Raw genomic sequence first — 47,891 nt, forward strand, 5'->3', positions numbered from 1 at the left:
TCGCCGGCGCGCTCGGCTGGTATTTCGATTCCGCCCAGCTTCAGGTCGTGATCGCCAAGTTCTGGGCCTACGCCGACGTCAACTATCGCGTCAGCGGCCGGCGACTCGGAGACTTCACCACCTATCCGATCTTCAACAAGTATGGCGCGGTGAATCTCGGGGAGGTCGCAGGCGGCGTGAGGCTGTTCTGGGCGGAGTCCGTCGCGGGCGTCCTCAACTGGTCGCTCGCGGCGCCGCTGTTCTCGATCAACTATGTGCTGCTCGACGCGCTTCTTCAGCGCAGCCTCCGCCCGATCAAGGGCCTCGTCAGCCCGAAAGGCGTCGAGGGACTGGTCGAGCAGGGGGTGCGCGTGTTGCGCTGGGGCCTGTGGATGGCGCCGATCATCAACTCGTTCCTCCGCCAAGCGCCCGATCCGAGCTGGTACAACCAGGACGGGGCGGTTCGCTCGGCGGTCGTCATCGGGGTCGATGGGAGTGAGACGCCCGAGACGTTCCGGCGGTTCAGTCTCATCCTGTTCCTGGGTCTTCTCGCCTACGACTGGCTGCGCATTTTGATCTGGTTCGACCACATGGGGCTGAGGGTGGCGAGTCTCGTCAACCTCTCGTTCCTCGGCGGCGACCGGGCGGATGAGGCGGCGGCGCGGTTCGTCGGGCACAACAGTCGCACCCGCGCGATCCCGGATGGAATCCGGCGGTTCGGCACTTGGGCGCCCCTGCTGATCCCGTTCTACATTCCGCGCGGGTCCGAATGGGACTTCGCCTGGACGGGCGCTGAGAAGCTTGCGCGCGACGGCAGCCCGATGCCCGAGCCGATCCGCACGCTCGGACTTGCCTATGCCGCGGTGATCGCGCTCTTCGCCGCCGGCTCCGTCGCCATCGTTGCACGCGAGCGCCGCAAGTCCGGACCGCCCGCCCCCTGGCTCGCCGGCGCGCCGCGCGAGCTTGCCCGCAATCCGCCATCCTATGTGTTCAACAACGGCGCGGTCGGGGTCGAGGTCTTTCGCGACGGCCGGGGGGCGGCCTTCGTCATGGGCGCCGAACGCGGCGGCGGCGGCATCGACCTGATCCGCCGTCCGCTCGAGCCGCTCCAGGCGCGCGGCCATTTCTTCTATGTGTCGGAGGATGGCGAGGCGCCGTGGTCGATCGGCTTCCAGCCCGCCCGCCGCGCCGGCGAATATCGGATCGAGGAGGCGGGCTTCCAACGCCTCGTGATCCATCATGCGCTGAACGGGATCGAGGCGCGGATGGAGATCGCGCCGGATGGCGGCCAAGCGGCCGTTCTGAGCTGGAAGATTCGGCTGACCGACCGGTCCGGCAAGTCCCGGCGCCTCCAGCTCACCAGCTTCTGCGAGGTCGCCGGGCACGAGACGGAGGCCTACGCGCGCGACCTCGACTTCGCGGGAATGCATGTCGAGACGATCTTCGTGCGCGCGCTGAACGCGATTCTCGCCCGCAACCGGCTGTTGCGCTCGGCGCGTGCAGATCGCGGCGAGACGGCGTTCTTCGCCGTCAAACCCGGCGCGGGCGCGGAGCTCGTCGGCTACGAGGATTCGCGCACCCGCTTCCTCGGGGAGGGGTCGCTGGCCAACCCCACCGGCTGCGAGCCCTGGCGCTGGCGGAAGCTCGACGACGAGGGCAAGCTCTGGACCTTCGATCCAGCCGCGAGCTTCACCGTCTTGATGTCGCTCGACGCAAACGGCGCGGCCGAGGCCGAATTCATCATGGGCCGCTCCGACAACGCCGTCTGGGCGGCGGAACTGATCGCCCGCCGCGTCGACCTGGCGCCGATGCCGGAGCCAGACCTGCAAACGCTGATCTACGAAACGCGCGCCGTCGAACCGACGCACGCTCTGCCGAGCCGTTGGCCGTTCGCGCTCTCGGAGGACGGCAAGCGGCTAAGCCTGACGCACCGCACGCCGCGCCCGTGGGCCCACGTGATGGCGAACGAGCTCGGGATGTCGACCATGACGTCGAACGACGGCGAGGTATTTTCCGCCTTCGCCAACGCTCGCCAGAACGGCCTCACCGCGTTCCGCTTCGGCAGCGCGACTGTCGTTCAGCCCGGGCAGGTGCTCTACGTCCGCGACCTCGAGTGCGAGGAAACCGATTCGCCCGGTTTTTCCCCCTTTCAGCGCGAAGACGCGAAGCACCAGGTCACCTACGAGCCGGGCGTCGCGACCTTTTTCAAGGCGCGCGGCGGCCTGACGATGGAGACCGTGGTGTTCGTGCCGCCCGATCGCCCTTGCGACGTGCGCGTTCTGACCTTGCGCAACGTCGGCGACCGGCCCAAACGCCTGCGCATCGTCCCGTTCTTCGACCTGGCGCTCGAGGAAAGCCCGAACGAGAGCGTCGGCAAGATCCGCGACGAGATGGTCGGCGCGACGCTTCTTTTCCAGAACCGCAACAACGACTTCGAGCGCGGCTTAGCCTTCGCCGCGACGAGCCTCGCCGCTTCCGCGACCGAGACGGTGCGGACGCGCTTTTTCGGCGGCCCGGGGCGGGACATCCGTACGCCGGCGATGGTCGAGACGGGCGCCCCGGACAGTGGGGCAAGCGACGACGGGCGGAGAGTCGCCGCCTTTTCCGGCGAACTGTCGCTGCCGCCGGGCGGGGAGGCGAAAATCGTCGTCGTTTTCGGTCAGGCGAAAAGCCGCGCCGAAGCGCTGGCGGCGGCCCGGCGCGTTTCAATCCCGGAGGCGGAGGCCGATCTCGCCGCGACCCGCGCGTCCTGGGCCGCGCGGCTCGGCAAGGTGGAAGTGCGCACCAACCGCCCGGACTTCGACCGGCTCGTCAACACCTGGCTGCCCTATCAGCTCTACGCCTCGCGGCTGTGGGGCCGGGTCGGGCCGAACCAGCGCGGCGGGGCGACCGGCTTCCGCGACCAGCTTCAGGACGTGCTGCCGCTCGCCCTCCTCGAGCCGCGGCTGACGCGAGCGCAGATCGTTCTTCACGCCAGTCAGCAGTTCCTCGAGGGGGATGTGCTGAAATGGTGGCATCGCGCGCCCAACGGCGGCACGGGCCTCGGACAGCGCACTAAGGCGAGCGATCCCCACCTCTGGCTGCCCTATGTGCTGGCCCGCTACGTGCGCGAGACGGGCGACGCGAGCGTCCTCGACGAAGTCACTTCTTTTCTCGAAGGCGAGGCCGTGCCGGACAACCAGGAGACCTGGATCGTCATCCCGCGCGCCTCGCGCGAGACCGCCACCGTCTACGAGCACGCGCGGCTCACCATCGCCTTCACGCTCGATCATCTGGCCGAAAACGGGCTGCCGCTGCTCAGGGCGGGCGACTGGAACGATGGCATCGACGCGCTCGGCCGCCAAGAGATTGGCGCCAGCGTCTGGATGGGCTTCTTCTTCGCCAACGTGCTCGACGGCTTCATTCCGCTTGCGCGCGCCAAGGGCGACGAGGCCTTCGCGGCGGTCTGCGCCGATGCGCTTGCGGCGCAGCGCGCGGCCCTCGACGTCGGCTGGCGGGGCGACCACTACGTGCTCGACTTCGCCGACGACGGCCAGGTTCTGGACCAGCCCAACGCGATGACGACCGGCTGGGCGGCCTATTCCGGCGCCTGCGACGATGGCCGCGCGCTTGCGGCGCTGGAGGGCGGCCTGAGAGGCATCGAGCGGGCCGACCGCGTGCTGCTGCTCGAGACGCCATTTTACGAACACTCGCGTCCTTATCCGGGCCGGATTGCGGATTATCCGCCCGGCGTGCGGGAGAACGGCGGACAATACAGCCACGGCGCGTCCTGGATCGTCGATGGTTTTGTCCGGCTCGCGGCCAACGCCCGCGCTCGGGGCGAGACCGATGCGGCCGCCCAGCTTTTCGCCCGCGCGTTCGAGATCTTCGAGAAAATCTCGCCGCTGAAGAAGACGGACCCGGAGCGCATCGCTGTCTATGGCCTCGTCCCGATCCAGCAGCCGGCCGACATCTACGACGGCTGGGGGCACGGCGGCCGGGGAGGGTGGTCGTGGTACACCGGGTCGGCCGCGCGCATGCTTTCGGCCGCCTACGCCATTCTGGGGATCGGGCAGGCCGATGGCGAGGTCGCACTCCGCGACGATCTTTTCGAGCGCAAAGGCGGCTTGCAGCTCGAGTCGCTGCGGATCGGCGACAGGACTTGGAGGCGCCAGAACGCTGCCGGTTGATTCTGCTCGCGCCGCGCGGATTTTTCGATGAATTGGCAGGGTGCGACGTTTGGCGCCCGCTACTTTTGTCGAATGATCGCCTCAAAAGACGGCGTGCTGCGTTGCGGCAGGGCGCAGTTTCTGTCATGAGGCGCCCACAACAAGCCGCGCGCAGGACCGCTCGCCAAATGTCAGGGGGCTATACGCCATGCTGTTAGGGATCATCATAGTCTGCGGACTGCTGTCCATCGTATACGGCGCGTATACGATCAGCAGCATCATGTCGGCGGACGCCGGCTCCCCGCGAATGCAGGAGATATCCGGCGCGGTCGCCGAAGGCGCGCAGGCCTATCTGCGCCGGCAATATACGACTATCGCCGGCGTTGGCGTCGTCGTCTTCATCGCGCTCGGCCTGCTGCTCTCATGGACCGTGGCCATCGGCTTCGCCATCGGCGCGCTCCTGTCGGGCGCGGCCGGCTTCATCGGCATGAACGTCTCGGTGCGCGCCAACGTCCGCACCGCGCAGGCGGCGACGAAGTCGCTTGCCGGCGGCCTCGACATCGCCTTCCGCTCCGGCGCGGTCACCGGCATGCTGGTCGCCGGTCTCGCGCTGCTCGGAGTCTCCGGCTACTTCGGTTTCCTGACGGGGGTGCTCGGCTACGGCGTGGCGGACCGCACGGTCATCGACGCGCTGGTCGCGCTCGGCTTCGGCGCCTCGCTGATCTCGATCTTCGCCCGTCTCGGCGGCGGCATCTTCACTAAGGGCGCCGACGTCGGCGCCGACCTCGTCGGCAAGGTCGAAGCCGGCATTCCCGAGGACGATCCGCGCAACCCGGCGACCATCGCCGACAACGTCGGCGACAACGTCGGCGACTGCGCCGGCATGGCCGCGGACCTGTTCGAGACCTATGCGGTGACGGTCGTCGCCACGATGGTCCTTGCCTCGATCTTCTTCGAAGGCACGAACGCGCTCTGGTCGAGCATGATGTATCCGCTGGCAATCTGCGCAGCCTGCATCGTGACGTCAATCATCGGCACGTTCTTCGTCAAGCTCGGCGCCAACAACTCGATTATGGGCGCGCTCTACAAGGGCCTCATCGCCACCGGCGTGCTGTCGATCCTCGGCCTTGCGCTCGCGACGACCTATGTGGTCGGCTGGGGCGAGATCGGCACGGTCGCCGGCAAGTCGGTCGTTGGGGCGAACCTGTTCGTCTGCGGCCTGATCGGCCTCGCCGTCACCGGCCTCATCGTGGTGATCACCGAGTACTACACCGGCACGGGCAAGCGCCCGGTTGTCTCGATCGCCCAGGCGTCCGTCACCGGCCACGGCACCAACGTGATCCAGGGTCTCGCCGTGTCGCTCGAATCGACGGCGCTTCCGGCGCTGGTGATCGTGGCGGGCATCGTGTCCACCTATCAGCTTGCGGGCCTGTTCGGCACGGCGATCGCGGTCACCACCATGCTCGGCCTTGCTGGCATGATCGTCGCACTCGACGCGTTCGGCCCGGTCACCGACAACGCAGGCGGCATCGCCGAGATGGCGGGCCTGCCGAAGGAAGTCCGCCAGTCGACCGACGCACTCGATGCGGTCGGCAACACGACCAAGGCGATCACCAAGGGCTATGCGATCGGCTCCGCGGGCCTGGGCGCGCTGGTTCTGTTTGCGGCCTACACCAACGACATCCGGCACTTCACCGAAATCGGCTCGCCGTATTTCAAGGACATCGGCGTTGTCGATTTCAACCTCTCCAACCCCTATGTCGTTGCGGGACTGATCTTCGGCGGGCTGATCCCCTACCTCTTCGCCGGAATCGCGATGACGGCGGTCGGCCGCGCGGCGGGATCGGTGGTCGTCGAGGTGCGCCGCCAGTTCAAGGAAATGCCGGGCATCATGCAGAGGACGCAGCGTCCGGACTACGGCCGCGCCGTCGACATGCTGACCAAGGCGGCGATCCGGGAAATGATCATTCCCTCGCTGCTGCCGGTGCTCGCGCCCTTCGTGGTCTATTTCGCCGCGCTTTGGATCTCGGGCTCGAAGGCCGCGGCCTTCGCCGCGCTCGGCGCTTCGCTGCTCGGCGTGATCGTCAACGGCCTGTTCGTCGCGATCTCGATGACCTCGGGCGGCGGCGCCTGGGACAACGCCAAGAAGAGCTTCGAGGACGGCTTCACCGACAAGGACGGCGTCAAGCACTTCAAGGGCTCGGACGCCCACAAGGCGTCCGTCACCGGCGACACCGTCGGCGACCCCTACAAGGACACCGCCGGTCCCGCCGTCAACCCGGCGATCAAGATCACCAACATCGTCGCCCTGCTCCTGCTCGCCATCCTGGCGCACTGAGGCTGAGGCAAACGCATGCGGAAGGGGCGGGGCCTTGGCTCCGCCCCTTTCGCATTTTCATAGCGTCGTCATAACGGATCGGACCTGCCCGGCCGACAAGTTTGGCGCGCGTTCCGAATGTGTAAGCATGCAAGCATGCCCGCGTTTCAAACATACCCGCTAACGATCGAAGCGCACCCTGAGGACGACGGCTATCTTGCGTATTTTCCGACCTTGTCCGGTTGTCAGACTTGGGGCGATACCTACGAAGCGGCGGTTCGAAACGCAGAAGAGGCGCTGGCGGTCTATATCGACACCTTGATCGCCAACGGGGACCCGATCCCCGAAGCCAAAATGAGCGCCGGGCCCACGGCGGGATCATCGTGCGGACCGACGTGGCGGCTTGATGCGATGTCGGAGCGGCTTCCGAGCGTCAGCGCCAAGGACGTCGTTCGCGTTCTGCAACGCGCCGGATTTCAGTCTCAGCGACAAAAGGGTAGTCACGTGACTTTGCGCAATCCCGAGTCGATCCGCGAGCTTGTCCGTCGAAACTCCAAGTGAATCCTGGATAATTTACAGAAAAAGGAAGTTACCTACTATGGCGAGATTATGGCCTGAGGACTATTATGACGCGGTGACGCACTAAGCCTGGGCGCCCGACGAGTTGGATCATCTTAGCGACCCGGGGCGCGCGTCCAAGGGGCGGCCGAGTCCCTACGATACAGTCGAGCGCCTCCGCCGAATCGAAGTTCCGCTCAATCACATCCTCGCGTTTTTCTTCTCGATGGCGCCGGCATCCCTCATAGGAGAATTAGTCAAGCGCCACGTGGGAATCGAGCCGATGGGCGACGTCGCTTATCTTGGCAGGGAGTTTGAGCGGCAGGAGGTATTCGATTCTATAACTCAACCAGATTTCGCTTTCGACAACGATCATACGTTCCTGACCATCGAAACAAAGCTTAACTCCTATTCATCGATTGAACAGTTGCAAAAATACGCCTTTCTTCACGCGCTCATACGCGAGCGAAGGCCCGGTCGTAGACGTGGGATGTTATTCTTGACGCCTCAGACCAGCAATTGTTCGGGACAGCGGCGAAGTCCATTGCAGAGGCGCGATCCCAAGCGGCGAAGGCGCTGGTCGCAGGAGGGGCAAAAAAGCATACGGTACAAAAAATTGAGACTTCGCGGGCTCCCGAGTTGTTGGAGAATTCGAATCTGCTCGCAATCGGGCATTGTTCGTTCGGGCAGTTTATCGAATTGGTCCAGCGCTACTATGACGCATCCGCTTCCGGGACGGTCGAGCAGCGCCTCTATCTCGGATTACTCGCGGAGCTGGAGAGGCGTGGTTTAGCGCGCGTAGGTGGATGAAGCTCATCTGTCTCAACACCTGGGGCGGCCTTGCCGGCCGTGAAAAACTCCTCGGCTTCCTGAACGCCCATCGCGACGCCGATGTCCTCTGCCTCCAGGAGGTCTGGTCGGCGCGCTACCACGGGCTCGACGGCGCCGTCGCCGGCGGCCATCCGCTCGACCAGGACGCGATCATGGTCAAGGGCAAGCAGGAGATCAGCGCGCTGCTCGACCGACACCGTGTCTTCTTCCACCCACACCATCTCGATGACTACGGACTGATGATGCTGGTCGCCAAGAGACTCGACGTCGTCGACTCCGGCGACGTCTTCGTCCATCGCGAGCGCGGCTACGTCCCCGAAGGCGACATCGGCCATCATGCCCGCAACGTGCAGTTCGTCACCATCGAGACCCCTCAGGGCCGGGTCAGCGTGATGAATTTCCACGGGTTGTGGAACGGGCGGGGCAAGGGCGACAGCGACGACCGCCTCGCCCAGTCGCGCCGCATCCTCGATTTCCTGGGCGGCCGCCGCGAGCCGTTCGTGCTATGCGGCGATTTCAACCTCGCCCCGGATACGCAGAGCCTCAGAATGCTGGAAGATGCGGGCCTCAAAAACCTCGTCGCCGAGTTCGGCGTCGTCTCGACCCGCACCAGCCTCTACGCGCGGCCGGAGCGCTTCGCCGACTACGAGCCCCGGCGTGGACGTGTTCGCCTTCCGCGTGCTGCGCGACGAGGTCTCGGACCACGCGCCGCTGATGCTCCAATTCGGTCTGAGCGGAGCGCTCAGCTGAACTTGAACAGCCCGCCCCTCATGTTGCGCAGAAAGTCGGGCTCCGTGCCGCCGGTCGGGGTAGTGCGCGACACGTAGTCGAACACCTTGCCGTCCTGCATGCCGTAGTTGGCGACCCGCTCAACCTTGCCGCTCTTGTCGAAATAGACGGCGAGCACGTGCTGGTCGGTCATCTGTGTCGGCATGAAGGCGAGCGCCCGGTGCATCTTCTGCCCGATGTAGTACCAGGCGTCGCCGCCGACGGTGGACGTCGTCGAGGGCGTGCCGAGCAGGGCCAGCGCCTGCGGCTTGGTCGTCCCCCCGACCTTGATCTGCGACACCGTCTCCTCGTCGACCTGATAGCCGCGGTCGAAGTCGCCGTCATAACCGACGCAGCCGCCGAGCGCCGAGCCAAGCGTCAGCGCGCCGGCCACCAGCATAATCCGAGCGGCCCAATCACAGGCTTTCGGCTTTTCGCCCATAAATAGTCTCCGTACCCGTCGCACCCTTTTTTCATCTTGCCAGCGCGACCGCGGATGCCTAACCCAAGCGACCGAGCAAATGCAAGGCGACGCCGGAATTGCCTTCAAGGCGTCGCGCAAGGCCCGTGTAATGATCTTCGCCCGATGGCGCGCGCGGCGCGCGAGCCTCGCCCTCATCGAGCAGCTTCGCGGCGAGATCGTGGCCGCCGCCCGAAGACCTGCGCTTTATCGGACCCTGGAGGCGCCGGACCGGGTCGACGGGCGATTCGAGCTGCTGACGCTGCATGTCGGGCTGGTGCTGCGCCGGCTCGTCGCGCTCGGCGGCCTTGGCGACCACATCGCCCAGGACCTGGTCAACGCGCATTTCCTGCACCTCGACGACACGCTGCGTGAGCAGGCGCTCAGCGACATTTCCGTGTCGAAGCGCCTGAAGGCGATGAAGCAGGCTTTCTACGGACGCAATGCGGCCTACGCTGCCGCGCTCGATTCGGGTTCGCGGGGGGACCTTGTGGCGGCGCTTGCCCGTAACGTCTACGGCGCGCCGGACGGCGCGCCCAAGGCGGTCGCGCTCGCCGACTACGTCGTTTCCGTCGACGCGTCGCTGGCCGAAACGCCGCTCGAGGATTTCGCCACAGGCCGCTTCCGCTTCCCGGACGGCCCGCTCGCCGGAGGTTGACATGCAGGAGCCATTCAGCCGCATGATCCGAGTCGACACGCTGCCCAAGGACGGCGAGACCCTTACGATCGAGGCCAATCCGTCCGAGCGCGAGGCGTTGGCCGCTTTCCTCAAGCTTCCGTCGATCCAGCGGCTCAGCGCGACTCTCATGGTGAAGCGGGCAGCCAAGGGCGGCGCACGGGTCATCGGAATGGTGCAGGGCGAGCTGACCCAGACTTGCGTGGTCACGCTCGAGCCGTTCCCGGCGGCGGTCGAGGAGGAGATTGACGTCCGCTTCGCTCCGAGCCACGACGAGAACGACAGGCGGCGGCCTGCGGAGCCGCTGGAGACCGTCTCCATGGCCGACGACGACGAGCCCGATCCGATCGTCGACGGCAAGATTGACCTTGGCGCGCTCGCGGCGGAGTTTTTCGCCCTCGGCCTCGACCCCTATCCGCGCAAGCCCGGCGCCGAGTTCGAGCCGCCGGCCGAACCGGAAACAGAGGCCACGCCTTTCGCCGTGCTGCGGGGCGAGCCGAAGAAGGCCTAGCGAAAATGGCGAGCCGCGCCTAGCGCCGCGGCTCGGTACAGCGCCTAACCGCGCTTACTTCGGACGGATCGCGTCCGCGGTTCCCTGAATGAAGGCCTTGATCTTTTCTAGGTCCTCCGGCTTCAGCTTGCCGTCGAAGTCGGGCATGCCGCGGTCGGCGAAGTGTTTTTCGACAACAGCGTTTTGGAGATTTTCGATCGTTTCGGCGTCGACATAGGCGAGATTCGGAATGTTGCCGCCTTTGTCCACGCCGGGCACACCGTGGCAGAACAGGCAATTGCTGAAGTACAGCGCGGCGCCCGCCGGCGCGTCCTTCGGATCGTATTTCACTCCCTGGACCAGCGGGCCGAGCTTGTAGCGCGCGACTTCCGGATATTTGGCGTCCCCGCCGATCGCGAACGTATAGACGATGCCGGCCGACTCGTGGTCGGTGGCGCGATGCGACTCGCCGAAGACGCCGCCCCAGCCGACCGCGATCGAGACGTATTGCTTACCGTCGATCTCGTAGGTCATCGGCGCCGCGACGACGCCGTTGCCGAGCGCCGCGTCCCAGAGCTTCGCGCCGCTGGCCGCGTCATAAGCGACAATCCGGCCGTCCGCCGTGCCTTGGAAAACGAGGCCGCCCGCGGTCGCGAGCGTGCCGCCGTTCCACGGCGAGACGTAGTCCGCCGTCCAGGCCGCCTTCTGTTGCACCGGATCCCAGGCGATGAGGCGGCCGAAGGGCTTGCCTTTCGGCGGCGTGCCGACGACGGCCTCGGCGAGGTTCCAGCCGATCCCGCTCATCGGCTGGCCGGGCAAATTGCTGCCTTGCCCGGTCCAGGTCTTGTCGTCGACCAACATGATCGGCACGTTTTGCGCCGGGATATAGGCGAGGCCCGTCTTCGGGCTGAACGACATCGACTGCCAGTTATGCGCGCCGAACGGGCCCGGAACGGGTTCGATCGGCTTGTCCACCCCGCGCGCGCCGGCGATTTCGATCGGCCTGCCCTCGGGCGTGAAGCCGCTCGCCCAGTTCACGTCGACGAAGTTCTTCGCCGAAAGAAACTGGCCGGTCTTGCGGTCGAGCACGTAGAAGAAGCCGTTCTTGTCCGCATGCAGCAGCACCGCTCGCTTCTGGCCGTCGATCGTGAGATCGGTGAGGATCAGGTCCTGGTCGGCGTCATAATCCCAGGTGTCGGCCGGGGTTGCCTGATAGTGCCAAGCGTATTGGCCCGTATCGATATCCAGCGCGACGATGGACGCGGTGTAGAGATTGTCCTTGCCCGATGGATTGCGGATCGAGGAGGCCCAAGGGCCCGCATTGCCGGTGCCGAAATAGACGAGATTCAGTTCGGGATCGGCGGAGAAAGTGTTCCAGACCGGGCCGCCGCCGCCGTTTTCCCAATATTTGAACTTGTCGTCCCAGGTTTGGGCGGCCTTGGCCATCGCCTCGTTTTCGGGTGGCTTCGAGGGATCGCCGGGAATTGTGTACCAGCGCCAGGCGAGCTGGCCGCTCTCCGCATCGAATGCGCTGACGACGCCGCGAACGCCATATTCGCCGCCGCCCCCGCCGACAAAAACCTTGCCCTTGATGACGATCGGCGCGCCCGTGAGCGTGTAGGGACGCGCGCGGTCGGGGCTCGTATCGACCTTCCAGAGCACCTTTCCGCTCGCCGCGTCGAGCGCGCTCAAGTGGGAGTCGGGCGAACCGACGTACACCTTGCCCTTGTAGACCGCGACGCCGCGATTCACGATATCGCAGCAGAGCTTGTAGCCTTCCTCGCGCGGGGACTTCGGGTCGTAGGTCCAGAGTTTCTCGCCGGTTCTGGCGTTGATCGCATGGACGATGCCCCAGGGCGCCGTAACGTACATGGTCCCGTCGACGACGATCGGCGTCGCCTCGACGCCGCGCACCGAGTTGAGCGGATAGGACCAAACGAGGCCCAGCTTGCCGACGTTGGCTGTCGTGACCTGATCGAGAGGACTGAACCGGTTAGCGCTATAGTCGAGCCCGTTGCTCAGCCATTCCTTGCCGGTCTTGCCGTTGCTGACGATACGCGCGTCGTCGACATTAGCGACCTCGCCTGCGCGCGCCGTCATGGCGATCGACGAAACTGCGCCCAACGCAATAACCAGGCTCACGAAAACGCTGCCGCCTCGCTTGGCTCGCGCAAGCGTAGCCGAAATGGGATTTCCCACTCTGCATCCTCCCAATTTGTTCAGCCGCGCGGCTGTTTATTGACCCGACACTCGCTGGAGAGCATCTGGCTGAATGGAAAAGCTGCCGGCCAGCGCCTCGCCGAGCCAGAATAACCGAGATTCTCGATATCCGAGCCTCGGCAAAGACAAAGTTGTCACCGCCGGCGGTCGATTGCAAGTCGAATGGTCGCGTTGCGTCACGGATGCGTTTGGAGGATGTCGGCTCCCCGAAGCGGGCCGATTTGCGGCGAGTTTTCTGTCGCCGAGATGCGCCTATCTCGCGGTTCTCAATGGAACGCGCAACGCCGAACGCCTCATGCTACACGTGGCCGGCGGTGGTTGGAGTTCCGGGAATATGGTGGAATATGGTGGGTGTGGTGACACACGGGTGGGTGCAGTGATACATGCTTTATTCCCCTGTTCGCCCGATGAATGAGAGCCATCAAGAAAAAACGGTTTGAAGCAAGCGCCACCGTTTCCACTGCTATAAATGGAAAACTGCAAACGGCGGGACCTTTTTGACGAGTTGAAATGGTGAGGGCTTCAGCGCCTTGCGGCGCCGGCCATCCATGCCGCGCCGACAAACGCTCTGCGACCGTCCGTTCCGGGTCGACTCCAGCCTTCGGACGCGGCTCTGCCGTGCGCAAAGCCGCTCGCTCGCCGCGACGGCGAGGACGATGCAACCTGAGCGCAGTGGGATTCGCCACCGGGCGCCCGCCGCCTGAAAACTCCCTGTTCCCCTCCTGTAAAGGCCCTCCCTGTTATCGGCGGCCGATTTTCCCTGCCCGGGAGCCGCAACCGGCGGATTGCAATTCGGCATCGTTATGAAAGGCTTCGAGATTTTGGCGCGGGACGGCGCCCGCGCCCCAGCGATTTTCCCTGTTCCTGCATTTTGTCGCGCCGTCGCCGGTTGTCGGCCCTAGCCCTGCGCGTTCCCATCCAGCGCGAACAGCGCCTTGGGCGCCTTCACGCCGCGCAGCGCGTGGAGGCCGAGCGGCTCGAGGCGCCGGCCGCTTTCGCGCGCGATTTCGGCGAACTCCGGCGACACGAGGATCGATCGCCCGAGCGGCTGGCAGAGCGCCTCGATGCGGACAACCTCGTTGATCGCAGGGCCGATGGCGGTGAAGTCGAGCCGGTCGGCCGCGCCGACGTTGCCGTACATCACTTCGCCGACGTGAAGAGCGAAATCGACCTCCGCGAGCGGCGCGCCCGCTTCGGCGCGCACGCGGTTCAGCGCCTCGAGGTTGCGGGTCGCCTCGATGACGGCGTCTATCGCGCGGCCGCATGCGACGGCGCGCTCCGCCTCCTCGAACGCGAAGGTCGCGAGCATCGCGTCGCCGACGAACTTCAGCACCTGTCCGCCGCGTTCCCGCAACGGCGCGGCCATGGCCTCGAAGGCGTCGTTCAGCAGGTCGATCACCGTGGGGCCCGGAGCGGAATCGCTCAATTCCGTGAAGCCGCGGATGTCGGCGTACCAGATCGCAGCGCGCAGCTGCTCCATCGACCCGCGGGTCACCGCGCCGGCGTGGACGCGCCCGCCCGCGTCCCAGCCGAGATAGGTGCGAAGCAGCCCGGAAGCGATGACGTGGCCGGCGTGCGCCTTCATCGCCAGCGACAGCGCTGGCAGGGTCGCTTGCATCAGCATGACGTCGTCGTCGCTGAAGCCCGCGTCCCGGTCTGTCGCGAACGAAAAGACGACGCCGCTCCCCTGCGAGCGGTCGCCGATTCCCAGTCCGCTCGCGAGCGGGTCCCCGTAGACGAAGAGCCAGGCGGCGTAGTCGGTCGCGCCGGCGGCGAAGAATTCCTTGAGCGCCGGGAAGTCCCGCTCCTCCGGTCCGGCGGACAGGCGACGGCGCATCGACGGATTGGGCTCGCCCGCGCGCGCCCGCTCGATCAGGGCGTAGAACGGGCTCCGAACCCAGATCGCTTCGTCGTCTTCGCCGTGGGCGTAGCTTTCCGGCGCGATGGCGTTCAGGTCGCGCCGCCAGGTGGCGCCGTAGCCGTGCCACTGAGGATGGAGAGTCTCCATCGCGGAATGCGCCCGCCACAGCGGCGTCCCGTGGACGACCAGCCGCTGGCAATAGCCGTCGAACAGTTCGGCAGCGGCCGCGCCGCGTAAACCTTGCTCAACCGCCCAGATGTGCGTGTCGACGATCCTCTGGGCCAGGGCGCTGTCGAGGGCGGCGATTGCGAACTTCGCTTGGGCGTGCGGCATGGAACGAGCCTCGCTCCGTCAGCCAGGAAGGCTCAGCCGGCGAGCCGGAATCACGGCTTCGACTCGCCCTTTGGCACGAAGAAGGTCTGTCCGGGATAGATCAGGTTCGGGTCGCGGATCTGGCCGGCGTTGGCGGAGAAGATCATGCCATAGCGCGATCCGTCGCCGTAGAACTTCTGGCTGATGCCCCAGAGCGTGTGGCCGCGCTCAACGTGATGGGTCTGAACGGCGTCAAGCACGAGATCGGCCGACGACGCCAGTGCGGTCGGCGCCGCAGGGGAGCGGGGCTTCTCCGGCGCAGCCAGGGTCGGGATGCTGACCGGCGCATCGGCGCGGGCGACGACCTTGGCGCTTCCCGGGTCGATCTCATCGGCGCGGACCTCGTAGGCGCCTGGCGTCATGCCGTGCTCGATGGTCAGCGACCAGCGTCCGTCGTCCTTGGTCCGGGCGTCGCCGACATAGGCGCCGCTGATGTAGAGCCGGACGGTTGCATTGGGGTCGGCCGAGCCCCTGGCGACCAATCCGCCGTCCGCGCTGGCGTCGACCGAGCGAATCGCGACGGGCGATGACGCGGGGCGGGGGGCGGCGGAAGTCGGTGGGGCCGACGCTGCCCCCTGCGCGGCGGCGGCGGTCTTGACGGGCGGCTGGGCGACGGAGACGGGGATCGCTTTCGATGTCTCGGCCGGGCCGCCGGCTCCGGACGACAGCGTGAGGCTATGATCGCCCGGCGGGAGCGGGGCCGGAATTATGACGAACTGCCCCTGAGCATCGGTCATCGTCTCGGCGAGCGTTCGTCCCGCGTCGACGAGGGCCACCTTGACGTTCGGCGCGGCGCGCCCGGCGACAACGGTGTCCCCGCTCGGCTCGACGCTGACGACGTCGAAGGCCGGCATGACAGGGGACGGCGTCGGGACGGACGGAGTCGGCGCGAGCGCGGCGGTCTTGTCCGGCGCGGGCGCCGGCGCCGCCGTCGGCTCAGCCGATTCGGTCACGGTTGCAGGTACGGGGTTCGGCCGCAGGAGGTCCGGATGGGTCCAATAGAGCCCGGCGGCTCCGACTGCGGCAACGGCCGCGCCGGTCGCCCCCGCCCAGATCAACGCTGTTTGCGATGGCATGCTGTTTCGCTTTCGCGCGTGACTATACTCAGCGCCTCGCTCTGCGACAATCGAGTGACCGGGCTCAAAGTCTTTTCTCCCCGGCGATAATCGTTTTGCGGACGTCTGAATCGGGACGTCCCCCTCGCTCCGCGAAAACTCCCGCCGCCCACGTTGAAATAATTCCGCGAATGTGGAAGCCTGTGATCAAGGGCGACGGAAAAATCGCATGGCGCCGCGCCGGAAGCGGCGCGGTCAATGAACGAGCGGGACGCCGCCGGGGAGGATCGCCATGAGCACGACCTTCGGCCTTCATCGCGCTGTTCTGTTCAACGGAAATGGCGTCGCCACCCAGTTCGAGAATCGCAGCCTGACCTGGATCGAGACGGCCGACCGCGTGGCGCGCCTCGCCGGGGCGCTGAGGGAATTCGGCGTCGGCCGGGGCGATCGGGTCGCGATCCTGATGCTGAACCAGGACCGCTATCTCGAGCTCTATCTGGCGACCGCCTGGGCTGGCGCGGTCGTCGCGCCGCTCAACATCCGCTGGAGCGCCGGCGAGAATCAGGCCTGCCTCACCGACTGCCGGCCCAAAATTCTGGTGGTGGATGCGGCCTTCGCCAAGATGGGCGAGGCGATGGCTGACCAGCTCTCGACTTTCGCGCTCCTCTACGCCGACGACGCGCCCGATGCGCGGCCCAAGGACGCCCACGACTACGAGGAAGTCCTCGCCGCTGCGGCGCCGATCCCTGACGTCGAAGCCTCGGAGGCCGATCTCGCTGGTATTTTCTACACCGGCGGCACGACCGGGCGCTCCAAGGGCGTGATGCTGAGCCACCGCAACCTGCTGGCAAGTGCGCGCAACGCGCTCTCATTCAGCACGGAGGAGGTCTTCCGCTGCTATCTGCATGTCGCGCCGATGTTCCATCTGGCGAACGCCAGCGGGATGTATCTCGCGCTCCTGCTCTGCGGCTCGAATGCGATCATCCGGGCGTTTTCACCTGATGGCGTCGCCCGCGCGATCGAACGGTTCCGCGTCAGCAATATCGTCCTCGTGCCGACGATGATTCAGATGTTCGTCGACCAGCCGGGCCTCGATCAGTTCGACCTCTCGTCGCTCAAGCGCGTGACCTACGGCGCGTCGCCGATCTCCGAGGCGGTGCTCGACCGCGCGATCAAGGCGCTGCCGCATGTCGAGTTCTTCCAGGCCTACGGCATGACGGAGCTGTCGCCCGTGGCGACGGTCCTTCCATGGAAGGATCACATCGGCGAAGGCCGGGCGAAGGGACGCCACCGGTCGGGCGGCCGTCCAGCCGCGATGGTCGAAGTGCGGATCGTCGATCCGTACGGCGCCCCGCTGCCGCCACGCGAGGTCGGCGAGATCGTCGCACGCGGCGACATCGTCATGATGGGCTATTGGGAGCGGCCGGAGGAGACGAAGAGGGCGATCGTCGACGGCTGGATGCACACGGGCGACGCCGGCTATATGGACGAGGACGCCTACGTTTACATTGTCGACCGGATCAAGGACATGATCGTCACCGGCGGCGAGAACGTCTATTCGGCCGAGGTGGAGAATTGCGTCGCGCAGCATCCGGCGGTCGCGCAATGCGCGGTCATCGGAATTCCCGACGAGCGGTGGGGCGAGGCGGTGCATGCCGTGGTGATGCGCAAGCCCGGCGTTATCGTCAGCGAGGCGGACATCATCGACTTCTGCCGCGCGCGGATCGCGCATTACAAGTGCCCGCGCAGCGTCAAGATCCAGGACGACCCGCTGCCGCTGTCGGGCGCGGGGAAGATTCTCAAGCGGGAGCTTCGCAAGCCCTTCTGGGAAGGGACGGCGCGGCAAGTGAATTAGACCCGATTGCCGTGCCGTCGAATCGCCCTTTGGAGATCCGGTCGTTGACCGCGTCGGCAGCTCCCCAGGGCGCCCGTTGAGAACGCCCGTCTACCGACGGCCAGGAAGCGCGGCTACAGCGGGTCAGTCCTTCGCCTTCAAGGTCTCCACCTCGCGCCACATACGGGCGATGAAGTCTTTGAGCTGCGCCCGCTCTTCCGGCGAGAAACCCTTGAGCAACCGCTCCTGCCGCGCCAGCGCCACGACGACGATTCGGTCGTGCACGGCGAGGCCTTTCTCCGTCAACGCGACCGGCAGGCGGCGCCGGTTGGGCTCGTCGCTACGCACTTCGACGAGGCCTGCCTCCGCGAGGTCGCGCAGGCTGCGGCTGACGGCGGCCTTGTCGAGTCCGGTCGCCTCGCAGATCCGAACCGGGGCGATCCAGGGCTCGCCGGCGAGCAGGGCGATAATCCGCCAGTCGGTGATGCCGACGCCGAACCGCGGACGGTAGGTCGCCGACGCGGTCGCCGTGATCTTCTGCGCAAGATTGGTCAGGGCCGCCGGAATAAAGGCGTCCATGTCCATGGCCAGCGCCGACCGTCGGTCGGCCGCGGGCTCTGACGGAGGAGACGGTGGGGAAACTGTCAACGGCATCTTTACGATTCGGGAAGCGGATATCTGCTCTTATAGGTCTCGTCCCCGTTTGTCCTTTTATTTGCGCAATCGCCTGCCCATCGGGTCCGGAGCGGCCGCCGAACCGTGCCGAGGCGCAAGAAGCCTACGCCCGTGTGACGCGGCGCCGCGCCGACCACGCTCGGCGACATCGCCTTCAATCCGAAGTCGGCTTGGCCGAGGGCGCTTCCCACCGCCTCAAGGCCGGTGAGTGCTCGAAAAGTCGATTCCAAATTGAGGTCCGCGCAAGGCCCTGCGAACGACCGGGGGCGAGGCTACTGCCCGCGCTTTCCCCGGGCCGCGAATCGCACCGCCTCCTCGGCCGCGCGAAACAGCGCGCGCGCCTTGTTGACGCACTCGACCTGCTCGGCTTCGGGCGAGGAGTCGTAGACGATGCCCGCGCCCGCCTGGACGTGCATGAGGCCATCCTTCACCACGGAAGCGCGCAGGACGATGCAGGTGTCCATCTCGCCGCCGGCCCCGAAATAGCCGATGCAGCCGGCATAGATGCCGCGCTTGTCCCTTTCGAGTTCGTCGATGATCTCCATCGCACGCACTTTTGGCGCGCCCGAAACGGTGCCCGCGGGGAAGCCGGCCGCCAAGGCGTCGACTGCGTCTGCATCGTCCCTCATCTCGCCTTCGACGTTCGAGACGATGTGCATGACATGGCTGTAGCGCTCGATGAAGAAGCTGTCGGTCACCTGGACCGTGCCGATCTTCGCGACCCGGCCGACGTCGTTGCGGCCGAGGTCGAGCAGCATCAGGTGCTCGGCGCGCTCCTTTGGATCGGCGATGAGCTCCGCCTCCAGTGCGGCGTCCTCGCTTGGCGTCTTGCCCCGAGGGCGCGTGCCGGCGATCGGCCGGATGACGACCTTGCCCTCACGCACCCTGACCAGGATCTCGGGGCTCGAGACGACGATCTGGAAGTCGCCGAAGTCGAGATAGCAGAGGTACGGCGATGGATTGACCCGCCGGAGCGCCCGATAGAGCGAGAAGGCAGGCAGATCGAACCGGCTGGTGAAGCGCTGCGACAGCACGATCTGGAAAGCGTCGCCCGCGGCAATGTAGTCCTTCGCCTTGGCGACCATCGCCTTGTACTCGGCCTCGGTCGTATTGGAGACGGCTTCGCCCGCGGTGGCGAGCGGGTCGGCCTCGCCGGCGCCGTGATCGAGCGGCGCTTCGAGGGCCGCGACGACCGCCTCGAGCCGCGCCTGAGCGGCCTCATGAGCCGCCTTGGCCGACACGCCGGCCGAGGGGCGGATCGGCGTCACGATGATCATCTCGTCTCGCGCCGCGTCGAACACGACCATGACGGTCGGACGGATGAGCAGCATGTCCGGGACGCCAATCGGGTCGGGCTTGGCGGCCGGAAGTCGCTCCATCCGGCGCACCATGTCGTAGCCGAGATAGCCGAACACCCCGGCGGACATCGGCGGCAGGCCCAGCGGCAGCTTGATGCGGGATTCGTCGAGCAGCGCCCTCAGCGCCGCGAGCGGGTCGCCTGGGAAGGGGACAAAGGCGTCGGGCTCGAGCAGCGCCTTCCGGTTGATCTCGGCGCGCTCTCCGGTCGAGCGGAAGACGAGATCGGGATCGAGCCCGATCATCGAATAGCGTCCGCGCTGGGCGCCGCCCTCGACCGATTCCAGCAGGAAAATGTTACCGGCACGCTCGCGTGCCAGCTTGAGATAGGCCGAGACCGGGGTTTCGAGGTCGGCGACCAGCGTCGTCACCGCGACACTCGCGGCGCCCGCCAGGTAGGCGCGTTCGAAGGCCTCGTAGTCTGGGATCATCGTCATCAGGTCAGCCGCCTTCGGCGGATTGCATCACGGACGGGTTGACGGTGACGCCGAGCGACCGGCGCAGCCCGGCGATGTACTGGTCGATCAGGCTCTCGCGGGTCGCACCGTCGAGCTGCTGGGCCATCGACTTGACGCGAGGGTCGATCGCGTCGACGGGCGGCGTCTGGTCCGCGGTGATCTTGAACACCGTCCGGCCCTCGGGCGTGGCGGCCGATCCCACTCCATCCGCAGGCTCACGGTAAATGGCCGCGACCACCGACTCCGGTAGACTCGATTTCTCGTCGCGATGGATGTCGACGACCGACTTGACCGTCGCGCCGACGCTCTTGGCGACATCGGCGGCGCTCGCGCCAGTCCGCAACTGCTTGACGAGATCATCGGCCTTGGCGGCCAGCGCCTTCTCGACCTGCTCGGTCCGCCACTGCGCCTCGACCTCGGGCTTTGCCTCCTCGAAGGTGCGCTCGTGCGACGGCTCGACCTTGGTCACGGCCAACCAGACGAAGCCGCCGTCCTTGGTCTGCAGCGGCGCCTCGTCCAGGCCGACATCGGAGGCGAATGCCGCCCGGAGAAGATCGGGGCCGTCGGGCAGCGGGACCTCTTTGCCGTTCGGGTCCTTGCCTGTCGCGTCGATGGCGGCGACGGACTGGGTCGTCAGGCCCGCCTCCTTCGCGGCTTCGGGGAGTGGCTTTCCGGACACGCGCAGGTCCTCGATCTTGTCATGCAGGGCCTGGATCTTGTCGCCGGCGCGGCTGGCCGAGATCCGCCGCTTGATCTCGTCGGCGACTTCAGCGAACGGCTTGACCGTCGCCGGCGTGATGGTCTTCACCCGGACGATCACTGGGCCGAATTGGCTGGTCAGAACGCCGCTCACCCCGCCGGCCGGCAGGGCGAACACCGACTCGGCCTCGGCCGGGTCGATAATGGCGTCCTTGGCGGTCTGACCGAGTTCAACGTCCTCCGGCTTCAGATTGCGATCCTTGAGGATGTCGTCGAAGCTCGCGCCGGCCTTGATCTTGGCTTCCGCCGCGTCGGCGTCGGCCTGATTGGGAAACAGGATTTGCTCGAGATCGCGCTTCTCCGGCGCGCCGTATTTCGGGTCCTTGCCCGCGACCTTGGCGTAGGCGGCTTCGGCGTCCGCATCGCTCACCTCGGCGGGGTTGGCGAGCGTCTCCGGCTCGAGCGCGACCACGTCCATCGCGCGGAACTCCGGCGCCCGGTAGGTCGATTTGCGATCGTCGAAGTACGCCTTCAGCGTTTCGTCGGATGGCGCAGGAATGTCTCCGGCGGCCGCCGCCGGGAGGACGAACGTGTCGGCCGACCGCGTCTGGCCCTCGGTATCGGCCTCCGACGTCACCATGGCCTTCGGCGCGGCCACGCCGGTCGCGAGCGCTGCGATGATGAACTGGCGCAGCGCGTTCTTCTTCAGTTCGGTGACGTAGAAGCGCTCGTTCAGGTCGTTGTCGCGCAGCAGGGACGCGAACTTCTGCGGGTCGAAGGCGCCGGAGCTGTCCTGAAAATCCGGATTGGCCGTAATCATGGCGCGCAGCGCCTCGTCGGAAACGTCGAGGCCGAGCTTGCGCGCTTCCTCGTCGATCGCCGCCTCGCTGATCATCCGCTGCAACACCTGACGGTCGAGCCCGATGGCGCGGGCCTGCTCGGTGGTGAAGGGCTGGCGCAGCCGCCTCTGGTATTGCTGCAGGGTGCGCTGGAACTGGTAGCGGTAGTCCTGCGACGAAATCTTGGCGCCGCCGACCGAGGCGACGTTCGAAGCGGTGAAGCCGCGCAGCATGTCGCCGACGCCCCAGATGACGAAGCTCACGATGATGAGCCCCATCACAACGGTCATGATGGCCTTGCCGACAACCCCCTGGGTTGCGTTGCGCATCGATTCAAGCATTCGGGTCCTTCGCCTCTTCCGTCGCCGCTTGGACCGCGCCTATTAGCCGCAGCCGGCCGCTTTGCATAGGCTTTCGGCGGATGATAACACCGCGCCGGCCAATTCAAGGAGACAAGGACTATGACCCCGGACGTCCGCCCGCTCGTCGCCGGCAACTGGAAAATGAACGGCCTCACGGCGTCGCTTGCCGAGATCGAGGCAATGCGCAAGGCGGCCGACGCCGGGGAGGCGGGCGCGGCCGAACTCGCGGTCTGCCCGCCGTTCACCCTGATCGCGCTGGCGGCCTCAAAGCTCAAAGGCGGGACGGTGACTTGGGGCGGGCAGGATTGCAGCCCGCAGGCGAGCGGCGCTTTCACCGGCGACACCTCCGCCGCGATGCTGAAGGATCTCGGCGCGACCTATGCAATCGTCGGCCATTCGGAACGCCGCACCATCCATCACGAGACCAACGCTGAGGTGCGCGCGAAGGCCGAGGCGGCGATCAAGACCGGGCTCGTGGCGATCGTCTGCGTCGGCGAGACGCGCGCCGAGCGCGAGTCGGGCCTCGAATACGCCGTCGTGTCGCGCCAAGTCCGGGAATCGTTGCCGCCGGATGGGGGGCCTGCGACGGTCGTCGTCGCCTATGAGCCGGTCTGGGCGATCGGCACCGGCCTCACGCCGACGCCGGCAGACGTCGCCAAGATGCACGACTCGATCCGCAAGCTGCTCGGCGAGATTTATGGGCCGGCTGGGGCGAAGGTGCGGATCCTTTACGGAGGCTCGGTCAAGCCGTCCAACGCCAAGGAACTCCTCGGCATCAACAACGTCGACGGCGCTCTCGTTGGCGGCGCCAGCCTCAAGGCTGCGGATTTCCTGGCGATCGCGGCCGCTTATCGCTGAGGGCGAGCCCCGATCGACCCGATGGACGCGCCCCTTGCGCCGTGGTAGGAGCGCGCCAACTTTTCATGAACGCCGGCCTTCACGGCCGGCGCTTTCGTCGTTAGAGCCCCCATGCAATCGGTCCTGATCGTCATTCACATCCTCATCGTGGTCGCGCTCATCGCGGTCGTCCTGTTGCAGCGCTCCGAAGGCGGCGTGCTGGGATCGGGCGGCGGCTCCAGCAATTTCATGACCGGGCGCGGCCAGGCGAATGCGCTGTCGCGCGCGACCGCGATCCTTGGGACGCTGTTCTTCGCGACGTCGATCCTGATGTCGATCATCGCCGGGTGGAGCCGTGCGCCCCATTCGATTTTGACCAAGGGACCGGTCGCTCCGGCGAGCCAGCAGGCGCCTCAGCCGGTCAATCCGGGCAACATCCTCGACCAACTGAAGCAGCTTCAGGGCCAGTCGAACGCCCCGGCGGCGCCCTCGGCTCCGGCTCCGGCACCGGCCGCGCCCGCCCCGGCGCAGAAGCCCTAATCCGCTAGGCGGGGCGGCCTCGGAGGCCTCAGGCGTGCCGTCCTTCCGCAACGAGCGCCGCGTCCGGCACCGGTCCGACCAGATGTTTGACCTGGTCGCCGACGTCGAGCGCTATCCGGAATTCGTGCCGCTCTGCACCGGGATGCGGGTGCGCAGCCGGCGCCCGGACGGGCAGGGCCGTGACACGCTGATCGCCGAGATGTCGATCGGCTACAAGATGATCCGCGAGAAGTTCACCAGCCGGGTCCAGCTCGACAAGCCGCGCCTGCGCGTCGTGGTCGAATATATCGACGGGCCGTTCAGCTATCTGGAGAACATCTGGACGTTCCGCGACGAGCCGGAGCCGGGACGCTCGCTCGTCACCTTCTTCATCGATTATGAGTTCCGCAGCCGGACGTTCAGCGCGTTGATGGGCTCGATGTTCGACGCCGCCTTCCGCAAGTTCGCGCAAGCCTTCGAGGAGCGGGCGGACGCGCTCTACCGGGCGTAGGCGCTTTGCGCCTCCGCTTTCTGCCGCGCTCGCCGATCGCGGCTACACGGCCGCCTCAAGCAGGTCGAGCGCGACGCGCACCGACGCGAGGCGCACCGCGCCGCGGCCGATGTCGCCGAACCGCGCCTCGCGCGCCACGATCGGCTGGCCGTGACGGGCGCAACCGAACCAGACGAGGCCGACCGGTTTCTCCGCCGAGCCGCCATCCGGCCCCGCGATTCCCGTGACGCTGACGGCGAGTTCGGCGCGCGAGGCTTTGAGCGCGCCTTCCGCCATAGCCCGGGCGGTCGCCTCGCTGACGGCGCCGTGGGTGGCGATCGTCGCCGCAGGCACGCCGAGCAGCTCCTCCTTGGCGTCATCGGAATAGACGACGAAGCCGCGCTCGACGACCGCGGACGAACCGGCGATCTCGGTCAGCAGCCCGGCGATGAGGCCGCCCGTGCAGGACTCGGCGGTCGCCACCTTGAGGCCTGCGGCGCCGCAGCGATCGAGGAGGGCGGCGGCGCGGGCGGTAAGGTCGGGAGGAAAGAGGCCCGCCGTCATCGCCGGTCGAAGTCCTTCGCCCAGTCCGGCCTGGCGCCGGCTTTCGCCGCGATCGCGGGCAGGGCGTCCTCAGCGCCCTGCCGAACCTTGGCGGTGACTTCGGGATAGGTCCGGTAGAAGTCATCGCGCACCGCGATCACGGCAGGCGTCGCAATCGACTTGATCGCGCTGAACCGGCCGGACTCGAGCGTCGCAGTCGCGTAGAGGCTGCGCCCGTTGAAGGGGATGCCGAGCAGCTTGTCGCTTGGGCGCAGGTCGGCGAACTTGAAGATGCGCTGTTTCGTCTTGGGGTCGACCGTGTCGCGCACCTCCTGCAGCAACGGCGACTGCGGCCCGTCCATCACGAAGAACGCGTCGATCTGATGGTCGCGCAGCTTGTTGAGCGCGGTCTCCGACCCGTCGGGGGAGATGTCGACCAGCTGCTTCCACTCCGGCGCGTTGGCGAGGATATTGCGCAAAGTGAGTTCTCCGCCCGAGCCCGATCCGCCGGCGGCGATTTTGAGCACAGTTCCCGGCGGAAGGCGGTCGATCAGGTCGCCGAATTTGCCTTCGCGCTGATCGGCGCGCAGCACCATGAAGCCCTCATACGGATAGAGCGGAGCGCCGAGCGCGACGACCTTGCCGGCGCAGTCGGGTTTGGCCGAGCGCACCGCGAGGACGTCCGCCTGCACGACCGCCATCTGCACGTCGCCGTCGCAGAGACCGTCGACCGACTCGACGCTGCCCTTGGATTCGAGCGGCTTCAGCCGGACGTTCTGGCTGACGGTCTTGGCGTTGATCTCCGGTACGACGACGGCGCAATTCTCTTTGTCGAGCTTGCCGCAGGCGACCTCGACCTCGACCGTCTCGGCCTTTTCCTTGGCGGCGCGGCGCTCGGAAAGCGACTCGCCAAAGGCGGGAGCGGCCGCGAGAAGCGCAATCAGCGAAGCAACGGCGGCGGGACGGAAGCTGAGGGGCATGAGTTTTCCCATGTAAAGGACCGTAGTCGCGGTCCGAGAGGCGCCAAATGCGCCTATGACACAGTGTTCGCCAAAATCATGACAAATCGGCGAACCTGCGGCTCATTGCCGCGTCAGGCGACCGCATCGAGCCGGCTTCGCACCTTGGCCGCAAGCTCTTCCAGGGAAAAGGGTTTGCTCAGAAGATGCACGCCGGGGTTCAGCCGGCCGTTCCGGGAAAGCGCGTCGCGGCTGTAGCCCGTCATGTAGAGCACCCGCAGGCCCGGCCGGCGCCGGACCGCCTCCTCGGCGAGCTCGCGCCCATTGTATTCGCCGGGCATGACGACGTCCGTCAGCATGAGGTCCACCGAGGGCGCGTCGTCCAGGATGGCCAGAGCGGCCTTTCCGTTCGGGGCCTCCGCGACCCGGTAACCGAGCTCGCGCAGCGCTTCCGTCGTATAGGCTCGCACGCCGTCGTCGTCTTCGACGAGCAGAATGCTTTCCCGACCGCCCGCGCCGGTGAACTGAACCTGAGCGCGCTCCGTCGCTCCGCCTGAGAGCGCCGTTTGGCGGGGAAGAAACATGCGGACGGTCGTCCCATGTCCCGGCTCGCTTTCGATCTGGGCGTGACCGCCGGACTGGCGGCAGAATCCGTAGACTTGGCTGAGGCCGAGGCCGGTCCCCTTGCCGACTTCCTTGGTGGTGAAAAACGGGTCGAACGCGCGCGCGAGCGTCGGCGCGTCCATGCCGGCGCCGGTGTCCATGACGGCGATGGCGACGTAATCGCCCGGCTCGATGCGCTCTGGCAAGGCGGCGACGTCAGCCTCGCCGAGCGTGCGGTTCGCGGTCTGGATGACCAGGCTGCCGCCCCGGGGCATGGCGTCCCGCGCGTTGAGCGCCAGATTGATCAGCGCGTTCTCGAGCTGGTTAGGATCGACGAACGCGCTCCAGACGCCGTCCGCGAGGAGGGTTTTCAGGACGATGCGCTCGCCGAGCGTCCGCTGGAGGAGATCGCTCAAGCCCCCGACGAGCGCGTTGGGATCGACCCGCAGCGGAGCTAGCGCCTGTCGACGAGAGAACGCCAGAAGGCGACTGGTCAGCGCGCGAGCGCGCTGGACGCCCTGGAGCGACATGTCCGCGGACCTTTGAATCCGCGCTTTGGCCGGAATATCCGGCATTTGAGCGACTTGCCGGTCGATGGCGTCCAGGCCGCCGAGGACGACGGTGAGCATGTTGTTGAAATCGTGCGCGACCCCGCCGGTGAGTTGGCCCAGCGCCTCCATCTTCTGCGCCTGCCGCAGCTGCTCCTCGAGGCGTCTGCGCTCCGTCACGTCGCGCGCGCTGACGACGACGCGGCGCGGCTTGCCGTCGCCGCTCGGGACCGCCGTTGCGACGGCTTCGACGACTCGGCCTGCGTGCAGGCGTTCATACCGATATGTCCCGCCTTCGGCGACACAGGCTCTCAGATGGCGGTCGACCTCGGCGCCCGAGTCCGGTCCCAAAGCCTCGGTCGCCAACCGTCCAACGACCGCGTCGCGCGGCAGGCCGTAAAGTTGGACCAACGCCGGGTTAATTTCCTGAAACCGGAAGCCATTGTCCTCCTCGACGAGCACGGCGTGGCATTCGGCCGAGTGCTGGAAGAATGTCCTGACCAGGGCCTCGCTTGCGGCAAGCTCAGCGGTCCGCTCGCCGACCCGCCGCTCCAGCGTTTCGTTGATCCGCGCGAGCGCCCGCTGCGCTCTCTTGGCGTCGGTGATGTCATGCGCGACCCCGATGTAGCCGACATGTTCCCCCTCAATGTTCCGGCGAGGCTGCGATATCGCCCTCAGCCAGCGCCAGCGCCCGTCGGCGCGCTTGAACCGGGCCTCGACGACGACCGACGTGGTCTTGGCGTCGATGGTCGGCGCGGCGCCGAGGATCCGGGGCAGATCATCGGGGTGCAACGCCTGCCGCCAGTCGTAGGAAAGCGCCTCCTCGTAGGTTCCGCCGAAGTAGTCGAGATAGGCCTGGTTGACGAATTCGCGCATCCCGTTCGCGCCGGTCACCCAGATGAGCACGGGCGCGCTGTTGGCGATGGCTCGGAACCGCGCCTCGCTGTCCGCGAGCGCGCGCGCGGCCAATTTGCGCTGGGTGATGTCGGTGACGACCACGTAAACGCCAAGGATGCGGCCGGCGGCGTCGCGATTCGGGACGTGGACCACCTCCGTGTAAGCCACGCCGTGCGATCGCGGAAATTCGACTTCGTAGGTGACGTCCTCTCCCGCGAGCCCCCGTTCGAGGTTCTCCCGGCGCGCCGCATACATGTCGGGCGGCATGACCTCCTCGACGCGTCGGCCGACGATCTCGCTCCGCGGACGTTCAAACCATAATTCATAGGTCTTGTTGACGAAGCGGAATACCCGGCCGCTGTCGATATACGAAATCAGGACGGGCAGCGCGTCCGCGATCGCCCGCAGCCGCTCCTCGCTCGCGACCGCCTCCTGCTCGGCAAGCTTCCGCTCCGTGATATCGCTGTGGGCGCCAATAAGGGCGATCGGGCGGCCGTGTTCGTCCCGCTCGATCTCGGCCAGCGCGCGAATCCAGCGAACGGCCCCGTCGCTCGGACGAACGATGCGGTACTCCGACGCGTAGGTGGACGAGCCGCCCTTGAGGGCGTCGAGGAAATGGTTGGCCGTCCGTTCGCGGTCCTCCGGGTGGATGCGCGCGACCCAGTCCTCGTGCGACTCGACAGCCGATGTTTCCGGCAGTCCGTGGATCTTGAGGTATTCCGGCGAGCGGTGTCCGGAGAAGCCGCCGCGAACGTCGACGCGCATGCCCCCGATGAGGCCGATCTCCTGAACCCGCTGAAGCTCGAGCTCGCGCTGCCTGAGCCGTTCGAACACGGCCTTGCGCTCGGTCGCGTCCCGGAAGGAGACGCCGATCCCGTCGCCGAGCGGGAACGCGCGAACCTCATGCCATCGGACGGGGGACCGGGTCGTGAAGCTCTCGAACACCTGCTTTTCGCGATCGGCCATCACCTTGCGGTAGCGACGCTCGAATTCGCTCCCGCGAACGGTCGGCGACACTTCCCACAAGAGCCTCCCGATCACGTCCTCGCGGCGGAGCGCAAACATCTCCTCCGCGGCGCGGTTGAAGGCCGTGAACCGCCACTCCGAGTCCAGGGCGAAGAACCCCTCGGCCATCCCGTCCAGAAGCTCATCGACAACCGGCCTGCTTTCGTTCGACACCCCCGGCAGGGTCGCCAAGGTTCTCCCGCCCGCTTCTGCGGCCAAAGCTCGATCCGTGGTCATCGACAGACGTCGTCCCTGGATAGGCGTCAACAACCGGAGACGACACTTAGGCTCTTGAAAAAAGGCTCTAAAGCGGCGACGCCCCCGGAATAGGCGCGCGCAGCGCGCGGCCTATTCCCCGCGATCGCGGCGTCGGCTAGACGATCCTGCCGCTTTCGGGATCGCCATGACGCATCACGCCAAACCACGACCCTTCACCCTCGAGGAACTCACCGCCTACCTCGTGGACGTGTTCCCGCAGATCTGGTCGCGCGGCGACTATTCCATCGACGACGTGGGGCCCATGAGCGCGACCGTGCGGCTCGCCTATCACCCCGACCATCTCAGGCCCGGCGGCACGATCTCGGGGCCGGCGATGTTCACGCTCTCAGACCTCGCGCTCTATGTCGCAATTTTGCACGAACTCGGTCGGGTGAAGCTCGCGGTGACCACCAGCCTCACCATCAACTTCTTGCGCAAGCCCGAGCCCAGGGATCTGATCGGCAGGGCGAAGCTGATAAAGCTCGGCAAGCGGCTCGCGGTCGGAGAGGTGGCGCTCTTCTCCGAGGGTTCTGACGAGATGGCGGCGCACGCGACCGGGACGTATTCCATTCCGGCCAAGGGGGACGAGGGGGCGTAGGACGCGTCGCCGCACGTTTGCGGCCACAATGTGGCGAGCTTGGAATTCCTCAGCGCTCCGCAGCTCTGCCCTCAGGCTCCGCGAATTCGGCCTCCGGGGCGTTTGGATTCGTTTGGATTTCCTTGGAATCACTCGTCCGAATCGAGACTTTTCAATGGGTTACGAGCGCGCCCGGGCGAAAATAATTCTCTATGGCCCCTCCTCTCGTGGAACGGCGACGCGCCCGCGCTGGCGGGCCGCGCCGCAGGGGAAACCGTGCCTGGCCTGTGATTGCGTCATGAAGGCAGCATAGCGTAATTTCGGTTTTTCCGCAAGCTTTTGTTGCGGACAGGATTATCGATCAGAGCGGCGCGCCGGTTGTCCGGGTCGGCTTTGCTTGACCGCCTCGCCGGTGCAGGCTGCGACCCGCGTCACAGACGGCGTGGGCCGAGCCGAGAATCAGGGCAGTTTGCGAGGGTGACTAGCCGAAGGCTGTCGGGAGCGAGGGCTGGATTGCTCGGGTCGAAGCCTGTCACCCCCGCGGAAGCGGGGGTCCAGAGAACCGCCGCCAGCGTTTGAGACTTGCTTGCGGCGCGGCGCTCGCGAAATGATGCTGGCATGGGCGAGCGGCATAATTGAGCGACTGGTTCCAGGTCCTGAGAGTCCGGACGTCCCCGCAGTTGGACGGAGCGCTGGACCCCCGCTTTCGCGGGGGTGACAATCTTGCGGGTCACGGTATTATAGTACCGCATATGCAAAGCTGGCAGTTTTCTTGACGATTCCGGCCGCGCGCCGTTGACAATCCGCTGAGACCGCGGCAAAAGCCCGCGACCTAAGAACTTCGTGGAACCATCATGTTCGGCAAAACCCATTCGACAAAGACGGCCGATGTCGAGAAGAAGTGGCTTCTCATCGACGCCAGGGGCCTCGTCGTCGGGCGGCTCGCGACCATCGTCGCGATGCGTCTGCGCGGCAAGCATAAACCCAGCTTCACGCCGCATATCGACGACGGCGACAACGTGATCATTATCAACGCGGAAAAAGTCGTCCTTACCGGCAAGAAGCGCGAGGACAAGAATTATTACCACTACACGGGCTACATCGGCGGCATCAAGGAGCGGTCCGCCAAGTCGATCCTCGAGGGCAAATACCCCGAGCGCATTGTCGAGAAGGCGGTCGAGCGCATGCTTCCGCGCGGGCCGCTGGGCAAGAAGCAGCTCAGCAACCTCAAGGTCTACAAGGGCCCCGATCATCCGCACGCCGCGCAGCAGCCGGTCGTGCTCGACGTCGCCAAGATGAATCCCAAAAACACCCGGACCGTCTAACCCATGGCTGAAACCCTCTCCTCCCTGGCCGACCTCCAGACCTCGTCCCTCGCTCCGGCAGTCGCCGAGACTCCCGTCCACGTCCAGAAGCTCGACAAGCAGGGCCGCGCCTACGCCACCGGCAAGCGCAAGAATGCTGTCGCCCGCGTCTGGATCAAGCCCGGCAAGGGCCTGGCGACCGTCAACGGCAAGCCGCTCGACGTGTATTTCGCACGGCCCGTGCTGCGCATGATTCTCAGCCAGCCGTTGGTCCTCGTCGACCGCATCACCCAGTACGACGTCACCGTCACCGTCAACGGCGGCGGCCTGTCGGGGCAGGCGGGCGCGGTGCGCCACGGCATCGCCAAGGCGCTGACCTACTACGAGCCCGACCTCCGGCCTGCGCTCAAGAAGGAAGGCTTCCTCACCCGCGACTCCCGCGTCGTCGAGCGCAAGAAGTACGGCCACGCCAAGGCCCGCCGCAGCTTCCAGTTCTCGAAGCGCTGAGCGAGCGGCTATTTGCGGTTACGGAAGGGCGGCATCGGCCGCCCTTTTTGTCGTCGAGCGGCGCGCACGCATCTGGAGACGCGGTCGTCGACTGCGTCCGCCGCGATCAGCGATCGCGGCTCGAAAGCGCCTCAGTCGCGCGCTTGCGCCACATCACGTAGGGGATCGCCAGGACGGCCCCGGCGACGACATACAAAAGGAAGGCCGGCAGGACCGCGTTGAAGCCGGGAAAGTTTGCCGAGCTGATCGCCATCGCGACGCCGGGGTGCCGGGTGGCGGCGGCGAGCGCGAGCACGGTGCGGTCGTTGGGCTCGGGGCCGCCGAGCCAGTGCCCGACGGCGAGGCCTACGCCGACGAAGACGGCGACAGCCCAGAATGCGCCGGTTCCGGCCAGGTCGACGATCGCGGCCCACGCGGTCATGAGCACGGCCAGAAAGCACAGCACTAGCACGATATTCGCGACATGCCCAACCGGTCGCGCAAAGCGCGCCGCGAGCTCCGGCGTGAGCCGCCGCACGAGGATGCCGACAAGAAGCGGCGCGAGCACGGTCGCGAACACGAGTTTCGCGATCGGCCAGGGGTTCATGTGGACCGGCAACTGGAACGCCAGGCCGAGCAATTCGACGGCGATGGGAACGAACACGATCGCGACCAGCGCGGCGCCGACCAAAAGCCCGATCGCGTAGGAGGGCTCGCCGCGCGCCTTGATCTGCTTCTTGGGCAGCAGAGGCGGGACCGGGGACACGGCGAGCGCCACCAGCGCCACCTCCACCGCCACCGGCAGATCGAACCTCCACGCCATCGCCGCCGCGACCAGCGGCATGACGACGTTGATCGCCAGAACCGAGCGCAGGAGCAACCCGGGTCGGCGCAGCAGGAAGAGCGTGTCCTCGACCCGGGACACGAGGCCGATCGCGAACACGGAGAGGACGATGCTGGCCTTCAGAGCCAGAAGAATCAGCGCTTGCGCGGTCATATGGGTCCGGTTACCCGATGGCCGTTGCGGCGGGAAGCGAATAACGCCGCGCGACTGGCCCGTTTGGCCGCGCCTCCCTTGGGCCCGCCCTCCGAAGCTTCAATCGGCGGAAGACTCTTCGATAACCCTGTATAGGGCGTCCCGGTCGGCCACGTCGACAAGGGCGCCAGCGCTGTTGAGCATCGGGAGCGGAGAGCGAGCTCAGCCTCTTTGTTATCCCCAGGCTCCTGCGTAGCGTTCGATTCCGTCGGAGGCATTCTAGACTTCCGCTGGGCCCGACTCCAGGTGTTTGCGGGTGCGCCAGGCAGAGCCCAGCCACGGCGGCGCCTCGCACCGCTTGACCGTGACGCCCGTTTCATAGGAAAGACCTGCGCCATGATCGTCCGCCCGCACCGCCGACTGCGCCGACGCTGAAGAGAGCGCGTGGCCGCGCGCGAGCGCGATTGGGTTTCGGATTGAGGATTACGAGGCGATCATGGCGACGATCTTCATCGACGGCGAGGCGGGGACCACCGGGCTCCAGATCCGGGAGAAGCTCGACGGCGTGAGCGGGATCGAACTCGCGAGCCTCGCCCCCGAGGCGCGCAAGGACCCGGCCGCCAAGCAGAAAATCTATGAGGACGTGGACGTCGTCATCCTCTGCCTGCCGGACGAGGCGGCCAAGGAGGCGGCGAAGCTCGTCGACGCCATGGGCGTGAAGGCGCCGCGCGTGATCGACGCGTCCTCGGCCCACCGCGTCGCGCCCGGCTGGATCTATGGATTTCCCGAGCTCATCGCCGGCCAGGACGAGGCGGTGGCCAAGGCGAAGAAAGTGACCAATCCGGGCTGCCACGCCACCGGCGCGATCGCGCTTTTGAGGCCGCTCGTCGACGCCGGCCTCTTGCCGAAGGAGACGCCGGTGTCGATCACCTCGGTCAGCGGCTATTCCGGCGGCGGCAAGTCGATGATCGAGGCCTTCGAGACCGGCAAGGCGCCGGCCTTCGAGCTCTACGGCCTCGCCCTCGAACACAAGCACATGCCGGAGATCCAGCTTTATTCCGGCCTCGTTGCGCGGCCGATCTTCGTTCCTTCGGTCGGCAATTTCAGGCAGGGCATGCTGGTCAGCGTGCCGCTGCATCTCGACGCGCTGCCGAAGAAGCCGACGCTCGCGGACCTCAAGGCGGTGTTCGACAAGCACTACGACGGGCGGAACTTCTTCCGGGTGTTCGCCACGACGGAGAACGCCCGGATCGAGCCGGAATTGCTCAACGGCAGCAACGACATCGAGATTCACGTCTTCGCCAACGAGGCCCGCCGGCAGGCGGTGCTCACCGCCAAGTTCGACAACCTTGGCAAGGGCGCGTCGGGCGCGGCGGTGCAGAACCTGATGCTGATGCTCGGGCGCTGAGGCCGCCAAAGCGCAGCACGGTCCTTGCTTCCGCTCGGCGCATGCGCGTCCTCTATATCTACTGCCATCCGCTGCCCGAAAGCTTTCACGCCGCCGTCCGCGCGGAGGCGCTCGCGGGCCTGAAGGCCGCGGGCCACGAGATCGACCTCCTCGATCTCTATGCCGAGAAATTCGATCCTGTCCTCAGCGAGGAAGGACGGCGGCATTACCATGACGCGCCGCAAAACCGTGTCGGGCTCGAGCCGCTCATCGCGCGCCTGACCGCCGCCGAGGCGATCGTCATGCAGTTTCCGACCTGGTGCTTACATGCCGGCGATGCTGAAGGGGTTTTGCGATCGGGTGCTGATGCCGGGCGTCGCCTTCGACCTCTCCGACCCGGCGCACGTGAAGCCGATGCTGTTCAACGTGCGCCGGATTGTCGGGATCGTCACCTATGGCCGGCCCTGGCGGATGGCCAAATGGATGGGCGATCCGCCGAAGACAATGGTCACGCGCTATTTGCGCTGGTTCACGGGCGGAAAGGCGCGGGCGGACTATTACGCGCTTTACCACATGAATGTCGCAAATGAAGCGCAGCGCAAGGCGTTCATCGCCCGGGTCGGGGCGGCGATGCGCAAGCTCTGACACGCTGGCGCCGCGAGCGCGCGCGTAGCCTCGTCGCTGTCGGATTTTTGGGAAGGGAAGCGCTCATGATCGTCGTCCATCACCTCAATCATTCGCGCTCGCAGCGGGTGCTCTGGCTCCTGGAAGAGCTCGAGCTGCCTTACGAGATCCAATTTTACGAGCGCGATCCTGTGACGCGCCTCGCGCCGCCGGCGCTGAAGGCCGTCCATCCGCTCGGCAAGTCGCCCGTTCTGGTCGACGACGGCGTGACCATCGCGGAGACCGGCGCGATCGTGGACTATTTGGTCGAGAAGGCGGGCGGACGCCTGCGGCCGGAGTTGGGGACGCCGGACCGGCTGCGCTGGACCTACTGGATGCATTTCGCCGAGGGGTCGCTGATGCCGCAGATTCTCCTGGACCTGGTGCTGTCGACCCTGCCGGGCCGCGCGCCGGGGCCGCTCCAGGAGGCGGCGAAGTCGGCCGCCGAGGCCGCGCGGCAGGCTTATGCATCGCCGAACCTCAAGACCATGTTCGACTTTATCGAGGCGGAGCTGGCTGCGCGCCCCTGGTTCGCGGGCGAGGAATTCTCGTCGGCTGACGTCATGATGAGCTTTCCGCTCGAAGCGGGCGGGGCGCGGGCCGGGGCCTTCGAAGGCCGGCGGAAGCTCGAGGCCTTCGTCGAACGCATCCATGCCCGTCCCGCCTACCGCAAGGCGTTGGCGCGGGGCGGCCCGTACGCCTACGCGCGGTGAGGCAAGCGGTGCGACGCTCCTCGCAAGCCTTCACCACGAAGGGCGCGAAGGCCCACCAGGGCTTCGTGCATCTTCGTGTCCTTGGTGGTGATAATCGCCTCGCGCCGCCGGAGATTTTCCCAGGGGAGCGGTTTGATACCGGTGCGTGGGCGCGGAAATTGCGCTATCGTCGGCCGACAGGGCGGGGCGGATTTGCGGAGGCGGGCATGGGCGTGCTTTTGTCCGGGATCGAGCCCGCGCAGGGTCTCGGCCGTTGCGGTCGGCGCGATCCATGATCACGCTGCCCAAGCTCGCCGCCGATGCGCTGGGCGCGTTCCTGGCCGCCGACATGAAGGACCGGTTCGGGGTGTCGCACGCGCGCCTCGCCGAGATCGTCCCGTTCGCCGCGCGGCTTGCGATCGATTGCATCGGCAACAGCGACGCCCTCTATCACGACATCGAGCATACGATGCTGGTCACGCTTGCCGGCCACGACATTTTTAAGGGCCGGGCGCTGGTCGTGGACTCGACGCCGTCCGATTACTGCCACTTCATCGTCGCCTGCCTGACACACGACATCGGCTACGTCCGCGGACTCCTGAACGGGGACGAAGCGGACCGTTACGTCGTCGACGCCGCCGGCCGTAAGGTCGCCGTGCCCCGCGGCGCCTCCGACGCCGCGCTCGCGCCTTATCATGTCGAACGGTCGATGCTGTTCGTGCTGGATCGGTTTTCGCGGATCGACGAGCTCGACGGATCGCGCGTCGCACGCGCGATCGAGCACACACGCTTCCCGTACTCGAAGAAGCCCGAGGATCCAAACGTGGGCGAGGAAGCGGGCCTGCTCAGAGCTGCGGATCTGATCGGACAGCTCGGCGATCCCCATTATCTGAAAAAGGCGAATGCGCTCTATTGCGAATTTGAAGAAAACGGCTTGAACAGACAACTCGGCTACAGTTCGCCTGCCGATCTTGTCGATAAATATCCGACCTTCTACTGGGAAAACGTCTCTCCCTATATCCAGGACGCCATTCATTACCTGAGCCTGACGTCGAGCGGACGCCAGTGGATCAACGGTCTCTACGCCAACGTATTTCGCGCGGAGCACGAGCTGCGCCAGCACGGGCCGCAACCGTAAAATTGCGGTAACTCCCGAACAGGAAGGCCGATTCCGCACCCACGACCTCGTCCTGAGGACGAGGTCGTGGTGTGAGAAACGCCCTCCTTGAAACTAACGAATTCCGGGAATGGCGGCGCCGCCAGGGCGTTCGCCCGTCACGGACGCCGATGGATGGGATCGACCCAGTAGACTTCTTCCGGCTTCTCGACGGGCTCGACATTGGCGATGTTCACCACGACCGCTTCGTTGTCTGAGCGCACGAGGACGCATTCCAGGGTTTGATCGGGATCGGCGTTGATTTCCTGGTGCGGCACGTAGGGCGGCACGAAGATGAAGTCGCCGGGTCCGGCCTCGGCCACGAACTCAAGCCGCTCGCCCCAGCGCATGCGCGCCCGTCCTTTCACGACATAGATGACGCTCTCGAGCGCGCCATGGTGATGGACGCCCGTCTTGGCGTCCGGCTCGATGCTGACGGTCCCCGCCCAGATCTTCTGGGCGCCGACCCGCGCATGGTTGATCGCCGCCTGCCGGAACATTCCGGGCGTCTGCGCGGTGTTGGGGTCGAGCTGATCGCCCTTGATGACGCGCACGCCGTCGTATTTCCAGCGGTCGCTGGCTTCATGGGGCTCGTGGTCGTGGGCCATGGCCATCCCTCTTCAGTACGCTTGCCTGGTGGAGTCTAGCCGGGCGCACGGGCGCGGCGCCAGAGGCTTTGAGCTTCCCGCATCAACCTCTCGTGAGCGCCAGCGCCGGAAGGTCGGAAGCGCCTCAGGGAGGCGCCGGCGCCGGCCCTTTTGCGTTCCCACGCGGTTTGCGCCAAAGAGCGCGCATGACTCCCGTCGCCCGCGTCTCCGCCGCCATCGAAGTTTTGGCCGACATTGAGGGCCGCCGCCGTCCCGCATCAGACGCGATGAAGGACTGGGGGCTCACGCATCGGTTCGCGGGGTCCGGCGACCGCGCGGCGATCTCGGCCCTCGTCTATGACGCGCTGCGCCGGAAAAGCTCGTCTGCGTGGCTGATGGGCGAATCCACGCCGCGCGCCGAGGCGATCGGCGCGCTCAAGCAGACGCGCGGCCTCGACCTTGGGGCGATCGCAGCGCTGTTTACCGGCGAGGGCCACGCGCCGGCGGCGCTGAGCGACGGCGAGCGCGACCGCCTTGCGACCGCGACCCTCGAGGGCGCGCCGGCGCACGTGGCCGGCGACTTTCCAGAATGGCTCGCGCCGCAGTTCGAGGCGGCGTTCGGCGCCGAGGCGGCCGAGGAGGGGCGGGCGCTCGCCGACCGCGCACCAGTCGACCTGCGCGCCAATCTCATCAAGACCACGCGCGAAAAGGCGCTCGCTGCGCTCGCGCATCTTAGCGCCGAGCCGACGCCGCTGTCGCCGGTCGGCTTGCGCATCGCCATCCGCCCGGACGGGCGGGGACCGGCGCTCAACGCCGAGCCGGCCTACGTCAAGGGGCTCATCGAGATTCAGGACGAAGGCTCGCAGCTCGCCGCGCTCCTCAGCGAGGCGAAACCCGGCCTGCAGGTCCTCGACCTCTGCGCAGGCGCCGGCGGCAAGACCTTGGCGCTCGCCGCCATGATGGACAATCACGGGCAGGTCTATGCGACCGACGAGGACAGGCGTCGGCTCACACCGATCTTCGATCGACTCACGCGCTCGGGCGCCCGCAACGTGCAGGTCCGCGCGCCAAAGGGCCAAGCGGACGTCGTCGCCGATCTTGAGGGCCGCTGCGACCTCGTGATGATCGACGCGCCCTGCACCGGCTCGGGGGCGTGGCGGCGGAACCCCGACGCGAAGTGGCGCATACGTCCGGGCGCGCTGGAGCAGCGCATGAAGGATCAGGATGAAGCGCTTGAAAACGCGGTGCGTTTCGTGAAGCCTAGTGGGCGCATCGTCTATGTCACCTGCTCGGTGCTGCGGGCCGAGAACGAGGACCGCGCCTCCGCCTTTCTAGGCCGGCACGACGACTTTCTGCCCGTGGACGCGGCGACTGCGGCGCGCGCGGCCGGCCTCCCGGCCCTCGCCGAGCGGGCCTCGCCGTTCGGCCCCGGCCTCCGGCTGAGCCCCCACACGACGGGGACGGATGGGTTCTACGTCGCTACGCTCGTGAAACTGTAGCGGTCGCCGTCTTGTATCGCGCCTAGCCCGGGAATTGTCAGTAGAATGGCCGCTAGCCGCCGAACACGTCGTTCGTCTGCGCCGTGACGCGGACGAAGGTCGTCCGCTTGGAGACCTCCTTGAGGTGAGCCGCGCCGATATAGGTCATCATCGAGCGCACCCCGCCCATGATCCCGGCCATCGTGCCTTCGACCGGGCCGCGATAGGGCGTCTCCACGCTCTTGCCCTCGGCGGCCCGGTAGTGGGCGACCCCGCCGGCGTATTTCTTCATCGCCGTCTCCGACGACATGCCGTAGAACGACATGCTGACCGGGACCTTCTCGCCATCGCGTGTTTCGTAGCGGATGTCGCCGGCGCATTCGTCGTGGCCGGCGAGCATGCCGCCGAGCATCACGAAATCCGCCCCGGCCCCGTAGGCCTTGGCGATGTCCCCGGGAACCGTGCAGCCGCCGTCGGCGCAGACGAGCCCCTTGAGGCCGTGCGCGGCGTCGGCGCATTCGATGATCGCGGAAAGCTGCGGATAGCCGACGCCGGTGACGCGCCGCGTCGTGCACACCGACCCCGGCCCGATCCCGATCTTGATGATGTCGGCCCCGGCGATCACCAGGGCCTCAGTCATGTCGCCGGTCACGACGTTGCCCGCCATGATGACGGCCTCCGGGTGGTCGTCGCGGACCCGCTTGACGACGTCGAGGAACTTTTCGAAGTAGCCGTTGGCGACGTCGAGGCAGATGAGCCGGACCGGCGTTTGCTTGGCCACGGCGGCGAGCTTCTTGAGGTCGGCCGCGGTCGTCCCGAGGGAGTAGAAGGCGTGCGCGCCGTCCGGCCCGGCGAAGAACTTGACGAGCTCGTCCTCCGGATAATGCTTGTGCAGGGCGGTCAGCGCCCCATGTTTACCGAGCGCCCGGGCCATCGCCAGGGTGCCGGTCACGTCCATGTTGGCGGCGATGAGCGGAAACCCTTTCCACTCCGAGCCTGTGTGCAGGAAGCGGAACGCCCGGTTGACATCGACCGCGCTGCGGGTGTTGAGCGTCGAACGCTTCGGTCGGATCAGAACGTCCTTGAAATCCAGCTTGACGTCGGTTTCGATGCGCATGAGCGGTCCGGGTTCGGGAAGGCGAGCATCGCCTTTTCGTCATTGATCTATCACAAAGGGCCGGTGAAGCGTATCGGGACGCAAACGGAGAGCGAGGCATGAGCGACGAACTGGTCTTCTACACCCATCCTATGTCCCGCGCCCGCCTCGTCCGGTGGATGCTGGAGGAGGTCGGCCAGCCCTATGAGACGAAGATCCTGGAGTTCGGACATTCGATGAAGAGCCCGGACTATCTGGCGATCAATCCGATGGGCAAGGTGCCGGCGATCCGCCACGGCGACACGGTCGTCACGGAAGCCGCCGCCATCTGCGCCTATCTGGCCGACGTCTTTCCCGCCGCCGGACTCGCGCCGCCCCCGGCGTCGCGCGAGCGCGGGCCGTACTACCGCTGGCTGTTCTTCGCCGCGGGGCCGGTGGAGGCGGCGGTCACCGACAAGGCGCTCGGCTGCGAGGTCCCCCAGGACCGGGAGGGCATGGTCGGTTACGGCAACATGGAGCGGACGCTGGCCGCGCTGGAGGGCGCGCTTTACCGGACGGAATACATCGCCGGAGACCACTTTACCGCCGCCGACGTCTATGTCGGCTCGCAGATCGGCTGGGGGATGGCGTTCCGGGGGATCGACAGGCGCCCGGCGTTCGAGCGCTACTGGGGGCTGATCAGCGCCCGCCCGGCCGCGATCCGCGCCAAGGCGATCGACGACGCGATCGTCGAGGAGCGCAAGAAGGCGAGCTAAGCAAGAGACGCGCCCGGGAAGGGGATGAGATCCATGCGACTGAAAGGCAAGGCCGCGCTGGTGACCGGCGCGGGGCAGGGCTTTGGCTACGGCGTCGCCGAGACATTCGTCCGGGAGGGCGCGCGGGTCGCCTGCCTGGACCTCAGGGCGGAGATCGCCGAGGCGGCGGCAAAGCGCTTCGGCCCCCAGGCGATCGCGCTCACGGCCGACGTCTCGAAGCGCGAGGACGTCGACCGGGCGGCGAAAGCTGCGATCGAGGCGTTCGGCCGAGTCGACATCGTGGTCAACAACGCGGGCACCACCCATCGCAACAAGCCGCTGATGGAGGTCGAGGAGGCGGAGTTCGACCGCATCTTCGCCGTCAACGTGAAATCGCTGCTGCTCACCGCCCAGGCCTTCGTCCCGCACATGCGGGCGCAGGGCGGCGGCGTCTTCATCAACGTCGGCTCGACGGCGGCGCTCAGGCCTCGGCCGGGCCTCACCGTCTACAACGCCTCCAAGGGCGCCGTGCATGTCATGACGAAGTCGATGGCGGTCGAACTGGCGCCCGACCGGATCCGGGTCTGCGCGCTGGCGCCGGTCGCCGGCGAGACGCCGCTCTTGGCCATGTTCATGGGGGAGGACACGCCGGAAAAGCGCGCCGCCTTCAAGGCGACCGTGCCGCTCGGCCGGTTTTCGACCCCGGCCGATATCGGCGGCGCGGCGCTCTATCTCGCCAGCGACGACGCGGCGTTCCTGACCGGGGTGGTGCTCGAGGTGGACGGGGGGCGCTGCATCTGACGGGCGCCCCAGCCGCGTCTTAAGTCTACTGCGTCGTTGCACCGTCTTTCGGTGCGTCTGCGGCGGCGCTGACGCGGGCGTCGCCGGCGATTCTGACTTTCGCACCGTCCGCGAGGTCTGGGAGGGGCGCTCATGATCAGCTTCTCGCCCCCTTCGAGCCCAGACTTGACGTCCACGGTCGTCCCGAGATCGCGGCCTCTCGTGCCGGCGTCGGACGAGACTCAGTCTGCCGGGAAAAACCCCTCGACTTCGGCCTCAAGCCCGGGCGGGTCGAGCCGGATGGCGCCGTCGCGAAGAATGCGGGTTTCGATTGCCCCCGCCTGTCCGCGCTTGTGCCAGATCATCACTCGGCGGTCGGGGTCGAGAATGAGATAGTGCTCGACGCTCGGCACGGAGAAATAGCCGTCGAGCTTCGGCCCGTGGTCGTCCGCCGCCGTGCTCGGCGAAAGGACCTCGACCACGACCACGGGATTGGGGATCTCCATCGAATTGAGGTCGGGCGGGGCAGGGCAAACGACGAGGGCGTCGGGCTCGAACGCCGTTCTCGCGCCGACCCTCACCGTCATCCCGTCGGGAAACATGCGGCAGGCAAGGCCGGCCCGCTGAATTGCGCCCTTGAGCGATTCTTGCGCCGCGTATTTGGTCAACGCATGAATGGCGCTCTCGGGCGCCATCAGCACGGGCTGCCCGTCGCGCAATTCCCAGCGGCCGTCGCGCCCCTGCGCCCAGACAAAGAAGGCGTCGACGTCCATGAGGGTCGGAGAAACGTGCGACATGGGCGAAACCTAGCACGCCCGCGGTATCCGGCGAAGTGTGGTGTCCACGCTGACCGCGACGCCGCGCCATCGTCCCGGCGCAGTCCAGCCGCAAAATCTTAAGTGGGGGCGACGATAGGAGCCCGACATGACTTCGCTCGCGCTTTACGTTCGTCTCGAGGCCAAGATGGAGGAGCCCGAAACCCGCGCCTGGTTCGCGCTCCGGCTCGGGCCGAGCACGTTCGCGATCTTCGACGTTTTCGACGACGAGCACGGCCGCGACGCCCACCTCAACGGCAAGGTCGCGGCGGCGCTCATGGCGAAGGCGCCGGAGCTGTTCGCCAACTCGCTGGAAATCGTCCGGGTCGAGGTCATCGCGGACAAGCTGCCGAAGTGAAGGCGCGCGCGATTGTTTGCGTGCGCCGCGCGTTTCTCGCGCCAGCCCGCGCCTCCCGCCTAGGAACTTGCGCTTCGGCATGGTAGGCAGCCGCGCCATGCAGGCGGCCCGAGGGCTGCCGACCGAGCAAAGGCGATGGCGATGGCGAACCTGGAGAACGGCTTTCCCGAAGGTCTGGCGTTCGACGACGTCCTCCTGCGGCCCGGCCATTCGACCGTGATGCCAAGCGGCGTCAGCATCGTCACCCGACTGACCCGCGCCATCCCGCTCAATCTGCCGATCGTCTCGTCCGCGATGGATACGGTCACAGAGGCGCGGCTCGCCATCGCCATGGCGCAGGCCGGCGGCATCGGCGTCATCCACCGCAATCTCGACCCGGCCGACCAGGCGGAGGAAGTTCGAAAGGTCAAGCGGTTCGAGAGCGGTATGGTCGTCGATCCGATCACCATCTTCCCCGACGCGACCCTCGCCGACGCGCTCGCGGTCATGCGTCGCGCCTCGATCTCCGGCATTCCGGTGGTCGAGCCGGGCCCGGATGGCAAGCCCGGCAGGCTGATCGGGATTCTCACCAACCGCGACGTGCGCTTCGCCGACGATCCGCGCCAGCCGGTGACGGAGCTCATGACCCGCAAGGTGATCACGGTCGGGGAGGGGGTCACGCAGGACGAGGCGCGCCGGCTCCTGCACCAGCACCGGATCGAGAAGCTGGTGGTGGTCGACGAGGCGGGCCGATGCGTCGGCCTGATCACCGTCAAGGACATCGAGAAGGCGACCACCCATCCCAACGCGGCCAAGGACGCGGATGGGCGCCTCAGGGTCGCCGCCGCCACCACCGTCGGCGACAAGGGTTTTGCGCGCGCCGAGCTCTTGATGGCGGCGGGCGTCGACTGCCTGGTGGTCGACACCGCCCACGGGCATTCCGAGCAGGTGCTCGAGCAGGTCCGCCGCATCCAGCGCGCCTCCAACAAGGTCGCGGTGATCGCCGGCAATGTTGCGACCCGCGACGGGGCGCAGGCGCTGATCGACGCCGGGGCCGACGCGATCAAGGTCGGCATCGGGCCGGGGTCGATCTGCACCACCCGGATCGTGGCGGGCGTCGGCGTGCCGCAGCTTTCGGCGATTCTCGAGGCGGCCGAGGCGGCCCGCGCGGCGGACGTGCCGGTAATCGCCGACGGGGGCATCAAATATTCGGGCGATCTCGCCAAGGCGATCGCGGCGGGGGCGGACTGCGCGATGATCGGCTCGCTGCTCGCCGGAACCGACGAGAGCCCGGGCGAGGTGTTCCTCTACCAGGGCCGCTCGTACAAGAGCTACCGCGGCATGGGCTCGCTCGGCGCGATGGGGCAGGGCTCGGCCGACCGCTACTTCCAGCAGGATGTGAAGGACCAGATGAAGCTTGTGCCGGAGGGGGTCGAGGGCCAGGTGCCCTACGCCGGCCCGGTCGGGGCGATCCTGCACCAGCTCGCAGGCGGCCTGCGTGCCGCGATGGGCTACGTCGGCGCCGAGACCATCCCGGTCTTCCAGCGCAAGGCCCAGTTCATGCGCATCACCAACGCGGCGCTCCGCGAGAGCCACGTCCACGACGTTGCGATCACCAGAGAGAGCCCGAACTATCACCCGACAGGGGTGTAGGTTTCTCTCGCTTTTTCAGCAAGTTATACCTGTTTCTTCACCAAAGAGATCAGAAGGGACCACGAACGCCTTCGTGACCTTTTGGTGGAGTTTACTCTATTCTGTCGCGGCCGGCGCTCACCGCCGCCCTCCGAGTTCGTCGATATGGGCGAGGAGATCGGCGGGATCTTCGTAGACGCGGAACGCGGTGGCTTTTTGAAGCTCCTCGGCGCCGTAGCCGCCGCATAAAAGGCCGACCCCGAGCGCGCGGCAGCGCGCCGCCGCCCGCATGTCCCAGATGCTGTCCCCGACCACCACTGCCGTCTCGATCGGCGCGCCGAGCTTCTCGGCCGCAGCGAGGAAGAGGTCCGGATCGGGCTTGGCGTACTTGACCTCATCGCGCGTGACGACCGGAACCTTATCCGGATCGATCCCGAGCGCCCTGAGGTTGACGCCGGCCGTCTCCATCCGTCCGCTGGTGGCGATCGCCCAGGCGATGCCGACGCTGGTCAGCCAGGCCAGCAGGTCGCGCGCGCCGGGCAGCGGGCGAATGTGGTCGGCCATGCGCTGGTAGGCGCGCGCGTGGCCCCTGCGAAGCCGCTCGCCGCGCTCCTCGTCGATTGGTATCCCGGTCTCGCGGATCAGCTGGTTGGTGAACAGCCCGCCGCTCATGCCGATCTTGCGATGGATGCGCCACACGCTGAGCTCGAGGCCCTCGTTGTCCAGCGCCTCCTTCCACGCGAGCACGTGCTGATAGACGCTGTCGACCAGCGTGCCGTCGAGATCGAAGAGGAAGGCCGGCTCGATACGCATGGGGGGCTCCTCGCCTGGGCGTCGGCTCATCCTACCAGAAACGCGTGACAGCCGGACGGCTCGGCCAAAGAGCCCGGCAACAGCGCCGCCCGGCGGCCGTTCGGGCGCGCTTCGACACGCGTTCGGCGCGCGTTCGACAGGCGTTCGGCGCCGGAAAGCGGGGTCTTATTCACCCGTGTTTTGAAGTTTTTCAAGGCGTTGACTCCGAGTTTCGAGCAAAATGCAATTGCCAAGGAGTCCGACCTTGGGCGAGCGCCCCCTCCACCATGCTTCGCATGGTCCCCCTCCCCCGCGCGGACGCGCAGGGGAGGAAAGGCGCTCTCCTCCCCCATGAAGCGAAAGCGGAATGGGGGGACCGTCCGAAAAGGACGGTGGTGGGGGCGCGCGGCGCGGCGGTTTGGCAGTTACAACAAAATACGACTGCGCCTGTATGCCCTGTGGCCGCCGAGAAAGGCTTCGCAGCGGATGCGGCCCCGCGGGTGCTGAAGCAAACCCGGCGAACCCGTCCGCCCGAGTCGACAAGTCTGTCACGCGCCTCGCCTCCATGCCGCGTCGCCTGAAGATCCGTTCCAGGGCCACAGACAGAAGCGTAGCACGTTCTTCTGTTTTTCGGAACCGATAGTTCGGACGGACCGTGGGGCGAGCGCCTTCACGCGCCGATGATCTTGATCAGAACGCGCTTTTTTCGGCCGCCGTCGAACTCGCCGTAAAAAATCTGCTCCCAGGGCCCGAAGTCGAGTCGGCCTTCGGTGACGGCGACCACGACCTCCCGGCCCATGACCTGGCGCTTCATGTGGGCGTCGGCGTTGTCCTCGCCGGTCCGGTTGTGGCGATAGGCCGAGACCGGCTCGTGGGGCGCAAGTTTCTCCAGCCAGGCGTCGTAGTCAGCGTGCAGCCCGCGCTCGTCGTCGTTGATGAAGACGGAGGCGGTAATGTGCATCGCGTTGACGAGGACGAGGCCCTCTTGAACTCCGCTTTCCTGAAGCGCTGCCTCGACTTGCGGGGTGATATTGAGAAACGCCCTGCGGCCCGGCGTCTCGAACCAAAGCTCCTTGCGATAGGATTTCATCGCTGCCGCCCTCCTTTAAGCGTCGCGTCATGCGGCCCGAGCTTACCGGCGAGATGAAGCGGAGTCCCGCTCCGCGCCTCGTGTCGGCAAATCGAGCGCTGGACCCGGCTCCGTTGCAGATCGGGCGGGAAGCGGACCTCCATGGACGACGCCTGTAGGGGCGGAGTCGGCCCAAAGGAGGCGTTGGCCCATTAACAACACGCGACGACGGCGCGATGTCATTGAGTCAAACGACACTTGCTTGGTCGCTTTCCGGTCCAGCGCCGGAACGACTTTCGGAAATTAGCGGCGTCCGTGAAGCCGAGTAGTTCCGATATCTCCTCCACGCTGGCTTGTGTCGATTTGAGATATTCCAGCGCCAAGACTTTCCGGACGTCGTCCAAGACTTTCCGGACGTCGTCAAAGAGCCCCGTCGAACGCGCCTGAGCAACGCACTACGCCTAACTGTGAGCAGGCGCGGCGATTGGAGCCGCCGGCAGCGGTCGTACCGAACTGATCGATCCCCATTCGCCGGTTGATCGATAGGGGGTTCAGCCAGTTTACGCCGCAGGTCGTCGGTGGCAACGGGCTTGTGAAGCAAGTAGAAGCCGCTCGCGTCGATTTCGGCGATCCGCTCCTTGGCGGTGTCGCCGGTCAGCAGCAAAGTGGGGATGGCGCGGCCGGCCCGGCGCTTGATCTCCTTCGCGGTTTCGCTCCCCGTAAGCCCGGCGCCAAGCCGTTGGTCTGTGAGGATTGCATCAAATCGCCAACCGTCCTTCGCGCCGAGATCGAGAGCGTCCTCGCCACATGTCGTGAGGAGAGTTTCATAGCCCCATTCGTTCAACGTCGCTTCAAGACCAAGGCGCAAAATAGCGTTGTCCTCAATGATCAAGACGCGGCCGCCAGTATCTTCGGGCGGCGGTTGCGCCGCGACCGACGGTGCAATATCGAAAGCCAAAGGCAGCAAAAGCGAAAAGCGCGAACCGCGCCCAAGCCTTGAAGCCACTTCAACCCTCGCGCCCAATAGCTCGGCGAGGCGGGCGACGATGGCTAATCCCAAGCCTAGCCCCAAACCAAGGTCGCGGCCGGGATTGTGCAACTGGTGGAACTCCTCGAAGATTTCCGTCTGTTTGTCGGCTGGGATGCCGACGCCGGTGTCGACCACATCGATCCTGACGAACTCGCCTCTTCGTCTAGTCCCGACGAGGACGCCGCCCTCCGTAGTGCAGCGAAGGGCGTTTTCGATCAAATTGCGCAGGGCGCGCTCCAGAAGATTGGGGTCAGTGTTCGCGCACAGCCGCCGCCGCTCCGCGCGGAATTGAAGGCCCTTATCCGCCGCTTTCGGCGTGTATTCCGTCGCCAGTCGGCTGACCAACGCGCCAAGGTCGACAAATTCCGTAATAGGCACCACTACCCCAGCGTCTAGGCGTGAAATGTCGAGGACGGCGTTGAGCAGGCGATTCAAGCCACTCATCGCAGCTTTCATCATATTTACTGTTTCGGCCGCTTTCGAGTGGCTGGCGACTTGGCGTTCCAAGAGAGAGAGCAGCAGCAGCACGAGTGACTGAACCGGCTGGCGCAGATCATGGCTGGTCGCCGCCAGAAATTTGGACTTGGCTTGATTGGCTCGTTCTGCTTCGATTTTTGCCTGGCGAAGCGCTTCTTCCAATTCTTTTTGTTCGGTGATTTGCGTATTAGTGCCGAACCACTGAATGACCTGTCCTTTCGGATCCAGAAGAGGCATGACCCGTGTCAGAAACGGCCGGAATTGGCCGTCCGCCCCGCGCAAGGGGAATGTCATGTCAAATGGCTGCCCCGTCTCGATAGAAGCCGACCAGCGTTCAAGGACCCGCTGGTAGCACTAACGGGTCGTGCACGCGTTTCCAGCCCCAGCCCTCCATCTGCTCCGGGGTCGTCCCCGTATATTCGTACCAACGTTGGTTGAACCAATAGATATAGCCGTCCGCATGGGCGATCCACGCAAGATGCGGTATCGCGTCAGCCAGCAGCCGAAATCTTTTTTCACTTTCTCGCAGCTCTTCCTCGGCCCGCTTGGCGTCGCTGATGTCAGTTATGATGCAAATCGCGCCGGTAATGGCGCCGGTATCGTCACGCAGCGGTGACGCGGAGACACGCGTCCACGTCAGGGCGCCATCGTCGTTGCGATATCCGGCGACAAAGCCGGGCTCGGTTTCTCCTTGCAATGCGCGGGCGCTGGGAAGGTACGACTGACCAATCTTGGCGCGATCCTCGTGATAGACGGTCCAGCGGTGATAGCCTTCGTCATCAAAAAACGGCACCTTTTCCCCAGCGAAGCGGGACATCCCCGAGTTCTTCAACAAGAACTTGCCGGTCATATCAACCACGCCAATAGCGACGGGCATCTGTTCAAACGCGGAGACCACTAGCGCCTTGCTTTCGCGCAACTGCTCTTCCGCGCGCTTTCTGTCGGTGATGTCGGCGCGGATGGCCACGTATTGGCGCGACTTTCCGCGCTCGTCGAGGAAGGGCACGATGGTCGTGTCCACCCAATAGATAGAGCCATCCTTGGCGCGATTTCGAATTTCGCCGCGCCAGACTCGGCCTGCGGCGATTGTCCGCCACAGGTCGCTGAAGAATTCTCGTAACTGCCCAGGTTCTCTTGCCGTGTCAGGAGAGGCGGAGGGATTTTGCGAGGATTTGGGGATCGTCGGTGAGGGCGTCGAGGATTTTC

The 47,891-nt window shown here is 66.4% G+C and carries 40 protein-coding genes and 2 pseudogenes; 23 read left to right on the forward strand and 19 right to left on the reverse strand.

Features of this window, described 5'->3' with window-relative positions:
* The 4 genes from ACLP25_RS28580 to ACLP25_RS28595 all read left to right on the forward strand — a co-directional run.
* Window positions 1–4,148 (forward strand): GH36-type glycosyl hydrolase domain-containing protein (locus ACLP25_RS28580; protein WP_442472478.1); only part of this gene is annotated, 4,148 nt, incomplete at its 5' end.
* A 187-nt stretch (window positions 4,149–4,335) separates the two neighbouring features.
* Window positions 4,336–6,465, forward strand: coding sequence for a sodium-translocating pyrophosphatase (locus ACLP25_RS28585; RefSeq protein ID WP_442472479.1), 2,130 nt, complete (start codon window positions 4,336–4,338; stop codon window positions 6,463–6,465).
* A 135-nt stretch (window positions 6,466–6,600) separates the two neighbouring features.
* Complete coding sequence (locus ACLP25_RS28590) at window positions 6,601–7,005, forward strand: type II toxin-antitoxin system HicB family antitoxin (RefSeq protein ID WP_442472480.1); 405 nt, start codon at window positions 6,601–6,603, stop codon at window positions 7,003–7,005.
* Window positions 7,006–7,808: 803 nt separating this feature from the next.
* Window positions 7,809–8,660, forward strand: a complete 852-nt coding sequence (locus ACLP25_RS28595) for an endonuclease/exonuclease/phosphatase family protein (RefSeq protein WP_442472481.1) — start codon at window positions 7,809–7,811, stop codon at window positions 8,658–8,660.
* Here ACLP25_RS28595 and ACLP25_RS28600 read toward each other — a convergent pair.
* Window positions 8,576–9,043 carry an outer membrane protein assembly factor BamE gene (locus ACLP25_RS28600; RefSeq protein ID WP_442472482.1) on the reverse strand — a complete coding sequence of 156 codons (468 nt, stop codon included), beginning with the start codon at window positions 9,041–9,043 and terminating at the stop codon, window positions 8,576–8,578. The genes ACLP25_RS28595 and ACLP25_RS28600 overlap by 85 nt on opposite strands.
* Window positions 9,044–9,122: 79 nt before the next feature.
* Here ACLP25_RS28600 and ACLP25_RS28605 point away from each other — a divergent pair, with 79 nt between their 5' ends.
* Window positions 9,123–9,719: a ubiquinol-cytochrome C chaperone family protein gene (locus ACLP25_RS28605; protein ID WP_442472483.1), complete on the forward strand. Its 597-nt coding sequence runs from the start codon at window positions 9,123–9,125 to the stop codon at window positions 9,717–9,719.
* Between the two features lies 1 nt (window position 9,720).
* Window positions 9,721–10,248 carry a YceD family protein gene (locus tag ACLP25_RS28610; protein WP_442472484.1) on the forward strand — a complete coding sequence of 176 codons (528 nt, stop codon included), beginning with the start codon at window positions 9,721–9,723 and terminating at the stop codon, window positions 10,246–10,248.
* A gap of 54 nt (window positions 10,249–10,302) precedes the next feature.
* Here the strand turns inward: ACLP25_RS28610 and ACLP25_RS28615 are convergent, their stop codons facing one another.
* The 3 genes from ACLP25_RS28615 to ACLP25_RS28625 all read right to left on the reverse strand — a co-directional run bounded on the left by ACLP25_RS28615 (window position 10,303) and on the right by ACLP25_RS28625 (window position 15,756).
* Window positions 10,303–12,327: a PQQ-dependent dehydrogenase, methanol/ethanol family gene (locus tag ACLP25_RS28615; protein WP_442472516.1), complete on the reverse strand. Its 2,025-nt coding sequence runs from the start codon at window positions 12,325–12,327 to the stop codon at window positions 10,303–10,305.
* Between the two features lie 1,018 nt (window positions 12,328–13,345).
* Entirely contained in the window at window positions 13,346–14,641 is a 1,296-nt protein-coding gene (locus tag ACLP25_RS28620; protein WP_442472485.1) for an adenylate/guanylate cyclase domain-containing protein, read from the reverse strand.
* Window positions 14,642–14,691: 50 nt separating this feature from the next.
* Window positions 14,692–15,756, reverse strand: a complete 1,065-nt coding sequence (locus tag ACLP25_RS28625) for a LysM peptidoglycan-binding domain-containing protein (RefSeq protein ID WP_442472486.1) — start codon at window positions 15,754–15,756, stop codon at window positions 14,692–14,694.
* 271 nt (window positions 15,757–16,027) lie between these two features.
* Here ACLP25_RS28625 and ACLP25_RS28630 point away from each other — a divergent pair, with 271 nt between their 5' ends.
* The gene (locus tag ACLP25_RS28630) at window positions 16,028–17,590 is read left to right on the forward strand and encodes a long-chain-fatty-acid--CoA ligase (RefSeq protein ID WP_442472487.1); all 1,563 of its coding nucleotides are present in this window, start codon (window positions 16,028–16,030) and stop codon (window positions 17,588–17,590) included.
* Window positions 17,591–17,713: 123 nt separating this feature from the next.
* Here the strand turns inward: ACLP25_RS28630 and ACLP25_RS28635 are convergent, their stop codons facing one another.
* The 3 genes from ACLP25_RS28635 to ACLP25_RS28645 all read right to left on the reverse strand — a co-directional run bounded on the left by ACLP25_RS28635 (window position 17,714) and on the right by ACLP25_RS28645 (window position 21,937).
* Entirely contained in the window at window positions 17,714–18,154 is a 441-nt protein-coding gene (locus tag ACLP25_RS28635) for a MarR family winged helix-turn-helix transcriptional regulator (RefSeq protein ID WP_442472488.1), read from the reverse strand.
* 362 nt (window positions 18,155–18,516) lie between these two features.
* Entirely contained in the window at window positions 18,517–20,037 is a 1,521-nt protein-coding gene (gene trpE / locus ACLP25_RS28640; protein WP_442472489.1) for an anthranilate synthase component I, read from the reverse strand.
* A 4-nt stretch (window positions 20,038–20,041) separates the two neighbouring features.
* On the reverse strand, window positions 20,042–21,937 hold the full coding sequence (locus ACLP25_RS28645; protein WP_442472490.1) for a SurA N-terminal domain-containing protein: 1,896 nt from the start codon (window positions 21,935–21,937) through the stop codon (window positions 20,042–20,044).
* 120 nt (window positions 21,938–22,057) lie between these two features.
* On the opposite strand from ACLP25_RS28645, the gene tpiA reads away from it, so the two are divergent.
* The 3 genes from tpiA to ACLP25_RS28660 all read left to right on the forward strand — a co-directional run bounded on the left by tpiA (window position 22,058) and on the right by ACLP25_RS28660 (window position 23,825).
* Window positions 22,058–22,816 (forward strand): triose-phosphate isomerase, encoded by a 759-nt coding sequence (tpiA, locus tag ACLP25_RS28650; RefSeq protein WP_442472491.1) that lies wholly within the window; start codon window positions 22,058–22,060, stop codon window positions 22,814–22,816.
* A gap of 111 nt (window positions 22,817–22,927) precedes the next feature.
* Complete coding sequence (secG, locus tag ACLP25_RS28655) at window positions 22,928–23,335, forward strand: preprotein translocase subunit SecG (RefSeq protein WP_442472492.1); 408 nt, start codon at window positions 22,928–22,930, stop codon at window positions 23,333–23,335.
* A 34-nt stretch (window positions 23,336–23,369) separates the two neighbouring features.
* On the forward strand, window positions 23,370–23,825 hold the full coding sequence (locus tag ACLP25_RS28660) for a type II toxin-antitoxin system RatA family toxin (protein ID WP_442472493.1): 456 nt from the start codon (window positions 23,370–23,372) through the stop codon (window positions 23,823–23,825).
* Between the two features lie 42 nt (window positions 23,826–23,867).
* Here ACLP25_RS28660 and ACLP25_RS28665 read toward each other — a convergent pair whose 3' ends face one another.
* From ACLP25_RS28665 to ACLP25_RS28675, 3 genes are all read right to left on the reverse strand, one after another.
* Window positions 23,868–24,368, reverse strand: coding sequence for a CinA family protein (locus tag ACLP25_RS28665; protein WP_442472494.1), 501 nt, complete (start codon window positions 24,366–24,368; stop codon window positions 23,868–23,870).
* The gene (locus ACLP25_RS28670; RefSeq protein WP_442472495.1) at window positions 24,365–25,327 is read right to left on the reverse strand and encodes a TAXI family TRAP transporter solute-binding subunit; all 963 of its coding nucleotides are present in this window, start codon (window positions 25,325–25,327) and stop codon (window positions 24,365–24,367) included. Before ACLP25_RS28670 ends, ACLP25_RS28665 begins: the two co-directional genes overlap by 4 nt.
* Before the next feature lie 113 nt (window positions 25,328–25,440).
* The gene (locus ACLP25_RS28675) at window positions 25,441–28,596 is read right to left on the reverse strand and encodes a PAS domain S-box protein (RefSeq protein WP_442472496.1); all 3,156 of its coding nucleotides are present in this window, start codon (window positions 28,594–28,596) and stop codon (window positions 25,441–25,443) included.
* A 166-nt stretch (window positions 28,597–28,762) separates the two neighbouring features.
* Here ACLP25_RS28675 and ACLP25_RS28680 point away from each other — a divergent pair, with 166 nt between their 5' ends.
* From ACLP25_RS28680 to rpsI, 3 genes are all read left to right on the forward strand, one after another.
* Complete coding sequence (locus ACLP25_RS28680; RefSeq protein ID WP_442472497.1) at window positions 28,763–29,215, forward strand: PaaI family thioesterase; 453 nt, start codon at window positions 28,763–28,765, stop codon at window positions 29,213–29,215.
* Between the two features lie 833 nt (window positions 29,216–30,048).
* Window positions 30,049–30,519: a 50S ribosomal protein L13 gene (gene rplM / locus ACLP25_RS28685; protein WP_442472498.1), complete on the forward strand. Its 471-nt coding sequence runs from the start codon at window positions 30,049–30,051 to the stop codon at window positions 30,517–30,519.
* Between the two features lie 3 nt (window positions 30,520–30,522).
* Window positions 30,523–31,005 (forward strand): 30S ribosomal protein S9, encoded by a 483-nt coding sequence (gene rpsI, locus ACLP25_RS28690; RefSeq protein WP_442472499.1) that lies wholly within the window; start codon window positions 30,523–30,525, stop codon window positions 31,003–31,005.
* A gap of 106 nt (window positions 31,006–31,111) precedes the next feature.
* Here rpsI and ACLP25_RS28695 read toward each other — a convergent pair whose 3' ends face one another.
* A complete protein-coding gene (locus tag ACLP25_RS28695) occupies window positions 31,112–31,981 on the reverse strand; it encodes a bile acid:sodium symporter family protein (protein ID WP_442472500.1) in 870 nt (289 codons plus the stop codon).
* A gap of 475 nt (window positions 31,982–32,456) precedes the next feature.
* On the opposite strand from ACLP25_RS28695, the gene argC reads away from it, so the two are divergent.
* From argC to ACLP25_RS28720, 5 genes and pseudogenes are all read left to right on the forward strand, one after another.
* Window positions 32,457–33,368 carry an N-acetyl-gamma-glutamyl-phosphate reductase gene (argC, locus tag ACLP25_RS28700; RefSeq protein ID WP_442472501.1) on the forward strand — a complete coding sequence of 304 codons (912 nt, stop codon included), beginning with the start codon at window positions 32,457–32,459 and terminating at the stop codon, window positions 33,366–33,368.
* Between the two features lie 41 nt (window positions 33,369–33,409).
* A pseudogene (locus ACLP25_RS28705) lies at window positions 33,410–33,613 on the forward strand (NAD(P)H-dependent oxidoreductase); the annotation flags it as partial.
* A gap of 61 nt (window positions 33,614–33,674) precedes the next feature.
* A complete protein-coding gene (locus tag ACLP25_RS28710) occupies window positions 33,675–33,992 on the forward strand; it encodes a hypothetical protein (protein ID WP_442472517.1) in 318 nt (105 codons plus the stop codon).
* A 65-nt stretch (window positions 33,993–34,057) separates the two neighbouring features.
* Window positions 34,058–34,723, forward strand: a complete 666-nt coding sequence (locus tag ACLP25_RS28715) for a glutathione S-transferase family protein (protein WP_442472502.1) — start codon at window positions 34,058–34,060, stop codon at window positions 34,721–34,723.
* Between the two features lie 271 nt (window positions 34,724–34,994).
* Window positions 34,995–35,840: a metal-dependent phosphohydrolase gene (locus ACLP25_RS28720; protein ID WP_442472503.1), complete on the forward strand. Its 846-nt coding sequence runs from the start codon at window positions 34,995–34,997 to the stop codon at window positions 35,838–35,840.
* Window positions 35,841–35,977: 137 nt separating this feature from the next.
* Here the strand turns inward: ACLP25_RS28720 and ACLP25_RS28725 are convergent, their stop codons facing one another.
* Window positions 35,978–36,472, reverse strand: a complete 495-nt coding sequence (locus ACLP25_RS28725) for a cupin domain-containing protein (protein WP_442472504.1) — start codon at window positions 36,470–36,472, stop codon at window positions 35,978–35,980.
* 179 nt (window positions 36,473–36,651) lie between these two features.
* Between ACLP25_RS28725 and ACLP25_RS28730 the strand changes: the two genes are divergently transcribed.
* Window positions 36,652–37,944 carry an RsmB/NOP family class I SAM-dependent RNA methyltransferase gene (locus ACLP25_RS28730; protein WP_442472505.1) on the forward strand — a complete coding sequence of 431 codons (1,293 nt, stop codon included), beginning with the start codon at window positions 36,652–36,654 and terminating at the stop codon, window positions 37,942–37,944.
* 52 nt (window positions 37,945–37,996) lie between these two features.
* Here ACLP25_RS28730 and ACLP25_RS28735 read toward each other — a convergent pair whose 3' ends face one another.
* Window positions 37,997–39,040 (reverse strand): GMP reductase, encoded by a 1,044-nt coding sequence (locus ACLP25_RS28735; protein WP_442472506.1) that lies wholly within the window; start codon window positions 39,038–39,040, stop codon window positions 37,997–37,999.
* A 98-nt stretch (window positions 39,041–39,138) separates the two neighbouring features.
* Here ACLP25_RS28735 and ACLP25_RS28740 point away from each other — a divergent pair, with 98 nt between their 5' ends.
* Window positions 39,139–39,774: a glutathione S-transferase family protein gene (locus ACLP25_RS28740; protein WP_442472507.1), complete on the forward strand. Its 636-nt coding sequence runs from the start codon at window positions 39,139–39,141 to the stop codon at window positions 39,772–39,774.
* Between the two features lie 33 nt (window positions 39,775–39,807).
* Window positions 39,808–40,554 (forward strand): glucose 1-dehydrogenase, encoded by a 747-nt coding sequence (locus ACLP25_RS28745; RefSeq protein ID WP_442472508.1) that lies wholly within the window; start codon window positions 39,808–39,810, stop codon window positions 40,552–40,554.
* Window positions 40,555–40,775: 221 nt separating this feature from the next.
* Here the strand turns inward: ACLP25_RS28745 and ACLP25_RS28750 are convergent, their stop codons facing one another.
* Window positions 40,776–41,330 (reverse strand): Uma2 family endonuclease, encoded by a 555-nt coding sequence (locus tag ACLP25_RS28750; RefSeq protein WP_442472509.1) that lies wholly within the window; start codon window positions 41,328–41,330, stop codon window positions 40,776–40,778.
* A gap of 127 nt (window positions 41,331–41,457) precedes the next feature.
* Here ACLP25_RS28750 and ACLP25_RS28755 point away from each other — a divergent pair, with 127 nt between their 5' ends.
* Together ACLP25_RS28755 and guaB are read left to right on the forward strand one after the other, a co-directional pair.
* Complete coding sequence (locus tag ACLP25_RS28755) at window positions 41,458–41,706, forward strand: antibiotic biosynthesis monooxygenase (RefSeq protein ID WP_442472510.1); 249 nt, start codon at window positions 41,458–41,460, stop codon at window positions 41,704–41,706.
* A gap of 141 nt (window positions 41,707–41,847) precedes the next feature.
* Window positions 41,848–43,338: an IMP dehydrogenase gene (gene guaB / locus ACLP25_RS28760; protein WP_442472511.1), complete on the forward strand. Its 1,491-nt coding sequence runs from the start codon at window positions 41,848–41,850 to the stop codon at window positions 43,336–43,338.
* Window positions 43,339–43,455: 117 nt separating this feature from the next.
* Here guaB and ACLP25_RS28765 read toward each other — a convergent pair whose 3' ends face one another.
* From ACLP25_RS28765 to ACLP25_RS28785, 5 genes and pseudogenes are all read right to left on the reverse strand, one after another.
* Window positions 43,456–44,130 carry an HAD family hydrolase gene (locus ACLP25_RS28765; RefSeq protein WP_442472512.1) on the reverse strand — a complete coding sequence of 225 codons (675 nt, stop codon included), beginning with the start codon at window positions 44,128–44,130 and terminating at the stop codon, window positions 43,456–43,458.
* A gap of 649 nt (window positions 44,131–44,779) precedes the next feature.
* Window positions 44,780–45,199: a secondary thiamine-phosphate synthase enzyme YjbQ gene (locus ACLP25_RS28770; protein WP_442472513.1), complete on the reverse strand. Its 420-nt coding sequence runs from the start codon at window positions 45,197–45,199 to the stop codon at window positions 44,780–44,782.
* A gap of 218 nt (window positions 45,200–45,417) precedes the next feature.
* Window positions 45,418–45,582 carry a helix-turn-helix domain-containing protein gene (locus ACLP25_RS28775; protein WP_442472514.1) on the reverse strand — a complete coding sequence of 55 codons (165 nt, stop codon included), beginning with the start codon at window positions 45,580–45,582 and terminating at the stop codon, window positions 45,418–45,420.
* Between the two features lie 164 nt (window positions 45,583–45,746).
* Window positions 45,747–46,979, reverse strand: a pseudogene (locus ACLP25_RS28780) (ATP-binding response regulator); the annotation flags it as partial.
* A 40-nt stretch (window positions 46,980–47,019) separates the two neighbouring features.
* Window positions 47,020–47,891: PAS domain-containing protein (locus ACLP25_RS28785; RefSeq protein WP_442472515.1), on the reverse strand; the 872-nt coding region annotated here is incomplete at its 5' end.

It is taken from the genome of Roseiarcus sp., assembly GCF_052145395.1.
GTDB lineage: Bacteria > Pseudomonadota > Alphaproteobacteria > Rhizobiales > Beijerinckiaceae > Roseiarcus.

Bases quoted from the DNA above. Each gene is read 5' to 3' on its own strand.
- ACLP25_RS28585 (WP_442472479.1), top strand. From the start codon at position 4,336: ATGCTGTTAGGGATCATCATAGTCTGCGGACTGCTGTCCATCGTATAC.
- ACLP25_RS28590 (WP_442472480.1), top strand. From the start codon at position 6,601: ATGCCCGCGTTTCAAACATACCCGCTAACGATCGAAGCGCACCCTGAG.
- ACLP25_RS28595 (WP_442472481.1), top strand. From the start codon at position 7,809: ATGAAGCTCATCTGTCTCAACACCTGGGGCGGCCTTGCCGGCCGTGAA.
- ACLP25_RS28600 (WP_442472482.1), bottom strand. From the start codon at position 9,043: ATGGGCGAAAAGCCGAAAGCCTGTGATTGGGCCGCTCGGATTATGCTG.
- ACLP25_RS28605 (WP_442472483.1), top strand. From the start codon at position 9,123: ATGCAAGGCGACGCCGGAATTGCCTTCAAGGCGTCGCGCAAGGCCCGT.
- ACLP25_RS28610 (WP_442472484.1), top strand. From the start codon at position 9,721: ATGCAGGAGCCATTCAGCCGCATGATCCGAGTCGACACGCTGCCCAAG.
- ACLP25_RS28615 (WP_442472516.1), bottom strand. From the start codon at position 12,327: ATGACGGCGCGCGCAGGCGAGGTCGCTAATGTCGACGACGCGCGTATC.
- ACLP25_RS28620 (WP_442472485.1), bottom strand. From the start codon at position 14,641: ATGCCGCACGCCCAAGCGAAGTTCGCAATCGCCGCCCTCGACAGCGCC.
- ACLP25_RS28625 (WP_442472486.1), bottom strand. From the start codon at position 15,756: ATGCCATCGCAAACAGCGTTGATCTGGGCGGGGGCGACCGGCGCGGCC.
- ACLP25_RS28630 (WP_442472487.1), top strand. From the start codon at position 16,028: ATGAGCACGACCTTCGGCCTTCATCGCGCTGTTCTGTTCAACGGAAAT.
- ACLP25_RS28635 (WP_442472488.1), bottom strand. From the start codon at position 18,154: ATGGACATGGACGCCTTTATTCCGGCGGCCCTGACCAATCTTGCGCAG.
- trpE (WP_442472489.1), bottom strand. From the start codon at position 20,037: ATGACGATGATCCCAGACTACGAGGCCTTCGAACGCGCCTACCTGGCG.
- ACLP25_RS28645 (WP_442472490.1), bottom strand. From the start codon at position 21,937: ATGCTTGAATCGATGCGCAACGCAACCCAGGGGGTTGTCGGCAAGGCC.
- tpiA (WP_442472491.1), top strand. From the start codon at position 22,058: ATGACCCCGGACGTCCGCCCGCTCGTCGCCGGCAACTGGAAAATGAAC.
- secG (WP_442472492.1), top strand. From the start codon at position 22,928: ATGCAATCGGTCCTGATCGTCATTCACATCCTCATCGTGGTCGCGCTC.
- ACLP25_RS28665 (WP_442472494.1), bottom strand. From the start codon at position 24,368: ATGACGGCGGGCCTCTTTCCTCCCGACCTTACCGCCCGCGCCGCCGCC.
- ACLP25_RS28670 (WP_442472495.1), bottom strand. From the start codon at position 25,327: ATGCCCCTCAGCTTCCGTCCCGCCGCCGTTGCTTCGCTGATTGCGCTT.
- ACLP25_RS28675 (WP_442472496.1), bottom strand. From the start codon at position 28,596: ATGACCACGGATCGAGCTTTGGCCGCAGAAGCGGGCGGGAGAACCTTG.
- ACLP25_RS28680 (WP_442472497.1), top strand. From the start codon at position 28,763: ATGACGCATCACGCCAAACCACGACCCTTCACCCTCGAGGAACTCACC.
- rplM (WP_442472498.1), top strand. From the start codon at position 30,049: ATGTTCGGCAAAACCCATTCGACAAAGACGGCCGATGTCGAGAAGAAG.
- rpsI (WP_442472499.1), top strand. From the start codon at position 30,523: ATGGCTGAAACCCTCTCCTCCCTGGCCGACCTCCAGACCTCGTCCCTC.
- ACLP25_RS28695 (WP_442472500.1), bottom strand. From the start codon at position 31,981: ATGACCGCGCAAGCGCTGATTCTTCTGGCTCTGAAGGCCAGCATCGTC.
- argC (WP_442472501.1), top strand. From the start codon at position 32,457: ATGGCGACGATCTTCATCGACGGCGAGGCGGGGACCACCGGGCTCCAG.
- ACLP25_RS28710 (WP_442472517.1), top strand. From the start codon at position 33,675: ATGCCGGCGATGCTGAAGGGGTTTTGCGATCGGGTGCTGATGCCGGGC.
- ACLP25_RS28715 (WP_442472502.1), top strand. From the start codon at position 34,058: ATGATCGTCGTCCATCACCTCAATCATTCGCGCTCGCAGCGGGTGCTC.
- ACLP25_RS28720 (WP_442472503.1), top strand. From the start codon at position 34,995: ATGATCACGCTGCCCAAGCTCGCCGCCGATGCGCTGGGCGCGTTCCTG.
- ACLP25_RS28725 (WP_442472504.1), bottom strand. From the start codon at position 36,472: ATGGCCATGGCCCACGACCACGAGCCCCATGAAGCCAGCGACCGCTGG.
- ACLP25_RS28730 (WP_442472505.1), top strand. From the start codon at position 36,652: ATGACTCCCGTCGCCCGCGTCTCCGCCGCCATCGAAGTTTTGGCCGAC.
- ACLP25_RS28735 (WP_442472506.1), bottom strand. From the start codon at position 39,040: ATGCGCATCGAAACCGACGTCAAGCTGGATTTCAAGGACGTTCTGATC.
- ACLP25_RS28740 (WP_442472507.1), top strand. From the start codon at position 39,139: ATGAGCGACGAACTGGTCTTCTACACCCATCCTATGTCCCGCGCCCGC.
- ACLP25_RS28745 (WP_442472508.1), top strand. From the start codon at position 39,808: ATGCGACTGAAAGGCAAGGCCGCGCTGGTGACCGGCGCGGGGCAGGGC.
- ACLP25_RS28750 (WP_442472509.1), bottom strand. From the start codon at position 41,330: ATGTCGCACGTTTCTCCGACCCTCATGGACGTCGACGCCTTCTTTGTC.
- ACLP25_RS28755 (WP_442472510.1), top strand. From the start codon at position 41,458: ATGACTTCGCTCGCGCTTTACGTTCGTCTCGAGGCCAAGATGGAGGAG.
- guaB (WP_442472511.1), top strand. From the start codon at position 41,848: ATGGCGAACCTGGAGAACGGCTTTCCCGAAGGTCTGGCGTTCGACGAC.
- ACLP25_RS28765 (WP_442472512.1), bottom strand. From the start codon at position 44,130: ATGCGTATCGAGCCGGCCTTCCTCTTCGATCTCGACGGCACGCTGGTC.
- ACLP25_RS28770 (WP_442472513.1), bottom strand. From the start codon at position 45,199: ATGAAATCCTATCGCAAGGAGCTTTGGTTCGAGACGCCGGGCCGCAGG.